Genomic DNA, 57671 nt, shown 5'->3' on the forward strand with positions numbered 1-57671 from the left:
CGCGCCATCGACACGTGCTGCGCGAGTACGTCGTCGATGAGCGTCTCGTCGTACGTCGGGAACGCCGCCAGGTGCACCGACTCCGGCAGGCCGGGCGTGACCGGGCGGAACACGTCCTGCCAGACCCGCTCGGTGACGAACGGCGTCAGCGGCGCCATCACCCGGGTGAGGACGTCGAGCGTCTCGTGCAGCGTGGCGAGTGCGCCGGCGTCACCGGCCCAGAAGCGGCGGCGCGAACGCCGGACGTACCAGTTGGAGAGCACGTCGACGAACGAGTTGACCAGCAGACCGAGCCGCTGCGTGTCGTAGCCGTCGTACGCCTGGTCGGTGTCGCGGACCAGCCGGTGCGTCTCGCTGACCAGCCACCGGTCCAGCACCGAGCGCTCGGCGACCGGCGGCGCGTCGGCCGGCGACCAGTCGGCCAGCCGCGCGTACAGGGAGTGGAACGCGACCGTGTTCCAGTAGGTGAGCAGCACCTTCCGGACGATCTCGTTCAGCACGTTCGGCCCGATGCCGCGCGCCTTCCACGGCGACCCGGACGCGGCCATGAACCAGCGCACCGCGTCCGCGCTGTGGTCGTCCATCAGCGGGATCGGCTCCAGGATGTTGCCCAGGTGCTTGGACATCTTCCGGCCGTCCTCGGCCATGATGTGCCCGAGGCAGACGACGTCGCGGTACGACGACTCGTCGAACACCAGCGTGCCGACCGCCATCAGCGTGTAGAACCACCCGCGGGTCTGGTCGATCGCCTCGCAGATGTAGTCGGCCGGGTAGGCCACCTCGAACTTCTCCCGCGATCCCTCGACCCACGGGTAACCCCACTGGGCGAACGGCATCGCGCCGGAGTCGTACCAGGCGTCGATCACCTCGGCGACCCGCCGGGACTCCGCACCACAGGTCGGGCAGGCGAAGGTGATGTCGTCGACGTACGGCCGGTGCGGGTCGGTGGCGCTCACGTCGCGGCCGGCCAGCTCACCGAGCTCGGCCAGCGAGCCGACGCACACCTGGTGGTCGTCCTCGCAGCGCCAGATCGGCAGCGGTGTGCCCCAGTAGCGGGAGCGCGAGATCGCCCAGTCGATGTTGTTGCGCAGCCAGTCGCCGTACCGGCCCCACTTGACCGACTCCGGGTACCAGTTGGTCTTCTCGTTCTCCCGGAGCAGCGCGTCCTTCACCTGCGTGGTGCGGATGTACCAGGACGGCAGCGCGTAGTACATGACCGGGGTGTGGCAGCGCCAGCAGTGCGGGTAGGGGTGCTCGTACGGCACGTGCCGGAACAGCGCACCGCGCTCCTGCAGGTCCTTCACCAGCGCCTCGTCGGCCTTCTTGAAGAACTGCCCACCGACCAGCGGCACGTCGGCGGCGAAGTGGCCGTCCGACTCGACCGGGTTCACCACAGGCAGCCCGTACGCACGGCAGACCGCGAGGTCGTCGGCGCCGAACGCGGGGGACTGGTGGACCAGACCGGTGCCGTCCTCGGTGGTGACGTACTCGGCGAGTACGACGTAGTGCGCCGGCTCGGGGAACTCCACCAGCTCGAACGGGCGCTGGTACGTCCACCGCTCCATCTCGCGGCCGCCGTACTGACCTGTCACCGTCCAGCCCTCGCCGAGCGTGCTGAGCAGCGGCTCCGCGACGACGAGCGACTCGGTGCCGTCGGTGGCGACGACGTACTGCACGTCGGGATGCACTGCGACTGCAGTGTTTGAAACGAGTGTCCACGGGGTCGTCGTCCACACCAGCAGCGACGCCTGACCGGCCAGTGGGCCGGAGGTCAGCGGGAAGCGCACGTACACCGACGGGTCGATGACGGTCTCGTAGCCCTGGGCGAGCTCGTGGTCGGACAGCCCGGTGCCACAGCGGGGGCAGTACGGCGTGATGCGGTAGTCCTCGACGAGCAGGCCCTTGTCGTGGATCTGCTTGAGCGACCACCAGACGGACTGCACGTATTCCGGATCCATCGTCCGGTACGGGTGCTCCAGGTCGACCCAGTAGCCCATCCGGACGGTCAGCTCGTTGAACGCGTCGACGTGCCGCAGCACCGACTCACGGCACTTCGCGTTGAACTCGGCGATGCCGTACGCCTCGATGTCGTTCTTGCCGTTGAAGCCGAGCTCCTTCTCGACCGCGACCTCGACCGGCAGGCCGTGGCAGTCCCACCCGGCCTTGCGCTCGACCGAGTAGCCCTTCATCGTCCGGTAGCGCGGGAAGACGTCCTTGAAGACGCGCGCCTCGATGTGGTGGGTGCCGGGCATCCCGTTCGCGGTCGGCGGGCCCTCGAAGAAGGTCCACGGCTTGCCGCCGGCCGACTGCTCGAGGCTCTTGGCGAAGGTGTCGTGCTCGTCCCAGTGCGCGAGCATCTCCCGCTCGAGCGCGGGGAAGTCCACCTGGGCCGGGACCTGGCGCCACGGAGTTGTTGCCATCTCTTCGTCGTCCTTCGTCGAGCCTGCTGCATGCTGGACGAGGGACGAAGCTCCGGCCGGGTCGCCGGGGGCCGCGCGGTACCACCCTCCTTGGTGACTCGCGGGGAGTCACCCACTTCCTTTCTGCGTCGCTGCCGGTTCTAATAAGTCGCTACGGACCGTTCTTCCGGCGGCTCCGGGGTGATGGCCCCATCACTGCCTTGCGGATCGCGGTTGTCAGTGTACGACTTCGTACCAGGCAACTACGAATCGTTAATCAGTGGTCAGGCAGGAATTCAGCCGTGAGAATTCTGCTGCGGGCCGTGGTACAGGGGGAGGGGGCTCAGGGCCGGGCTCGAACATCTGCTCGGCTATTAGGTAACGGGATGCCGAAACCTGACCGGGGCGGTGGGGCGGGGCAGCATGAAACGAGCCTGTGACGCGCGGAACATCGAGCGGGCTTGAAGAACCGACTACCGTATGTCCACGGTCTGCGCGTCGGACTGGCACGTGATGTGCACGTGGCCTAGTGTCTTGCGACCAGTCCGCTTCAGTCTCCGACGAAGGCAGGGGGTAGCTGACATGGCTACATCGGCTCCCAAGAAGTCCGCCCCCCAACGTTCTGCTGCGGCCAAGAAGAGTGCCGCGAAAGCTGCCGAGCCGGTCAAGAAGACGACGGCCCGGAAAGCACCGGTCAAGAAGGCGCCGGCAAAGAAGGCGCCGGTGAAGAAGAAGACTTCCGCGACCAAGCAGGCGGCCAAGAAGACGGCCACCGGCAAGACCGCGGCCAAACGCACAGCGGCGAAGACCCCTGCCAAGCAAGCTCCGACGAAGAGGGTGGCCATGAAGACGAACGAGAACAGGACCCCGGCGACGGCGCCGGCGAAGTCCGCTGCACACAAGGCAGAGACCCTCACGGTGAAGTCCGGCGAGACCCCGTGGACGGCGGCCGAGCTGGCCGAGCTGCGCGGCGAGCTGGAGGCCGACGTGGTGCACCTGCGGCAGGAGATCCGCGACGCCGAGCAGGAGATCGTCGGGCTGCTCCGCGACGGCGGTGACGGCGCCGGCAACGACCAGGCCGACGTCGGCTCCACCACGCTGGAGCGCGACCACGAGATGTCGCTGGCGAACAACGCCCGGGACATGGTGGACCAGATCGAGCGGGCGCTGGCCCGGATCGACGACGGCACCTACGGCATCTGCGAGAGCTGCGGCAACGCGATCGGCAAGGGTCGGTTGCAGGCGTTCCCGCGTGCGACACTGTGCGTGTCATGCAAAGAACGCGAAGAACGCCGCTGAGCGACCCGGACCCGTCCCACCAGGTGGGGGACGCCGCCGAACCAACGCCAGAACCGGCCGACCACGAGTCGGCCGGTTCTCCGTCGTCTCCGGAGCCTGCGGACACTGGCCCGAAGAAGCCGTCGTGGAAGTTGATGGCGCTGTTCGGGGCGGTCGGGTTCCTGGTGCTGCTCCTGGATCAGCTGACCAAGGCCCTGGCGCTGGAGCACCTGACGCCGGGTGAGCCGGTGGACGTGATCGGCGGGTTCCTGAAGTTCAACCTGATCCGGAACTCCGGCGCCGCGTTCAGCCTCGGGGCCGGGTACACGCCGTACATCAGCGCGATCCAGATCATCGTCGCGCTCGGGGTGGTGTTCCTGTCCCGGCGGCTCGGGTCGGTCGGCTGGGCGGTGGCGTTCGGGTTCCTGTTCGGTGGCGCGCTGGGCAACATCATCGACCGGATCTTCCGGGAGCCGTCGCCGTTCCACGGGCACGTGATCGACTTCCTGCAGACCCCGCACTGGGCGATCTTCAACGTCGCGGACATGGCGGTGACCTCGGCCGCCGCCCTGCTGGTGATCCAGACGCTGCGCGGGATCAAGCTGGACGGCACGAAGGAACTCAAGAAGTGAGCGAGCGCAGCGAGCGAACAATGGGGAGAGCAGCGTTCTCGCTCGCGCCGGAACCGAGCGAAGCGAGGTGAAGGGGTGAGCGGAGACTCCCGGACCGTGATGGTCCCGGACGGGCTGGCCGGTGAGCGCCTGGACGCGGCGCTGTCCCGGCTGTTCGGGGTGTCCCGGACCAAGGCCGCCGAGCTGATCGAGTCCGGTCTGGTCCAGGTCGACGGCGCCCCGGCGGCCAAGTCGGCCCGGGTCGCCGCCGGCGTGCTCCTCGACGTGGAGCTGCCACCGCCGCCCGCCGAGGTCACCGTCGTACCGGAGACCGTCGAGAACCTGCGGATCGTGTACGACGACGACGAGATCATCGTGGTCGACAAACCGGTCGGCGTCGCCGCGCACCCGTCCCCGGGGTGGACCGGGCCGACCGTCATCGGCCACCTGGCCGGGGCCGGGTTCAGCATCTCGACCAGCGGCGCCGCCGAGCGCAAGGGCATCGTGCACCGCCTCGATGTCGGCACCTCGGGCCTGATGGTCGTCGCCAAGACCGAGTACTCCTACACCGTGCTCAAGCGCGCGTTCAAGGAGCGCACGGTCAAGAAGATCTACCACGCGCTGGTCCAGGGTCACCCCGACCCGTTCACCGGCACCGTGGACGCGCCGATCGACCGGCACCCGCACCACGACTACAAGTTCGGCGTCGTGGCCGGCGGCAAGCCGAGCGTGACGCACTACGAGACGCTCGAGGCGTTCCGGTACGCGACGCTGCTCGAGATCACCCTCGAGACCGGCCGGACCCACCAGATCCGCGTCCACATGGCCGCGATCGGTCACCCCTGCTGCGGCGACCTCACGTACGGCGCCGACCCGGTGCTCGCGGAGCGCCTCCAGCTCACCCGGCAGTGGCTGCACGCGATGCGGCTCGGCTTCACCCACCCGGGCACGGGGGAGTACGTCGAGTTCACCTCGGAGTACCCGGACGACCTCGACCACGCCCTCGACCTGCTGGTCGACAGCCAGTGAAGCTGTACCTGTCGTCGTTCCGGCTCGGCGACCACCCGGAGCGCCTGGTCGCACTCCTGCCGCCGTCCGCCCGGGTCGCCGTCATCTGCAACTCGATCGACACCGAGGATCCCGCCGTACGCCGGGAGAAGGTCGCCGACGAGATCCGCTGGCTGACCGAGCTCGGCCTCCGGCCGGAGGAGCTGGACCTGCGGGAGCCCGGTGAGCTGCGGGCCCGCCTGACGTCGTACGACGGGCTGTGGGTCCGTGGCGGCAACGTCTTCGTGCTGCGGGCGGCCCTCGCGAAGAGCGGCGCCGACGAGATCTTGCCGGAGCTGATCCGCGACGAGCGGTTCGTGTACGCCGGTTACAGCGCCGGGATCTGCGTCCTCGCGCCGAGCCTGCGCGGCCTCGAGCTCTGCGACCCGACCGACGCGGTCGACGGCGACATCATCTGGGACGGCCTCGGCGTGCTCGACCACGCCTTCGTCCCCCACCTCAACTCACCCGGCCACCCCGAGACAGAACTCGTCGAGAAGGTAGCGGCCCGCTACGACCGCACCGCCGTCCCCTACCTGCCCATGCGCGACGGCCAAGCCCTGATCATCAACGGCCCCCACCGCGAGCTCATCTAAAGCTGCTCGACCAGCCGGGCCACGGTCGCGACTACCTGTGGCCCATGGACCAGGACGGCGTCGTTGTGGTCGGCGCCTGGGATCTCCACCGCCTCCTTCAGCGTCGGCGCCGCCTCCGCCACGGTCCGGCTCTGCTCAGGTGGGACGATCGAGTCTGCGCTGCCGTAAACGACGGCGGTTGGTGCCTTCACCGCGGTCAGGTGGTCGACTAGTGGGAACTTGTCTCGGAGGAGCAAGGTGACCGGGAGGAACGGGTAGTGGTGGCGCCCGACGGCTGCGAGGTCGGTGAAGGGGGAGCGCAGGACGAGGGCGGCGGGTGGGCGCTCGACGGCTAGCTCGGTGACGACTGCGGCACCGAGGCTTTCGCCGAAGTACACCGTCCGGGCAGCTGGTACGCCGTACTCGACCAGGTACTCCTGGGCCGCACGGACATCCAGCGCCAGCCCGCGCTCGCTTGGGCTGCCCCGGTTGCCGCCGTAGCCGCGGTAGTCGAACAGGAGCACCGTCAGCCCCTCGCCGGCCAGCGCCTGCGCCAGCGGAAGCCGACCGGCCCGGTTCCCACCGTTGCCATGGGCGACCAGTACGGCGACCCCACGATCGGCCCCAAGTGGCGGCACCAGCCATGCACCCAACCGCAGTCCGTCGCTCGTCTCGAGGACGATGTCCTTCGCACCCACACTCGTAGGCGTGGTCGTGTCAGGCAGATAGATCAGCTGTCGCTGGTAGCCCCAGAGCACGGCAACCAACAGAAGCACCACCGACCCCAGCACGAGCGCCATGCGCACCATATAGATCAGTGTGCGCGCCGAGCCGGTCTCAAGAGCAAAGATCCGTCCTACGCTGAGCCAATGGCGGAGGGTCGGTTGCCGGCTGAGTTGACGAGTTTCGTGGGGCGGCGTCGGGAGCTGGCGGACACGAGGCGGTTGCTGGCCAGGAGCCGCCTGCTGACGCTGACGGGTGCCGGGGGAGTCGGCAAGACCCGCCTGGCCGTGCGGATGGCAGCAGAGGTACGGCGTACGTTCCCCGACGGAGTCTGGTTCGTCGAGCTGGCCGCCCTGCACGACCCCGCACTCCTCAGCCTCACCCTGACGGGTGCGCTGGAGCTGAGTCAGGTCTCGGCGGACCCGACCGCTGACCTGGCCGAGTACCTCGAGGACAAGCACCTGCTGCTCGTCCTCGACAACTGCGAGCAGGTCGCCGAGGCCTGCGCCGTGCTGGTGAGCAAGCTGCTCGCCGCCGCACCGCAGCTGCGGATCCTGGCGACCAGCCGCCACGTGCTGGGGGTGGAAGGCGAGCAGGTCCTGTCCGTGCCTCCGTTGTCAACGCCACCGGCCGAGGCGCCGACTGCCGACGCGGATCAGTACGAGTCGTTGGTTCTCTTCGCCGACCGGGTCCGGGCCGTGCTGCCCGACTTCGAGATCGACGACCGCAACCGCGCCCAGGTGATCGAGGTGTGCCGGCAGCTGGACGGCGTACCGCTGGCCCTCGAGCTCGCGGCCGTCTGGATGCGGACGCTGTCGCTGGCGCAGATCCTCGACCGGCTCGAGGACCGGTTCCGGCTGCTCGCCGGCGGTCGCCCGGCCGGACCACCCCGTCAGCAGGCGCTCGAGGCAGCGGTGACCTGGAGCTACGACCTGTGCTCGCCGGCCGAGCGGTTGCTGTGGCAGCGGCTGTCGGTGTTCTCCGGCGGCTTCGACCTCGACGGCGCCGAACAGGTCTGCTCCGGCGACGGCATCGCTCGCGAGGAGGTGCTCGAACTGGTCGCCGGGCTGGTGAACAAGTCGATCATCACCCGCACGATGGCCACCGATCACGCGGTCGCCTGGTACGACATGCTCACCACGATCAGCCAGTACGGCGCAACGCGCCTGGCCAAGGCCGGTCGCACCCGCGAGTTCCGGCTCCGGCACCGAGACCACCTGCGGACACTGGCTGCCGGGTGGGCCGCGGAGAGCTTCGGACCGCAGCAGGCCGACTGGTTTATCCGGATGCGCCGCGAGCGCGACAACCTGCGGGTCGCCCTCCACTTCTGCCTGGCCGAACCGGGGGAAGCGGCGGTCGCGATCGAGATCGCCGCCCCGCTCTGGAACTTCTGGTTCGCCGGCTGCCTGCGCGAGGGCCATCGCTACCTGACCCGGGCGCTCGAGGCCGCGCCGGAGCAGACGCCGCAGCGCGCACTGGGGCTCTGGGCGGGCAGCTACCTGGCCATGTTCCTCGGCGAGTCGGAGCAGATGAGCCGGCTGCTAGCCGAGTGCACGGAGCTCGCCGAGCGGTACGACGACGACCTGCTGCGCGCCCGGATCGCCGAGGTGGCCGGCCACGCGCTGATCTATCAGGGCGACCTGGCCGGCGCGCTCGGCCATCTCGAGCAAGCGCTCGCCGGGTTCCGCGCGACCGGGGACCAGCTCGGCGAGTTCGACGCGCTCATTCTGTTGTCGGCGGCAACGTTCTTCCTCGGCGACCCGCGGGTCGCCGGGTTCAGCCAAGCGGCGTACGAGCTGGCCGAGTCCCAGGGTGCGGACTCGTCGAAGGCCTACGCGCTGTGGAGTGTCGGCGTCGTTCAGTGGCGGGACCAGGGCCGGACCGAGGACGCGACCCGGTCGTTCCGGGAGGCGATCCGGCTGTGGCGGCCGTTGAACGACCGGACCGGGATCGGGTTCTGCGTGCAGGCGCTGTCCTGGTGCGCCGGGACCGGGGCGCCGTCCGTGCAGGCCGCGTTGCTGATGGGCGCGTCCCGGGCGGTCTGGCGGTCCAGTGGCGCTCACGTCGACGAGACGACGCCGTACAGCCAGTTCGACGACCGGGCCGAGGAGCGGATCCGGGCTGTGATCGGGGACGCGGCGTTCGACGCGGCGTTCGCCGTCGGGGCGGCGTACTCGTTCGAGCAGGCGGTCGCGCTCGCGCTGGGGGAGGACACCGGCGGCGACCAGGCGGCCAAGCCGGGCCGGACCGGGCGGCTGACGCGGCGCGAGCACGAGATCGCGGTGCTGGTCGGCGACGGGCTGAGCAACCGGGAGATCGCCGGCCGCCTGGTGATCTCCCAGCGCACCGCCGAGACCCACGTCGAGCACATCCTCAGCAAGCTCGGTTTCTCCTCCCGCACCCAGGTCGCCCGCTGGGTCGCCGAGCACCCCGATCGGTAACGCTTCCACCCGCTCCGGGCGCCGCGTGGTGGGTTTTTGCTGATCTCTACGTAGCGAAATCCGTAGGTGTCCCGATGTCTGCGCCGGCCGGCCCGGGGATCCTGGGTGACAACGTTGTCCCTCCCCTGCGCCACCCGAGGTCCCGATGTCCGAGACAAGTCGCCCGCCGCTGAGTCATGCCGACTGGTGGCGGACTGCCGTCATCTACCAGGTCTACGTGCGGAGCTTCGCCGACTCGAACGGTGACGGCGTCGGCGACCTCGACGGCGTCCGGGCCCGGCTGCCGTACCTGCGCAGCCTGGGCGTCGACGGCCTCTGGCTGAACCCGTTCTACCCCTCACCCCAGCACGACCACGGGTACGACGTCGTCGACTACCGCGATGTGCATCCGGACTACGGGACGCTGGCGTCGTTCGACCGGCTGATCCAGGACGCGCACCGGCTGGACCTGAAGGTGATCGTCGACGTGGTGCCGAACCACTGCTCGATCGAGCACCCGTGGTTCCGCGAGGCACTGGCCGCCGGACCCGGGAGTCCGGAGCGGGCCCGGTTCCACTTCGCCGACGGCGAGGGCGACGAGCCGCCGAACAACTGGCGGTCGATCTTCGGTGGCTCTGCGTGGCAGCGCGTGCCCGACGGGCAGTGGTACCTGCACACGTTCGCGACGGAGCAGCCGGACTTCAACTGGCGGCACCCGGACGTCGAGGCGGCCTTCGAGGACGTACTGCGGTTCTGGCTCGACCGCGGCGTGGACGGGCTCCGGATCGACGTCGCGCACGGCCTGCACAAGGCCGAGGGCCTGCCGGACCACGTGCACGCCGACTGCGACGAGGTGACCGGCGACCCGGTCAACCCGCACGCCTGGAACCAGCCCGAGGTGCACGACGTCTGGCGCAGCTGGCGGGCGATCACGGAGGAGTACTCGCAGGCCACCGGGCGGGAGCGGGTGCTGGTCGGCGAGGTCGGCCTGCTCGACACCGAGCAGCTCGCGCGCTACCAGCGCCCCGACGAGCTGCACCAGACCTTCTTCTTCGAGTTCCTCCGCGCCGAGTGGGACGACCGGTCGCTGTACGACGTGATCGACCGCGGCCTCGAGACGATCGCCGGGTCCGGATCTTCCGTCGCCTGGGTGCTGAACAACCACGACATGCCGCGGTCCGTCACCCGGTATGCCGGCGGTGCACCAGGCGCCGGGCCCGGCGATCTCGAGCTCGGCCGGGCGCGGGCCAGGGCGGCGGCGATGCTGATGCTGGCGTTGCCGGGATCGGCGTACCTCTATCAAGGGGAGGAGCTGGGCCTGCCCGAGGTCACCGACCTGCCGGACCATGTGCTGACCGATCCGATGTTCCACCGGACCGGCGGCGTGCGACGCGGCCGGGACGGTTGTCGGGTACCGCTACCGTGGAGGGCAGAGCACGACTCCTTCGGGTTCTCTCCGGACGGCGGCTCGGGTACGACGTGGCTGCCACAACCGGAGTGGTTCGCCGAGCACGCGGCGGACCTGTTGCTGGGCGACGGCGACTCGATGCTGCACCTGTACCGCGAGGCACTGGCGTTGCGGCACCGGATCCCGGCGCTCACGTCCGGCACTGGCGAACTGCGCTGGCTGCCGGCCGAGCCCGGCGTACTGGCGTTCACCCGAGGTGACGGCTTCGCGTGCGCGGTCAACTGCTCGTCCCGGCCGGTCGTCAACCCGATCGACGGAACCCTGCTGCTCGCCAGCGACCCCGAGGCCGGCGAGAAGCTACCCCCGAACAGTGCCGTCTGGACCCTCCTGCCAGACGGTGCCTGAACCGGCGGACCTGGCGTCCTGAGGACCCCTGCTCGGCGCCAGGTCCGCCGCTCCACCTCGCCGTACCTGACCGGATAGCGGGCGCGTCGGGGACTCCCCGGAGAGCCCATTCGGAAAGTGTCCGAGGCCCCAACTAGGCTGCTGCAGTCACCCTCACTCACGCCCTGGGAGGTCTGCGCAGACATGGCGTCCAGCGACAGTTTCGTGCATCTACACGTGCACACCGAGTACTCCATGCTGGACGGCGCCGCGCGGATCGACGAGTTGTTCAAAACCGCCCAGGAGATGGGCATGCCGGCCATCGCCACCACCGACCACGGCTACGTGTTCGGGGCCTACGAGTTCTGGCGGACGGCGAAGAAGTACGACGTCAAGCCGATCATCGGCGTGGAGGCGTACCTGACGCCGCACACCCACCGCTCGGAGCGCAAGCGGGTCAAGTGGGGCGACGCGAACTCGGGCCGCGACGACGTCTCCGGCAGCGGCGCCTACACGCACATGACGCTGCTGGCGAAGAACACCTCCGGCATGCACAACCTGTTCAAGATGAGCTCGCTGGCCAGCCTCGAGGGCTACTACTTCAAGCCCCGGATGGACCGCGACCTGCTGAACACCTACGGCCAGGGCCTGATCGCGACCACCGGCTGCCCGTCCGGCGAGGTGCAGACCCGGCTCCGGCTCGGGCAGTACAAGGAGGCCGTCGAGGCCGCCGCGGAGTTCCGCGACATCTTCGGCAAGGAGAACTTCTACTGCGAGCTGATGGACCACGGCCTCGGCATCGAGCGGGACATCCAGAAGGACCTGCTGAAGCTGGCCAAGGAGCTCGGCCTGCCGCTGGTCGCCACCAACGACCTGCACTACACCAAGCCCGAGGACGCCACCGCGCACGCCGCGCTGCTCTGCGTCCAGTCCGGCTCGACGCTGTCCGACCCGAACCGCTTCAAGTTCGACGCGAACGAGTTCTACGTGAAGACCGCGGCCGAGATGCGCGAGGTCTGGAAGGAGCTCCCGGAGGCGTGTGACAACACGCTGCTGATCGCCGAGCAGTGCGACGTCAGCTTCACCGAGGGCGAGGGCCGGTTCATGCCGCGCTTCCCCTGCCCGGACGGCCACAACGAGGAGTCCTGGTTCGTCGCCGAGGTCGAGACCGGCCTGCACAAGCGCTACCCCGGCGGCGTGCCGGACCACGTCCGCAAGCAGGCCGAGTACGAGATCGAGGTCATCACCTCGAAGGGGTACGCGGGCTACTTCCTGGTCGTCGCGGACTTCATCAACTGGGCCAAGGAACACGGCATCCGGGTCGGCCCGGGCCGTGGCTCGGGCGCCGGCTCGATGTGCGCGTACGCGATGCGGATCACCGACCTGGACCCGCTCCAGCACGGCCTGATCTTCGAGCGGTTCCTGAACCCGGAGCGGATGTCGATGCCGGACTTCGACATCGACTTCGACGACCGCCGCCGCCCCGAGGTGATCCGCTACGTCACCGAGAAGTACGGCGACGACCGGGTCGCGATGATCGTCACCTACGGCACCATCAAGGCCAAGCAGGCGATCAAGGACGCCGGCCGGGTGCTGGACTACCCGTTCGCGATGGGCGACCGGATCACCAAGGCGATGCCGCCGTCGGTGATGGGCAAGGACATCCCGCTGTCCGGGATCTTCGACTCCACCCACAAGCGGTACTCCGAGGCCGGCGAGTTCCGCCAGTTGTACGAGTCCGACCAGGACGTCCGCAAGATTGTCGACACCGCCCGCGGCCTGGAGAACCTGAAGCGCCAGTGGGGTGTGCACGCGGCCGGTGTGATCATGTCCAGTGAGCCGCTGATCGAGCTGATCCCGATCATGCGCCGCGAGCAGGACGGCCAGGTCATCACCCAGTTCGACTACCCGAGCTGCGAGACGCTCGGCCTGGTCAAGATGGACTTCCTGGGCCTGCGCAACCTGACGATCATGGACGACGCGGTCAAGAACGTCGAGGCCAGCCGCGGGATCGCGCTGGACCTGGACGAGCTGGCCAAGACCCTGGACGACGGCCCGACCTTCGAGCTGCTCGGCCGCGGTGACACCCTCGGCGTGTTCCAGTTCGACGGCGGCCCGATGCGGGCGCTGCTGCGGCTGATGAAGCCGGACAACTTCGAGGACATCTCCGCGGTCGGCGCGCTCTACCGGCCCGGCCCGATGGGCGCGAACAGCCACACCAACTACGCCCTGCGCAAGAACGGGCAGCAGGAGGTCAGCTACCTGCACCCCGAGCTGGCCGAGGCGCTGGAGCCGATCCTGGGGACGACGTACGGACTGATCGTCTACCAGGAGCAGGTGATGGCGATCGCCCAGCAGCTCGCGGGCTACACGCTGGGCAAAGCGGACCTGCTCCGCCGCGCGATGGGCAAGAAGAAGCGCGAGGTGCTGGACGCGGAGTATGTCGGCTTCTCCGAGGGGATGAAGGCGAACGGCTTCTCCGAGGCGTCGATCAAGGCGCTCTGGGACGTGCTGGTCCCGTTCTCCGACTACGCGTTCAACAAGGCGCACTCGGCGGCGTACGGGCTGGTCTCGTACTGGACGGCGTACCTGAAGGCCAACTACCCGGCGGAGTACATGGCCGCGGTCCTGACGTCGGTGAAGGACGACAAGGACAAGATGGCCATCTACCTGAACGAGTGCCGCCGGATGGGTATCAAGGTGCTGCCGCCGGACGTGAACGAGTCGGACTCGAACTTCACCCCGGTCGGCACCGACATCCGCTTCGGCCTGTCCGCGATCCGCAACGTCGGCGTGAACGTGGTGGCCGAGATCGTCGCGGCCCGCGAGGAGAAGGGCCGGTTCGCCGACTTCGTCGACTTCATCGACAAGGTGCCGCTGCCGGTCTGCAACAAGCGGGTGATCGAGTCGCTGGCCAAGGCCGGCTCGTTCGACTCGATGAGCCACGCCCGGCGCGCGGTCGTCGCGGTGCACGAGCAGGCGGTCGACGAGGCGATCGACCTGAAGCGGAACGAGGCGCACGGCCAGTTCGACCTGTTCTCGATGGGGGACGACGAGGCCGAGGAGGGCGAGGGCAACAGCCGGCTCACCGTCACGGTCCCCGAGATCGAGGAGTGGGACAAGGCGACCAAGCTCTCGCACGAGCGGGACATGCTGGGTCTCTACGTCTCCGACCACCCGCTGTTCGGCGTCGAGCACGTGCTCACCAACGGCAGCGACTGCACGATCGGCCAGCTGCTCGCCGACGAGGACCGGCCGGACGGCACCCGGGTGACGATCGGCGGCCTGGTCACCGCCGTCCAGCGCAAGGTGAACAAGCGCGGCGACATCTACGCGATCGTCACCATCGAGGACCTCGAGGGTTCGATCGAGGTGATGATGTTCTCCTCGGCGTACCAGCTGCACGCGCACCTGCTGAGCAACGACGCGATCATCTTGATGAAGGGACGGCTGCGCCGTCGCGAGGACCGGGTCGAGCTGAGCGGTGACGAGGTCGTCGTCCCCGACCTGACCGAGGGCCCGAGCGGACCGGTGGTGATCACGATGCCGGTGACCCGCTGCACCCAGCCGGTCGTCGACCAGCTCCGCGACATCCTGCAGGCGCACCCCGGGATGACCGAGGTGCAGCTGCGGCTGCAGGCCCGCCAGAAGACCACGGTGATGCGGATCGGCGACCGGTTCCGGGTGACCCCGACCTCGGCGCTCAGCGCTGACCTGAAGGCGCTGCTGGGGCCGTCCTGCCTGGCCGGTTGAGGACCTGATCGGGGCCGGGAGCAACTAGGTCGTCGGTTGTCTGTGCCGTCAGCTATAGTCGGCGCGATCTCGAGCTCTCGAGACGTTTCTGGAGGGGGAACTCCCTATGAAATTGCAGCGCCTCGCGCCTGCATTCGCCGCCGTCGGCCTGCTCGCCGCGACGGCTGCCTCGGACCCGGCCGCCGCCACCGGCACGGCCGACCCGAAGCCGCACTTCTCGGAGAAGGTCACCAACCCGCAGTCGGTGCGGGCCCTGGCCGTCAGCGAGGCGTGCCAGATCTGGATCGGCGTGCCCACCGCCGCGGGCACCATGCAGGAGATCGACGCCACGGCCGGCAAGCCGCCGGCGGGCTTCTCCTGGGATCCGTTCAACTACGTCAGCACCCGGGCCAACGCGACCTGGTACCTGGCGCAGAACGCCACCGGTACCCAGCTCTACTTCTACGGCCTGCTCCTGCAGGGCGCGAACCTGTACCGGCACACGACGTACCTGCCGGACGAGGGCAACCCGGTGCCCACCTTCAAGAAGGTCGGGCCGGGCTGGTCGACGTTCAAGGCGATCGCCACGTCCAACTACAGCGTCGCGCAGCCCCGGCACGCGTACCTGTACGGCCTGAACACCAACGGCAGCCTGTACCGGTACCAGATGGTCGGCACCGGCTTCCGGTCGCTCGGCCCGCTGCCCGGCTTCCGGGGCTTCAAGGCGATGACCGTGATCAGCGAGACCGCGACGTACGACACGCTGCTGATGACGACCACCGCCGGTGCGCTCTACTCCGTTCGCATCCCGGTCGCCGCGGGCGCGAAGCCGGTGCTGAAGCTCATCCGCAGCACTGGGTGGGCCGCGTACGAGTCGCTGGTCGTCGAGGGCTGCGGCACCCGCGGTGGCTCGCTCGTCGCCGGTGTCGACCACAACACGCAGTCCGGGTACCTGTACGCCATGAGCAAGGCGAACGGCGCCGCGACGGCGATCACGTCGTACGGCAAGATCCCGGGGGTCTTCAACGGCGTCAACCACGTGTCGCTCACCACGCACTACGACCAGCTGGTCGGCGAGTAAGTAGTACCGAACGTCCCGCACCCTCCTCGGTTCGCCGAGGGGTGTGCGGGACGTCTGTTTTCGGGTCAATGCAGGGTTGGTGGGGTTGGTGCGGCACACTGTCGAGGTGACGCAACCCCAGTCTGCCCAGCCTTCGCCGTACCTGCCGCCGCCGTCGGGGGTTCCCTTCGGTACGCCGCCGCCGCAGGAGCCGGCGATGCCGTGGGCGAAGGCGATCGCGGTGACCGTGATCGGGTTCCTGGTCGCCGGTGTGGTGGCCGGGTGGGCGTGGCAGCAGTTCTCGCCGCTGGCGCAGTACACGGTGGACGAGCAGGGCGGCGCGCTGGGGGAGGAGCAGATGACCCGGGTGTTCGGGCCGGACGGCACCTTCACCGCGATCGGGTTCCTCGTCGCGCTGGTGCTGGGCGGTGCACTGTTCTGGTGGCTGCGGAACTACGGTCCGTGGTCGGTCGCGATCGTCACCCTCGGCGCGGTGCTCGGCGCGGGGGTCGCGTGGGGCGTCGGCATGTTCCTCGGCCACGACCCGCTGCAGCCGCGGCTGGAGGCCGCCAAGCCGGGAGATCTGGTCTCAGCCCCGCTCGAACTGCACACATGGACCCCTGCTGCGGCATGGTTGGTCGGTGCGGCGCTGGCGGCCGCAATCATCGCCGCCACGACCTGGCGTGCCGAGCCAACCACCACATCGGTTGCAACCACATCGCAACCTGGCACGTCAGAGTCCTCGCCGCAGGTGCACTAGCCTGACTGGTCGTGTCCGGTGCTCCGGCGCCGTCGCGAGCAGGTGCTCGGTGCGGTAGCTCGGCGTGCTGGAGTGAAGGTCTCGATGCGGATCCATCGTGGCCTTTGCTCCAGTGCGGCGAGATGCCGTGCCGAGTGCCGCGCAGTAGGCGCTGGAGCACTGGACACGACCTAGCCCAGCGGGTGAGGCCGCTTGGGACCACGCGAGGGAGCTTATGTCCGAGAACTATCCGCCCAATCCGCAGTACCCGGGCGGTCCGCAGCAGAACCCGAACCAGTACGGCAATCAGCCGGGTGGACAGCGTCCGCCGATGAGTGCTCAGGGCAACCAGCAGGGCCAGTGGCCGCAGCAGGGTCAGCCGCAGCAGGGTCGTCCTGGTCCGGCGCCGCAGGGGCAGCCGCAGTACGGCCGGCCGGGCCCGCAGCAGTACGGGCAGCCGGGCCGGCCGCCGCAGGGTCAGCCGGGACCGCAGCAGGGTCAGCCGGGGCCGCAGTACGGCGGGCCGCAGTACGGGCAGCCCGGTGCAGCGTCGTACGGGCAGCAGCAGTACGGGCAGGCTGGTGGGCAGGCGTCGTACGAGCAGATGCATGTCGGTGGGCAGCCGCCGCAGGGGCCGGGGTTCGGGCCGGGGCAGCAGCAGTGGCAGCCCGAGCCGAAGAAGAAGCGCGGCAAGCTGATCCCGATCGTCGCGGCGCTGGCCATGGTGCTGGTGGTCGCCGGCGGCGGCATCTTCGCCTACGGCAAGCTGAACGGTGGTAAGCAGCCGGCCGCGGTGCTGCCGGGCAACGCGGTCGCCTACGCCCGCGTCGACCTGAACCCGTCGGCCGGCCAGAAGGTCGCCGCGATCCGGTACCTGCTGAAGTTCCCGTCGGTGAAGGAGAACCTCGGCCTGACCGGCGAGCAGGACGACCTGCGGCAGAAGCTGTTCGAGAGCATCAAGAAGTACGCCGGTGATGACCTCGCCGACGTGGACTACGAGAAGGACGTCAAGCCGTGGCTCGGCGAACGCGCCGGCCTGGCCGCGCTGCCGCCCGCCGACGGCAAGGACGAGCCGGTCGTCGTGGTCGCCGTCGAGGTGAAGAACGAGGACGAGGCCGCCAAGGGCCTGGACAAGCTGATGGCGAACGAGGACAAGAAGCCGGGCCGGGCGTTCAGCAACGGCTACGTGCTGCTCGCCGACGACCAGGCCACCGTGGACCAGGCCGTTGCCACCAGCAAGGACAACCCGCTGGAGAAGAACGCCAGGTTCAGCGCCGACATGGACGCGCTCGGCGAGCAGGGCTTCGCCTCGGTCTGGGCCGACGCGAAGGGCATCGCGGACATCTCCGGCAAGGTCGGGTCCGAGCAGCTGGCCGGGATCTCGGACGCGTCGATGGCGGCCGCGCTGCGCTTCGACTCGTCGTACGTCGAGCTGAAGGGCATCGTGCACGGTGACCAGAGCGTCAAGGTCGACGGCGCGGACGCCGGTGAGCTGATCGGGCAGCTGCCCGACACCACGGCCGGCGCGATCGCGATCTCCGGTGGCGAGAACCTGGTCGACACGATGTGGAAGCAGGTCGAGAAGGCGTCGAACGGCAACCTGCAGCAGATGGTCGAGGCGTTCCAGGACGAGACCGGGCTGACCCTGCCGGACGACCTGAAGAACCTGCTGGGCAAGAACCTGGCGGTGGCCATCGACAAGGACGCCGGCAACGGCCCGAAGATCGCGGCCCGGATCGAGACCGACCCGGCCAAGGCCGAGCCGGTGGTGGAGAAGCTCACCGACCTGCTGCGCCGCAAGGCGAACGGCAACATCCCGATCGAGACCGCCAAGGACGACGACTCGCTGGTGGTCGCCACCGACCAGTCGTACGCCGAGCAGGTGCTGAAGGGCGGCAACCTGGGTGGGACCGACACGTTCAAGCAGGCCCTGCCCGACACCAAGGGCGCGGTGACGATCGGCTACGTCGACTTCGAGGCGGCCGGCTCGCTGAGCCGGGAGTTCAGCCGGAACAAGGACCTGGCGGCCCTGCGAGCGGGCGGTTACGTCGTCCGCTCGACCGGCGACGGCAAGGCCGAGTTCAGCCTGCGAGTAGTCGCGAAGTAACCCGCCCGAAGAAGCCCCGGACAGCCGCTACAAAGCCGTCCGGGGCTTCTTTGTGGAGTCGGGATGTCGAAATCTCCCAGGCAGTTTCTACCCCTTGGTGAAAGCACCCACCACCAGGAGGTAGAGATGAACCACTTCACCGGTATCCGGACCATCGGGGTCCCGGTCGGGGACCAGGATCGTGCGCTGGCGTTCTACACCGGGACGCTCGGGTTCGAGTTGTTGATGGACGCGCCGCTGCCTGAGATCGGCGGCCGCTGGATCGTCGTCGCGCCGCCCGGCTCCCCGACGAACCTCGCCCTGACGCCGGCTGCGAGCGACGGTCCGACCGACACCGGCGTCCGCTTGGTCACCCCCGACGCGGCCGCCGCGCACAGGCACCTGCAGTCCGAGGGTGTCGACACCGACGAGTTGATCCGCTGGCCCGACGTCCCGCCGATGTTCAGCTTCCGCGACCCGGACGGCAACACGCTGTACGTCGTCCAGGAGTGATCACCCGGGGAACGGCACCCCGGTGAGCGCGCCGCAGGCCTCGAGGAACGCGTCCTGCACCTCGGGGTCCGCGGCCGCCGGGTGGGTCGCGTGCGGGCGCAGGTGGTAGTAGTACCCGCCACTCGGCGTGCTCGGCGCTGTCGCCAGCCACACCTGCGTGAGGTGCGCCTGGCCGAGGTCGCCGGCGCACCGCGGCCGCCCATCCGCGTCGGCACCCAGCCCGGGTCGACGGCGTTCGACAGTACGGCGGGCCAGCGCCGGGCGACCGCGAACGCGAGGATCACGTCGTGCAGCTTCGAGTCGGAGTACGCCCGCGACCCGCTCCACCGGCGCCGTACCCACTGCAAATCGTCCAGTACGACATCGCCGCTCTCGTGCATCCCCGAGCTCAGGTACACCAACCGATCGGGCCGCTCGATCAACGCAGTCAGCAGGTACGGCGCCAGCGAGTTGACCGCGAACACGTGCTCCAGCCCGTCGACCGTCTCGACCCGCGGCTCCTGATACCCGACCGCCGCGTTGTGGACGACGACGTCGAACCGACCGGAGTCGTTGGCCTGCCGGGCGATGCCGCGCGTCTCGTCGATACTCGACAGATCCCCGATCACCACACCAGCGGCCTTCGGCAGCGCAGCGACGGCGTCGTCGGCGCGCCGTGCATTCCGCGCATGCAACACCACCTCGTGCCCCTGCTCGATCAACTCCCGGGCCACCATCTGACCGAGCCCGTCCGCGGACCCGGTCACCAGAACGCGTGCCATAGCCCCCACCCTCACACGAGCACGGGCAACAGTGAACTCGTGGGGTGCGACCATCGGCAGATGAGGCGGTGGGGGATCGTTGCGGCGGTAGTGGGGCTCGCGCTGGTCGGGTGTAGCGAGGACAGCGGCGGGCCGGTCGCGGCGACGTCCGAGGCATCGCCAAGCTGGCCGCAACCTGCAGCGGCGCCGCTGGAGTCCGCCAAAGCCGAGACCCTGCAGGCCGTGCTCACGAAGGTCGTCAGCCGGTACGGCGCCAATCCGGCCGACGAGTCGGCGTCGCGGGGAGTGAGCGCGGCCGTCGTCACGGATCGGTGGGTCTGGTCCGGCGCGGCCGGTGTCGATGCTGCGGGCAAGGCGATCGGGCCGGGCACGACCATGGGGGTCGCGAGCATCACGAAGACGTTCGTGGCCGCCGAGGTGATGCTGCTCGCCGGCCAAGGGAACGTGGATCTGGACGCGCCGATCTCGACGTACGTGAAGCACAAGTTGACCGCCAACAACGCGACCGTGCGGCAGCACCTGGCGATGCTGTCCGGCGTACCGAACTATCTGCCGGCCGACTACGGCCGCATGGACGAAGCGATCAAGGCCGCGCCGGACAAGTCCTGGACCGCCGAGCAGGCGTTGGCCTATCACTCCGCGCCGGTCGGCCAGCCGGGCAGCTACACGTACAGCAACCCCAGCTATGTGCTCCTCGGCATGCTGATCGAGAACGTCGCCGGCAAGCCGCTGGCGAAGGCACTGCGCGAGGATCTGGCGACTCCCGCGGAGTTGCTGCGAGCCGCCTTCCAGGACGGCGAGAAGCCGCAGCCGCCGATCGTCGGTGACGCGAATCCCGTGTGTGGCAAGGCCGATGACGGCTACCTGCCCTGCCGCGCGATTGCGAGCCTGTCCGCCGCGAACGCCGGGCTCGCGGCCGACGCGCCGACGGTCGCCCGCTGGGGCTACCAGTTGTACGGCGGCCGCGTGATCCCGGCGAACCTGGTCAGCGAGATGACCAAGGGCGACGGCGAGTACGGCCTCGGCACGATGTTGTTCACCCAGCGCTTCGGCATCGGTACGGCGGTCGGCCACCGCGGCGTCATGCCCGACTACACCAGCCTGCTGGTCGTGATCCCGGACAAGAAGATCTCCGTCGCCATCCTCCTTGCCGACGGCAACAAACAGGTGGACACCGTGATGACCGACCTCACCACAGCCCTCCAACCCTTGCTCACCTAACGCCGGACGCGGTAGCGGAGATGGGTCGCGGCCGGGGTGTCGATGACGCGGACGATGTCCAACTCGATCCGGTCCGGCAGTACGTCGAACAGCCGCCGGCCCTGGCCGAACAGCACCGGAACCTGGTCGATCTGCAACTCGTCCAGCACTCCCGCCTCGAGTGCCTTCTGCGCCGTGTACGCGCCGTGGACCAGGACATCCTTGTCGCCGGCGGCCGCCTTGGCCTGGGCGATCGCGCTCGCGATGTCCGTCACGAACGTCACCGCCGGGTACTTCGCCGCCGCTGCCGGGTCGACTGAGCGACTGAACACGAACAGCGGCGTGCCGTGGTGGTCACCGCCGTAGTAGTCCACCTGTTCCGCGGTCCGTCGCCCGACCACCACCGCGCCCGTCGCGTTCAACTCGTCCACGATCTCGCCAGCCGGCCCGTCGGGTCTGCCGAACTCGCCGTCCGGGCGCTCGTACCACTCGTGCAGCCGCATGAAGCCATCGCCGCCCGGGTTACCCGGTACGTCGTTCGGGCCCGCGATGAAACCGTCGAGGGACATCGACATCAACAACACCGCTGTGGACATGAGCCTGCTCCTTCAGTCCGGGAGCGCGGCCGGTCCGCGCCCCGTACCCTCCCGTCGAAGAATGGGCGCAGGATTCGACACCCGGGTCAGTCCTGGCCGGCCAGCGCTTCCAGCACGCCCTCGCCGTACTTGGCCAGCTTGTTCTCGCCGATTCCGCTGATCCGGCCGAGCTCGGTCAGGCTGCCCGGGAGATCAGTCGCGATCTGGCGCAGCGTCGCGTCGTGGAAGATCACGTACGCCGGCACGCCTTGCTCCTTGGCCACACCGGCCCGCCAGGCGCGCAGTCGCTCGAAGATCGGCGCGGCCTCGGGGGAGAGGTCCGCGGCAGCCTTCTTCGCACTGGAGGACCTGGACGAGCGTGCTGCCCGCTCGGGCTCGCGGCGCATCATCACCTCGCGCCGGCGCCCGAGCACCTCGCCGCTCTCCTCGGTGAGCACGAGCGTGCCGTAGTCGCCCTCGACCGCGAGCAGCCGTTGCGCGAGCAGCTGCCGGACGACGCCGCGCCACTCGGGATCCTTCAGCTCGGTGCCGATCCCGTAGACGGTCAGCTGGTCGTGCCGGAACTGTTTGACCTTCTCCGTCTCCTTGCCGAGCAGGATGTCGATCAACTGGCCGGCGCCGAACTTCTGACCGCGCTCGTGCTGCAGGCGGTAGACCGTCGACAGCAACTTCTGCGCCGCGATCGTGCCGTCCCATGACTCGGGCGGGGTCATGCAGGTGTCGCAGTTCCCACACGCGTCGCCCTGCTGGCCGAAGTACGCCAGGAGTTGCGACCGGCGGCACTGCACGGTCTCGCACAGCGCGAGCATCGCGTCGAGATGCGAGCTCAACCGACGGCGATGCGCCAGGTCACCCTCGGACATGTCGATCATCTTCCGCTGCTGTACGACGTCCTGCAGCCCATAGGCCAGCCACGCCGTCGACGGCAGCCCGTCCCGCCCCGCGCGACCGGTCTCCTGGTAGTAGCCCTCGACCGACTTCGGCAGGTCGAGATGCGCGACGAAACGCACGTCCGGCTTGTCGATCCCCATGCCGAACGCGATCGTCGCGACCACGACCAGGCCGTCCTCCCGCAGGAACCTGGCCTGGTTCGCCGCGCGGGTCCGGCCGTCCAGCCCGGCGTGGTACGGCAGGGCCTCGATGCCGTTCTTGGTCAGGAACTCCGCCGTCTTCTCGACGCTGTTGCGGGACAGGCAGTAGACGATGCCGGCGTCGCCGGCGTGCTCGGTCCGCAGCAGGTCGAGCAACTGCCGCTGCGGGTTGTCCTTCGGGACGATCCGGTACTGGATGTTCGGCCGGTCGAAGCTCGCGACGAAGTGCTTGGCGTCGGACAGCTTCAACCGGGTCGCGATCTCCCGGTGCGTCGCCTCGGTCGCCGTCGCGGTCAGCGCGATCCGCGGCACGTCGGGCCAGCGCTCGTGCAACTCCGACAGCATCAGGTAGTCCGGCCGGAAGTCGTGGCCCCACTGGGACACGCAGTGTGCCTCGTCGATCGCGAACAGCGCGATCTTGCCCTGGTCCAGCAACCGCACGGTCGCCTCGACCCGGAGCCGCTCGGGTGCCAGGTAGAGCAGGTCCAGCTCACCGGCCAGGAACGCCTGCTCGACCTCGCGCCGCTGCTCGAAGTCCTGGGTGGAGTTGAGGAACCCGGCCCGCACACCGAGCGCGGTCAGCGCGTCCACCTGGTCCTGCATCAGCGCGATCAGGGGCGAGATCACCACGCCCACACCGGATCTGACCAGGGCGGGAATCTGGTAGCACAACGACTTCCCGCCGCCGGTCGGCATCAGCACCAACGCGTCCCCACCCGCGATCACCGTGTCGATGATGTCGGCCTGCTGACCGCGGAAGGCGTCGTACCCGAACACCCGGCGGAGCACCTCGAGTGCTTCGCCGGCGGATTCGTCCAGGACTGCGGCTGTCTCGGTCACCCGGCGATTCTAGTGACTCCGGGACGACCGATCCCGGACCTCGTGGGCGGGTTGTGGATAACCCTTACGCGGTGATCTCGCCGGGGTACGTGCCGACGCTCCACAGGTTGCCCTCGTGGTCCTTCACGGTGAACCCACGGGAGCCGTAGTCCTCGTCCCGCAGCCCGCGGACGACGACAGCACCGGCCGCGATCGCCTTGGCCAGCAGCCGATCCGGGTCGCCGTCGACGACTAGGTAGACCGACTGCGGATGGTCGGCCAGCCAGGAGAAGTCGTCCGGCTGGCGCGAACGACCGGCAGAGCTGACCATCACGCCACCACCGGCCGGCCAGGCCAGCTCGGAGTGCGCGATCGATCCTTCGGCGTCACCGGCGTACAGACAGACCTGGGTGAATCCCAGACCTTCGGTGAGGAACTTCAGGGCCGCGTGGCCGTCGTGGTAGACGAGCGTCGGCCAGACCCCGATGGCGATCTTGTTCTCGGTTGTCGTGTTCATGCCTCCGACTCTGCCGCCGCGGCGACCGGTACGTCTTGAACGTTTGGGATCAGCTCCTCGGCGATCCACTGCCGCGGCGAGCAACCAGCGATCGTGTTCCACTCCCGGGTCAGATGCGCCTGGTCGGCGTACCCGAGCTCGGCCGACACGTCCGCCAGCCTGACTCGATGGTCGCGCCGGAGCCGTCCGACCGCCTGCTCGAACCGCATCACCCGGGCCGCCACCTTCGGCGCCAACCCGTACTCCGTCGTGAAGCGGTCGGTCAGGTACCGCCGGCTCCAGCCGACCTCTTCCGCCAGATCCTGTACGCCGATGCCGCCGGCCGTCTCGCGGAGCCGTCGCCACGCCCAGCCCACCTCGGCGCGCGTCTCCGCGGCCGGCGGCTCGGCCCACTGCCGGAGCAACATCGCCTCCAGCACGTCGAAGCGGTCGACCCAGGACGGCGCCGTCCGCAGGCGCTCGGTGAGCACACGCGCCGGGGCGCCGATGACCTCGTCCAGGCCGACGACGATCGACGCGAGCTCGCCCGGTGGCAGCCCGAACAGCGCGCGGGATGCGGCCGGCGTGAGGCCGAGCTGGATGCCGGAGCGGTTGGGTGTCTCGCCGATGTGGACCGCGGTCGAGTGCAGGCCGCCGATCAGTGTGTCGTACTTCTCCACGGGGGAGTCCGGCCAAGCGACGCCGAGCGGATCGTCCAGCGTGATGACGAGCGTGAGGTACTGCGAGGGGAGGCCGCGATGCAGTGGCGGCGGCTCACCGACGTACGCGTAGCCGCTGATGTCGGCGACGTACGGGCGCAGCGCAGGGTGCACCCGGCGCGAGTGGAGCTCGTAGCCCGTCATGCTCCCCAGGCTAGGACCGCGTACAGACAATTTCCTCCCCCACCCCACCGCCCCGGTCAGGCACTTTCGAGCCCGCCAGAATCCGGGACCCGCGTACCGCCATCTGGACGCGCGTGGCACCATCGGACGAGTTGTCCCACACCTAGGAGATACCCCGTGCCTGCTCTGAGGTCCCGCACTGTCACCCACGGCCGCAACATGGCGGGCGCCCGCGCGCTCATGCAGGCCTCCGGGGTCGCCCGGGAGGACTTCGGCAAGCCGATCATCGCGGTGGCGAACAGCTTCACCGAGTTCGTCCCCGGCCACACCCACCTGGCGCCGGTCGGCCGGATCGTGTCCGAGGCGATTCACGCGGCCGGCGGGATCGCGCGCGAGTTCAACACGATCGCCGTCGACGACGGGATCGCGATGGGCCACGGCGGGATGCTCTACAGCCTGCCGTCCCGGGACCTGATCGCGGACTCGGTCGAGTACATGGTCGAGGCGCACTGCGCGGACGCGCTGGTCTGCATCTCGAACTGCGACAAGATCACCCCGGGCATGTTGATGGCCGCGCTCCGGCTGAACATCCCGACCGTGTTCGTCTCCGGCGGTCCGATGGAGGCCGGCCGGGCCACGCTGGTCGACGGGACCGTGCGCAAGCTGGACCTGATCGACGCGATGTCCGAGGCGGTCAACGAGAACGTCTCCGACGCCGACATCCTGCGGATCGAGGAGAACGCCTGCCCGACCTGCGGGTCCTGCTCCGGCATGTTCACCGCGAACTCGATGAACTGCCTGACCGAGGCGATCGGGCTGTCGCTGCCCGGCAACGGCTCGGTGCTCGCGACCCACACCGCCCGCCGGGCGCTGTACGAGAAGGCCGGCGAGACCGTCGTACGGATCACCGAGCGGTACTACGACACCGACGACGCGACCGTGCTGCCGCGGTCGATCGCGTCCAAGGAGGCATTCGGCAACGCGATGGCGCTGGACATCGCGATGGGCGGTTCGACGAACACGATCCTGCACCTGCTCGCCGCCGCCCAGGAGGCCGAGGTCGGGTTCGACCTGGACGACATCAACGCGGTGTCGCGCCGGGTCCCGTGCCTGGCCAAGGTCGCGCCGAACGTGGCGCCGAGCGGGACGTACTACATGGAGGACGTGCACCGGGCCGGCGGCATCCCGGCGATCCTCGGCGAGCTGCACCGCGTCGGGCTGCTGAGCGAGAACGTCACCACCGTGCACAGCGACTCGATCGACGAGTGGCTGAAGACCTGGGACCTGCGCGGCGGCTCGCCGTCGCCGGAGGCGGTCGAGCTGTGGCACGCGGCGCCGGGGTGCAAGCGGTCCGCGACGGCGTTCTCGCAGTCGGAGCGGTGGGACACGCTGGACACCGACGCGGCCAACGGGTGCATCCGCGACCTCGAGCACGCCTACTCGAAGGACGGCGGACTCGCGGTGCTGAAGGGCAACCTGGCCGTCGATGGCTGCGTCGTGAAGACGGCCGGTGTGGACGAGTCGATCTGGACATTCCAGGGTCCTGCGGTGGTGTGCGAGTCGCAGGAGGAGGCGGTCGAGAAGATCCTCGCCAAGCGGGTCCAGCCGGGTGACGTCGTGGTGATCCGCTACGAAGGCCCGAAGGGTGGCCCTGGGATGCAGGAGATGCTCTACCCGACGTCGTTCCTGAAGGGCCGCGGGCTGGGCAAGGTCTGCGCGCTGGTCACCGACGGCCGATTCTCCGGCGGTACGTCGGGACTCTCCATCGGACACGCCTCACCCGAGGCCGCGTCCGGCGGCACCATCGCCCTGGTCCAGGACGGCGACCAGATCCGCATCGACATCCCGAACCGCTCCATCGAGCTGCTCGTGTCCGACGAGGAGTTGCACACTCGTCGCGCCGCGCTGAACGGCGTCTACGCGCCGAAGAACCGCGACCGCAAGGTCTCCCAGGCGCTCCGCGCGTACGCCGCCATGGCGACCAGCGCCGACAAGGGCGCCGTCCGCGACGTCACCAAGCTGGGCTAGAGCGGACCCTCGAGGTCGAAGGCGAGGGTGATGGCCTCGGCCAGGGCCGGTTCCTGGTCGGGGTGGAGGTAGCCGATCAGGCGGCCCAGCTGGAGCTTGGGGATCGTCTGGATGTTGTCGCAGGAGATCGCGCTGTCGTGGTCGAGGCCGTTGCGGGGGCCGACCGGGACCTCGGTGGACAGGCCGCGGATTCTGCTGGTGATCGGGGCGACCGTCACGTTGGTGAGGCGCGGGCGGATCAGTTCGCGGGTCAGGACCACCACCGGCCGCGGCTTGTCCAGCCGGGCGATGTGGATCGGCCGCATCAGTCGAGGTCGCTGAGCACAGTTCCGGACGCGGCAGCGGCCAGGCCGTCCAGGTCGTCATACTCACCATGCTCGGCAAGGATGGCGAGATCGCGGGCGGCCAGCTCCCGGCGGCGCTCACGCTCCATCGCCCGGGCGACCACGGTGGCCCGGCTCGACGCCTTGTCGGCCGCCACCAGCTGATCCATGAACTCCACCAGCTCGTCCGGCAACCGGACAGTGATCTGCTTGCTCATACCAAAACCATACCAACCTGGGATTCAGATCGGTAGGGCTCAGTTCGGGGCCATAGTGGACCAGCTGATGTCGGTGGCCGGGAGCGAGGGGAGGGCGGCGATGGCGGTGAGCTCGGTGTCGAGCAGGCCGACGAGCTGGACCAGGCGGGACGTGGTGTCGGGGGCTTCCAGGAGCTTCTGCCGGTCCGGGGTGATCAGGGTCATCGCGGCCGACATCAGGTACGACAACGTGCTCGGGTCGTCGGGGAGGTCGGCGATGTGCAGGCCGGGGCGGCTGATCTCGGTGACGGCGGCCGCGTACCGCCGGAAGCGGTCGAGCGCGATGGTCGCCGTACCCAACGGGTCGTCGCCGAGGCTCTCGACCAGCCACTCGACGTCCGCGACCAGGTAGTCGCCGCTGCCGTCCAGCTCCGCGACCTTGAACCGCCGGCTGCCGGTCAGCGTGATCTCGACCGGCCCGTCGTCGTCCGCGTCCAGCGTGATCTCCGAGATGGTGGCCGCGCAGCCGGTCCCGTACAGCGACCGGAACACCCGCTCACCCAGCTCGTACCCGTCCCGGACGGCGAGCGCGCCGCAGACCAGCTCGCCACCGTTCTCGACCAGGTCGCGGATCACCGCGCGGCCCTGCACGTCGGTGACCGGAATGGGGAGCACCAGCCCGGGGAAGATCACCGTCTCGACAGTGAGCAGCGGCAGGCGGGAGTCCATGCCGACGAGCTTAGTGGTAGCTACCCCGTGCTCACGCCTCGTGACGGCCAGCCTGTGGATATGGCGTCAGCGGCACGGGTCGTCACCACTAGACTGAAGCCATGATTCGCCGCGTCGACCTGCGGGGCCGAGTGGCGGCCGGAGAGGTGCCTGACCTCCAAGCCGAAGTGAACGCCCTCGTCCCCCGAGCCGTGTTCGACGTCGAGAAGGCTCTCGACGTCGTCCGACCGATCTGCCTGGACGTCCGCCATCGTGGACTCGAGGCGATCAGGGAGTACGGCGAGCGGTTCGACCATGTGCGGGTCGAGGACATCCGGGTCCCGGCCGACGCCTTGAAGACCGCCCTCGAGGAGCTCGACCCCGAGGTGCGCAGCGCGTTCGAGGAGTCGATCCGCCGGGTCCGCGAGGTCAGCCAGGACGAGCTGACTGCCGACATCGCCTCCGAGCCCGCGCCGGGCGGCCGGGTCACCCAGCGCTTCGTCCCGGTCCAGCGCGTCGGCCTGTACGTCCCGGGCGGCCGCGCCCCGCTGGCGTCCAGCGTGGTGATGAACGTCGTACCGGCCCAGGTCGCCGGCGTGCCCTCCCTGGCTGTCGCGTCACCACCCCAGAAGGAGTACGGCGGCCTGCCGCACCCGACTGTGCTCGCGGTGTGTGCGCTGCTCGGGATCGACGAGGTCTACGCGATGGGCGGCGCGCAAGCGATCGCCGGGTTCGCGTACGGCTTCGGTGCTGGTGTCACGGGGTGCAAGAAGGTCAACCTGATCACCGGCCCGGGCAACATCTACGTGGTCGCGGCCAAGCGGTTCCTGCTCGGTGAGGTCGGCATCGACTCCGAGGCCGGCCCGACCGAGATCGCGATCCTGGCCGACGACACCGCCGACCCGGCGCATGTCGCCGCCGACCTGATCAGCCAGGCCGAGCACGACCCGATGGCCGCCAGCGTGCTGGTCACGCCGAGCGAGACCCTGGCCGCCAAGGTGGAGGCCGAGCTGCCGGTCCAGGTCGCGAAGACCAAGCACCAGGACCGCGTGACCGAGGCGCTCAACGGTCAGCAGTCGGCCGTCGTACTCGTGGACGACCTGGACCAGGGCACCGCGGTCGTGGACGCATACGCCGCCGAGCACCTGGAGATCCAGACCGTCGACGCCGAGGAGCGGGCCGGGCTGATCAACAACGCCGGCGCGATCTTCGTCGGCGGCTGGAGCCCGGTCTCGCTGGGTGACTACTGCGCGGGGTCCAACCACGTGCTGCCGACCGCGGGCTGTGCCTGCCACTCGTCGGGCCTGTCCGTGCGCAGCTTCCTGAAGGCCATGCACGTCGTGAACTACTCCCGCGAGGCCCTCCGGGACGTCGCCGATCACGTGGTCACGCTCGCCCACGCCGAGGACCTCCCGGCGCACGGTGCGGCAGTCAGCGTGCGATTCCCCGGGGAGGGCTGATGGGCCGCTTCGACGGGCTGCCGATCCGCGACGAGCTGAAGAGCTTCGAGCCGTACGGCGCCCCGCAGCTCGACGTCCCGATCCTGCTCAACGTCAACGAGAACCCGTATCCGCCGAGCGAGGAGACCGTCGCGGACATCACCGCGGCGGTCGCCGTGGCCGCGCGCGGGATGAACCGCTACCCGGACCGCGAGTTCCTCGACCTGCGCGCGGACCTGGCGGCGTACTTGGGCCGGGAGTCCGGGGCGCAGCTCACCGCCGAGCAGGTCTGGGCGGCGAACGGCTCCAACGAGGTCATGCTGCACATCCTGCAGGCCTTCGGCGGCCCCGGGCGGACGGCGCTGTCGTTCGCCCCGACGTACTCGATGTACCCGGAGTACGCCCGGGACACGAACACCGGCTGGGTGACCGGCCGCCGGGCCGAGGACTTCACCCTCGACCAGAGCAAGGCGCTGGCCGCGATCTCCCGGCACCACCCGTCCGTCGTACTGCTCGCCTCGCCGAACAACCCGACCGGTACGGCGCTGCCGATCGAGGTGGTCGAGGCGATCGCCGCCCGCACCGCCGCGATGGGCGCCGTCCTGGTGGTCGACGAGGCGTACGCCGAGTTCCGCCGGGCCGGGACGCCGAGTGCGGTCACGTTGCTGCCGTCGTACCCGAACCTGGCGGTCGCGCGGACGATGTCGAAGGCGTTCGCGATGGCCGGCGGCCGGGTCGGGTACCTTGCCGCGAGCCGGCAGCTGGTGGACGCGCTGCGGATCGTGCGGTTGCCGTACCACCTGTCCGCGGTGACCCAGGCGGTCGCGCGGGCCGCGCTGCGGCACTCCGACGAGCTGCTCGGCCGGGTCGAGCAGCTGCGGGTCGAGCGGGACGAGACGGTCGACTGGCTGCGGTCGCTCGGCCTGCGCGCGGTCGACTCGGACGCGAACTTCGTCCTGTTCGGCACCTTCGCCGACCGGCACGCGGTCTGGCAGTCGCTGCTGGACGACGGCGTCCTGATCCGCGAGACCGGCCCGGACGGCTGGCTGCGGGTCTCGATCGGCACCGGCGCCGAGATGGCCGCATTCCGCGCTTCCCTGGAGCGCGTCCTCAAGACAGACATCGGAAGGCAGACATGAGTCGCACCGCACGCATCGACCGGGAGACCAGTGAGTCGAAGGTCCTGGTCGAGCTGAACCTCGACGGTGAGGGCCGGGCCGACATCTCCACCGGTGTCGGGTTCTACGACCACATGCTCAACGCGCTGGCCAAGCACGCGTTGCTGGACCTGCACGTGAACACCGTCGGCGACCTCGAGATCGACGCCCACCACACCGTCGAGGACACCGCGATCGGGATCGGCCAGGCGCTGAAGGAGGCGCTGGGCGACAAGCGCGGCATCCGCCGGTTCGGCGACGCGACCGTGCCGCTGGACGAGGCGCTCGTGCACTGCACGGTCGACCTGTCCGGCCGTCCGTACTGCGTGCACATCGGCGAGCCGGACGGTCAGGTCTACGCGATCATCGGCGGCGACTATGCCGGTTCGCTGACCCAGCACGTGTTCGAGACGCTCGCGTTCAACGCCGCGATCTGCATCCACATCCGGGTGCTGTCCGGTCGCGACCCGCACCACATCGTCGAGGCCCAGTTCAAGGCGTTCGCCCGGGCGCTGCGGGCGGCCGCCGAGCCGGACCCGCGGCAGCCGGGCATTCCGTCCACCAAGGGCGCCCTGTGAAGGCGGCACTGTGAGTAAGAAGGTCGTCCTGTTCGACTACGGCTCGGGCAACATCCGGTCGGGCGAGCGGGCGCTGCAACGCGTCGGCGCGGACGTCACGGTCACCTCGGACTTCGACGAGGCGCTGAACGCCGACGGCCTGCTGGTCCCCGGCGTCGGCGCCTTCGAGGCCTGCATGACCGGGCTCAAGGCAGTCCGCGGTGACGACATCGTCGACCGCAGGCTGACCGGAGGCCGCCCGGTGCTGGGCATCTGCGTCGGGATGCAGATCCTGTTCGCCCGCGGCATCGAGCACGGTGTCGAGACCGAGGGCTGCGAGCAGTGGCCCGGGACGGTCGAGCGCCTGCAGCCGCACAGTGCCGAGCCCGTTCCGCACATGGGCTGGAACACCGTCGACGTCCCGGCGGGCACGACGCTGTTCGACGGTATCGAGAAGGAGCGGTTCTACTTCGTCCACTCGTACGGCGTCCGCGCCTGGGAGCTCACCGGCACCCGCGAGTCGGTGGCCCCGCTGGTGACCTGGACGACGTACGGCGACGACCGTTTCGTGGCCGCGGTCGAGAACGGCCCGCTCACCGCCACCCAGTTCCACCCGGAGAAGTCCGGCGACGCCGGCGCCGCCCTGCTCGCCAACTGGGTGCGCTCGCTCTGACGCCCGCACGGGTGAACGGTCCGCGCCTCATGCGGAGAGGGTGAGGACGGTTCCGGAGACCCGGTGTGGGATGGGTCGCGGCGGCAAGACGTGTCGTCGTGACCGAGGGGGTCGGTGATGGGTGGGATCAGCAGCACCACGGAACGGGCGGTCGGCGATCTGGCAGTGATGCCACGCTTCACGCGGGACAGCGTCCTCGCGGTCCCGAAGGACCGAATGCCGGATCACGAGATGCTGCCGCAGTCGGCGTACCAGATCGTCCGGGACGAGGTCATGCTGGACGGCAACGCCCGGTTCAACCTGGCCACGTTCGTGACCACGTGGATGGACGACGAGGCGGACCGGCTGTACTCCGAGACGGTCGACAAGAACATGGTCGACAAGGACGAGTACCCGCAGACGGCGGAGATCGAGAGCCGGTGCGTGCTGATGCTCGCCGACCTGTGGAACGCCCCGGACGCGGCCGACGCGATCGGGACGTCGACGACCGGAAGCTCCGAGGGCTGCATGCTCGGCGGACTGGCGCTCAAACGGCGCTGGCAGCACGCCCGGCGCGCCGCGGGCCTGCCGGCCGACCGGCCCAACCTGGTGATGGGCCAGAACGTGCAGGTCGTCTGGGAGAAGTTCGCCGAGTACTGGGACGTCGAGCCGCGGTACGTGCCGCTGGAGGGTGACGACCTCTACCTGACCGCCGACCGGGCCCTGCCGTTCGTGGACGAGAACACCATCGGGGTGGTCGTGGTGCTCGGTTCGACGATGGAAGGCAGCTACGAGCCGGTCGCCGAGATCTGCGCGGCCCTGGACGACCTGGAGCAGCGGACCGGACTGTCGGTGCCGGTGCACGTCGACGCCGCGTCCGGTGGCTTCGTGGCTCCCTTCCTGCAGCCTGACCTGGTGTGGGACTTCCGGCTGCCGCGGGTGGCCTCGATCCAGGCGTCGGGTCACAAGTTCGGGCTGGTCTACCCGGGCGTCGGCTGGGTGCTGTGGCGGCACAGCCAGAACCTGCCCGAGGAGCTCGTCTTCAAGGTGAACTACCTCGGCGGAGACATGCCGACGTTCGCGCTGAACTTCTCCCGGCCCGGCGCGCAGGTTCTGCTGCAGTACTTCCAGTTCCTGCGACTCGGCCGGGACGGCTACCGGCGGATCCAGCAGACCTGCCAGGACGTCGCCGTCCACCTCAGCGACGCGATCAAGGAGATGCCCGCGTTCGAACTGGTCTCGGACGGGCGCGACCTGCCGGTCTTCGCGTTCCGGCTGGCCGACGGCATCACGAAGTACACGGCGTACGACGTGTCCCGGAAGCTGCGCGAGCGGGGCTGGCTGGTGCCGGCGTACACGATGCCGCCGAACCGGGAGGACCTGGTCGTCCTGCGAGTGGTCGTGCGCAACGGGTTCAGTCACGACATGGCCGAACTCTTCCTGCGGGACCTGCGGGTCGGGGTCGAGTGGCTCGACGGGCTGGCGTCCCCAATGCCGCAGGAGGAGGCACCGGCCGGGTTCCATCACTGACCGGCTGACCCGGACCGAACAGGAGAATCTCCATGCCACCTGCCGATATGGACGCGCTGGTCGTCTTCGGTGCGACCGGTGATCTCGCGAAGCTGGAGACGTTTCCCGCCCTGGTCGGACTGGTCGACCGGGGCGTGCTCGACGTACCGATCGTCGGGGTGGCCAAGAGCGGCTGGGGACTCGAGGAGTTCCGCGCCTACGCAGAGGCGTCGTTGCGGGCCAACGGGATCGATCCGGCGACCCCCGCCGCGGCCGGCATGCTCGGCCTGCTGCGCTACGTCGACGGCGACCTCGGCGACGACGCGACGTACGCCGCGATGGCCGACGAGATCGGCGCCGGCGGACGGGCGCTGTTCTACCTCGAGGTGCCGCCGCCGCTGTTCGGCCGGATCGCCGAGGGGATCGCGACCGCGGGCAAGGCCGACGGGGCCCGGGTGATGGTCGAGAAGCCGTTCGGCACCGACCTGGCCAGCGCTCAGCAGCTCAACGCGACGATGAACCGGGTGTTCCCCGACGACGCGATCTACCGGGTGGACCACTGGCTCGGCCTGGACCCGCTGGAGAACGTGCTGTTCGCCCGCTTCGCCAACTCGGTGATCGAGCCGTTGCTCAGCCGCGACCACGTGGAGAGCATCCAGATCACCATGGCGGAGAGCTTCGACGTCGCCGACCGGGGCAGCTTCTACGATCGCACCGGCGCGATCCGCGACGTGCTGCAGAACCACATGCTGCAGGTGCTCGCGAGCGTCCTGGCCGACCCGCCGGGCCGCCTCGACGACGCCGCCTGGCGGGCGCAGAAGACCGCGGTCATCAGTGCGCTCAGCCCGCTCACCGCGGAGGACACGGTGCTCGGGCAGTACGAGGGCTACCACGACGTCGCGGGTGTCGATCCGCAGTCGCGGACCGAGACCTACGTAGCGGTCCGGCTCGCCCTGGACACCTGGCGCTGGGCCGGCGTGCCGATCGCGATCCGCGCCGGGAAGTGCATGCCGGTCACCGCGACCGAGGTGGTGATCCGGTTCCGCCGTCCGCCGCAGGACTTCTTCCGGCTGGGGCCTGCCGTGCACTCGAACCAGCTGCGGTTCCGGATCTGGCCGGAGAGCCAGGTCGCGATCACCCTGACCGGCAAGAAGCCCGGCGCCGGCTGGACCCCGCAGGCCGAGGACCTCGCGTTCGCCGAGGCGCCGGGATCCGACCAGCGCCCGTACGACAGGCTGATCGGGGCGGCGCTCGCGGGCCGGCAGGCGCTCTTCGCCGCGCAGGACACGGTCGAGGCCGCCTGGCGCGTGGTCGAGCCGGTGCTCGGTGACGTCGTACCGGTCATCACGTACGCCAAGGGCAGTTGGGGGCCGAAGGAGGCCGGCGCCCTGCTGCCGCACGACGTGAGCTGGCACGACCCGGCCGGCTGAACCAGATCATCCGGCGTGGGTGATTCGTCCGGTCCGCAGGGGCCGAAGGCTGGACAGACGGCAACCGGACCAGGAGGCGACCCTGATGGCCGACTATCCACCCATCGCCGAGCACGGACTGATCGGCGACCTGCAGACCGCTGCGCTGGTGACCACCGACGGATCGATCGACTGGTTCTGCTGCCCGAGGTTCGACTCGCCGAGCATCTTCGGCGCGTTGCTCGACCACGAGCGCGGTGGTTCCTTCCGGGCCCGGGTGATCGGCGCCGAGGTCAGCAGCCGCCAGCTGTACTTCCCGGACACCGCCGTTCTGGTCACCCGGTTGATGACCGAGGACGGCGTCGGCGAGGTCGTCGACTTCATGCCGCCGAGCGGCAAGCAGCCCACCGACAACCACCGGATCATGCGGATGGTGCGCTGCGTGCGCGGCCGGATCAGGTTCGAGCTCGACATCCAGCCACGGTTCGACTACGGCCGCACACCGCACGAACTGCGGCTGATCGACCCGGGCGCCGTCTTCGTGACCGACGACCTGAGCCTGACCCTGCACGTCGTCCGTGAGCCCGGTGACGAGCGGCTGGCCCGGGCCCGGGCGGACGGTGGCGACATCCACGTCGACATCGAGATGACGGCCGGGCAGACCCGAGGACTGGTGCTGGAGACGGCGGCCGACGGTCCACCGCGGGAGATCAGGGTCGCGGAGTTCACCGCGATGTTCGACGACGCGGTGCGCTTCTGGCGGGACTGGCTGTCCACGTCGACGTACACCGGCCGCTGGCGGGAGATGGTGCAGCGCTCGGCGATCACGCTGAAGCTGATGACCTACGCGCCCACCGGCGCGCTGGTTGCCGCACCCACCGCCGGCCTGCCCGAGCAGGTCGGCGGGGAGCGCAACTGGGACTACCGCTACACGTGGGTGCGGGATGCGTCGTTCTCCGTGTACGCGCTGCTCGGCATGGGTTTCACCCAGGAGGCGGCCGAGTTCTGCGCGTGGCTGCGGGAGCGCGTGCACGAGCAGACCGCGGGACCGGGCGGGCCGCTCAACATCATGTACCGCGTGGACGGCTCGTCCGATCTGACCGAGGAGTCCCTGGACCACCTCGCCGGGTACCGCGGCTCCCGTCCGGTGCGAATCGGCAACGGCGCCTCGGAGCAGCTGCAGCTGGACATCTTCGGTGAGGCGCTGGACAGCATCTACTTCGCGGACCAGCACGGTATCGAGCTCGACCACCATGGCTGGATCGCCCTGCGTGGCATCGTCGACTGGCTGGCCGACAACTGGGACCGGCCGGACGAGGGCATCTGGGAGACCCGCGGCGGGCAGAAGAACTTCACCTACGGCCGGGTGATGAGCTGGGTCGCCTTCGACCGGGCCATCCGGCTGGCCGCGAAACACGGCCGCCCGGCGGACCTGGAGCGCTGGGCGAACAGCCGGGACGCGATCTACCAGCAGGTGATGCAACGCGGCTGGAACGAGAAGATCGGCGCCTTCGTACAGCACTACGACGACACCGTCCTCGACTCGTCGATGTTGCGGATGGCAACGGTCGGCCTGATCGCGCCGAACGACCCGATGTGGCAGTCCACGCTGGACGCGATGAACGCGGAGCTCGTCACCGACAGCCTGGTCTACCGCTACGACCCGGCCGCGTCGCCGGACGGGCTCGCGGGCGACGAAGGCACGTTCTCGCTGTGCACCTTCAGCTACGTCGACGCCCTGGCCCGGGCGGGCCGGCTCGAGGACGCACGGCTCATCTTCGAGAAGATGCTCACCTACGCCAACCACGTGGGGCTGTACTCCGAGGAGATCGGCCTGACCGGCGAGCAGCTCGGCAACTTCCCGCAGGCCTTCACGCACCTGGCGCTGATCGATGCGGCGATCACCCTGAACGCGGCGCTGGACCAGGCCCGATCCACCGCGCCGAGCCACACGCTATAATACCAGTTGCGTAACTGGTTTTACTCATGACAGCTGGTCACGGTTTGGGTGATCTGTCCGATTTCCGGGCTGCCAGGCCTTCTCTGTCGACTGCGGTGGTGTCACACTCACTCGCCAGGACGGTGGTTGGGAACCTTCGGGGATCCGGGAGGCCGGGTGCTGGCGGCGAAGAACCTCGAGGTCGTCTACGACGACGTGATGCTGGTGCTGCGGGGGGTCGGTCTCGAGGTCCCGCAGGGCCGGATCGTCGCCCTGCTGGGGGCGAACGGGGCCGGCAAGTCGACGCTGCTGCGCGCACTGTCCGGCCTGCTCGACGTGCACGAGGGCGAGGTCCGGCGCGGCTCGATCACGCTCGACGGCGAGCCGATCCACGGCTACGGCGCCAGCCGGATCGCTGCCCTGGGCATCAAACAGGTGATGGAGGGCCGCCGGATCCTGGCCGACCTGACCGTCGAGGAGAACCTCCGGATCGGCGGCCACGTCAGCCCGCGCTCGGTCCGGCGGAACCTGGACCGCACCTACCAGCTGTTCCCGGTGCTGGCCGATCGGCGTCGCAAGCTGGCCGGCTACCTGTCCGGCGGGGAGCAGCAGATGCTGGCGATCGGCCGGGCGCTGATGTCCGACCCGAAGTACCTGCTGCTGGACGAGCCGAGCCTCGGCCTGGCGCCGATGATCGTGCGGCAGATCCGGGACGTGATCGTGCAGATCAACCAGCAGGGGACCACGGTCCTGCTGGTCGAGCAGAACGCCGCGATGGCGTTGTCGATCGCCGAGCACGGGTACGTGCTGGAGAACGGCGCGATGGTGATGGACAAGCCCGCGGCGGACCTGCTCGCCGACGGCGACGTCCGCGAGTTCTACCTCGGTCTCGGCGCGGAGGGTACGGCGAAGTCCTTCCGCGACGTGAAGCACTACCGCCGCCGGAAGCGGTGGTTGTCGTGAACGAGCGTAGCGAGTTCACCGTCAAGCACAGCCGGCCTTGTGCCTCATCCGCGCCCGGAGCGAAGCGAGGACGTGGATGAGTCTGACCGAGGCGCGGCAGAGCGAGAGCACGCAGGAGTCCACCCCGGTGCTCGACTTCGCGGACGTCGTCCTCACCTTCGACGGCGTGACCGCGCTCAACGGCGTGAGCTTCACCGTGAACCCGGGCGAGCTGTTCGCGGTGATCGGCCCGAACGGCGCCGGCAAGACCTCGATCTTCAACGTGCTCTCCGGTGTCTACCGGCCGCAGCGCGGGACCGTCCGGTTCGGCGAACACGACCTGATCGGCCGCCGCCCGCACGCGATCGCCCGGCTCGGCATCGCCCGTACCTTCCAGAACATCGAGCTGTTCTCGAACCTGACCGTGCTCGACAACCTGATGCTCGGGCGGCACCACCATCACCCGTACGGCGTCCTGGCCGCGCTCGTGTGGCTGGGCAAGGCCCGCCGCAACGAGCGCGCGAACCGCCGCGCGGTCGAGGAGATCGTCGACTTCCTCGAGCTCGCGCAGTGGCGGCGGCTCCCGGTCGGCCTGCTCCCGTACGGCGTCCAGAAGCGGGTCGAGCTCGGCCGGGCGCTCGCGTCGGAGCCGAAGCTGCTGCTGCTGGACGAGCCGGTCGCCGGGATGAATCTGGAGGAGACCGAGGACATGGCCCGGTTCATCCTCGACATCCGCGACGAGCTCGGCCTGCCGATGGTCATGGTCGAGCACGACATGGGCCTCGTGATGGACCTGGCCGACCGGATCATGGTGATCGACTTCGGCAAGCCGATCCGGACCGGGACCCCGCAGGAGGTCGCGACCGACCCCGAGGTGGTCCGCGCCTACCTGGGCGAGGAGCACAAGGTGGAGCGGTCATGACCGCCACGATCGCCACCCGGGTCCAGGAGCGGGCGAAAACGACACCGCACGTGATCGCCTTGCGGGAAAAGGATCTGGGCATCTGGCAGCAGGTCAGCTGGGAGCGGTACTGGGACACCGCCGCGCTCGTCGGCCACGCCTTGCTTGCCCTCGGCATCGAGCCGGGCGACCGGGTGGCGATCCACTCGGAGAACCGCCGCGAGTGGCTCTACACCGACGTCGGCACGGTCGCCGTACGCGCCGCGACCGTCGGTCTCTACCCGACCAACCCGGTCGCCGAGGTCGGCTACCTGCTGCGGCACTCGGGCGCCAAGGTGCTGATCGCGGAGGACCAGGAGCAGGTCGACAAGGCGCTCGCGATCGACGACCTGCCCGACCTCGAGCACATCGTGTACGTCGAGCCCCGCGGCATCCGCTACCGGTACGACGACCCGCGGCTGATCGCCTGGCCCGACTTCCTTGCCATCGGCCACGAGCACCGCGAGGCGAACCCGGACGCCGTCGCGCACCGGATGGAATCGGCTCGGGCCGACGACGTGGTCACGCTGATCTACACCTCCGGGACCACCGGCCCGCCGAAGGGCGTGATGCTGACCGCCGCGAACGTCGACTTCGCCATCCAGGAGCTGGTCGAACGCGGCGGCTTCACCGCGCCGCCGCCGTCACCGCGCGACAGCGTGCTGTCCTACCTGCCCCTGTGCCACGTGGCCGAGCGGATCTTCAGCTGCTGGTTCGGCGCCGGCGCCGGCGTCTGCGTGCACTTCGCCGAGTCGATCGAGACCGTCGCGACCAACCTGCACGAGGTCCAGCCGAGCATCCTGTTCGGCGTCCCCAGGATCTGGGAGAAGATCGCGGCCGGTGTGCAGATCCGGATCGGGTCCGCGGACCCGGTGAAGCGGATGATCGGCGGTTACTGGCTGCGCCGCGCCGACTGGATCGGCGGTGTCCTCGCGGCCAACGACGGACGTCATACCCCTGCCTCCAAAGCGGTGTACGCGATCGGCTGGCTGTTCTGCTACCGCGCGCTGAAGGACCGCGTCGGCCTGCGCAAGGTCCGGTACGCCGCCTCCGGGGCGGCGCCGATCGCGCCCGAGGTGCTCCGGTTCTTCATGGGGCTCGGCCTGCCGATGCACGAGGTGTACGGCATGACCGAGAACACCGCGGTGGCGACGGCCAACCGGCCGGGCCGGCTCAAGGTCGGCACGGTGGGCGAGCCGCACCAGGGCGTCGAGGTGAAGGTCGACGAGCTCACCGGCGAGATCCTCACCCGGCATCCCGGCACCTTCGCCGGCTACTGGCAGGACCCCGAGGCGACCGCGAAGGTGATCGACGCCGACGGCTGGCTGCACACCGGTGACGTGGGGGAGTGGGTCGGTGGCACGCACCTGCGGATCACCGATCGGATGAAGGACATCATCATCACCGCGGGCGGCAAGAACGTCGCCCCGTCGGAGATCGAGAACGCGCTGAAGGCGTCGCCGTACATCAAGGAAGCGGTGGTGATCGGCGACCGGCGCAAGTTCCTGACCGCCCTGATCGGGATCGAGCCGGACACCGTCGGCCACTGGGCCCAGCTGCACCGGCTGCCCTACTCGACGTACGGCGACCTGTCCGCGAAGCCCGAGGTGGTCGCGCTGGTCCAGGGGGTCGTGGACGAGGTCAACGCGCGATTCGCCACCGTCGAGCAGGTCCGGTCGTTCCGGCTGCTGCCGAAGCTGCTGGACCACGAGGACGGCGAGCTGACCGCGACCCAGAAGGTCAAGCGCAAGGCGGTCGCGGACACGTTCGCCGGCCTGGTCGACTCGATGTACGCCGGGGGTGGTGCGCGGTGAACGAGTTCGTCGCCACCGTCGTCCGCGGTCTCGGCCAGGGGGCGATCTACGCGCTGCTGGCGCTGGGGTTCGTGATCGTCTACAAGTCGATGCGGGTGATCAGCTTCGCCCAGCCGGCGTTCATGATGACCGGTGCGTTGCTGGTCGGCTACCTGGTGCTGGAGATGAACTTCTTCCTCGCCGTCCTGGTCGCGCTGCTGCTCACCGCGCTGCTCGGCGCCGGGGTGGAACGGCTGGCGCTGCGGCCGATGATCGGCAAGCCGGTGTTCGTGATCGCGATCATCACGCTCGGCGTCGACATCGTGGTCCGCACGGTGGTGAACTCGTTCATCGGTCTGGACATCCGCCAGATGGGCGACCCGTGGGGCCTCAAGCAGGTCGACGTACTCGGGGCGAAGATCGACCAGCGGCATCTGGCCACGCTGGTGACGACACTGATCGTGGTCGCCGCGTTGTTCGCCTTCTACCGCTGGTCACGGACCGGGCTGGCGATGCGGGCGGCGTCGTCGGACCAGGAGGTCGCACTCGCGCAGGGCGTGTCGGTCGGCCGGGTGTTCTCCCTGTCCTGGGCGCTCGCAGCTGCCCTGGCCGCGCTGGCCGGAGTCTTCCTGTCGACCGGGATCGGTCTCGAGCAGAACCTCTGGCTGACGGCGCTGAAGGCGCTGCCGGTGATCATCCTCGGCGGTCTCGACTCCCTCGGTGGGGCAGTGATCGCCGGCCTCTCGATCGGAGTGGTCGAGGCCCTCGTCGGCAGCTACGGCGACAACCTGCACCCCGTGTTCGGCGGCGACTTCTTCCTGGTCGTCCCGTACCTCCTGATGCTCCTCGTCCTGCTGGTCAAGCCCTACGGCCTCTTCGGCACCAGAGAGGTGGAGCGCATTTGACGTCCTCTCCGCCCTGGGGGCGGAGATTCCAACTAGTACGCGGAGGTAGCGTGTTGAGGTTCACGCTTCGGCGAGACCCATGGCGGCGTCTCTCGGTGTGCGCTGACGGCCCGTCCGGCCGCGATGTTGACTGCCGCGTTCACGTCCGCGTGCGCCCGATGTCCGCAGGCTGTGCACCGGAAGACCGTTTGGTTCTCGCGGTTTTCCGGTGCGCGGTGCCCGCAGACGCTGCAGGTTTGCGAGGTGTACGCAGGGTTGATCTTCTGGACCCGACCCGGCGCTTTGTGCTCCAGGCGCTGGACGAGCAGTCCCCAGCCGCTGGCCAGGATGCCCCGGTTGAGCCCGGCCTTGGCTCGGCGACGGTTCGGCAGGTAGGTACCTGGTCGTTCGAGGTTGGGCCTCGGCTTCGGCTGGCGGCTCATCTGGGCGATGCGCAGGTCCTCCACACGGATCAGGTCGAAGCGGCGGGCGAGGTCGGTGCTGGTCTTCTCGACCCAGTCCTTGCGGCGGTCGCGAGCACGGGAGTACAGCTTCGCGATCGCGGTCCTCACCCGGAGGCGCCGGTTGGAGCCGCGGCGGCACCGGGCCAGGCGTTGCCGCAGGTGTCTGAGTCGTTCCTGTTCGCGGTCCGACAGGGTGGGGCAGGTCAGGCGGTCGCCGGTCGACAGCGCGGCCGAGACGGTGATGCCGCGGTCCACGCCGACGACCTCACCCGTGCCGGGCGCCGGGATGGGCGGCGGGACTATGGCGAACGCGAGGTGCCAGCGGCCGGCCCGGTCGCGGGTGATCCGGTACGACTTCGCGTCGGGGATCGCGCGGGACAGCCGGAGCCGTACCCAGCCGACCTTGGGCACCAGCACCCGCGCCCACTTCCGGCTCAGCTTCTCGATTCGGCTCGCCTGAGGACCTACGATGCGGAAGCCTTCGTGCACCCCGGTTTTGCGCCAGGTCGGGCGTCGATGGGTGCTCACGTAGAAGTTCCTGACAGCCTGCGCGAAGTCCCGCAGGGCCTGCTGTTGCACGGTTTGCGACCCTGCTCGAAGCCACCCGTACGCTGCCCGGGCCTCGGTGAGTTGCCTGGCTTGCTCGACGTACCCAGGTGTAGGTCCCGTGCCGGGGGTCCACATCGACCACTGCTCAAGGGCCAAGTTCCATATGTATCGGGCATGCCTGCACTGCTCCAACAAGGCGCCTTCCTGCGCGGGAGTGGGGCACAGCCGGTATCGGGACATGCCGTCTACCCAATCAGCCGGGACCGACAGTCCGCGGCTTCGGAGGCGAGGCGACAAATGTCATGAGCACCTCGCTCGGAAGGCCACTGCTCTACCTGTCCTACAAGCAGGACATGTCGCTGCTGAACACGCCGGCGAAGCGGGTGTGGACGTTGGTGCTCGTGGTGGTCGCGGTGTTGGTGCCGTTCCTGCTGACCGACGACCTGCTCGTCGTACTGGCGACTGCGTGTGCCGCGTCGATCGGGGCGATCGGGCTGAACATCGTCACCGGGTACGGCGGCCAGGTGTCGCTCGGTCATGCGTTCTTCCTGGGGATCGGGGCCTACACGGCAGCGGCATTGTCGGGCGACCCGGACAGCACCCGGCTGATCGGGTTCGGGATCACCTCGCTGCCGATCTGGTTGCTCGCCGCCGGGCTGGTCGCCGGGCTGGCCGGGTTGATCGTCGCGCCGCTGGCGGCCCGACTGCGCGGGCTCTACCTGGCCGTGGTGACGCTCGGACTGGTGTTCATCGGGGAGCACATCTTCAAGCACTGGAGAGAGTTGACAGGGGGAGTCGGGGTCGGGCGGCCGGCCGCCGTGCCGGAGTTGTTCGGGTTCCAGTTCGCCGTGGACGGCGCGACCTTCACCAAGGCGCAGAAGCTGTACCTGCTGATGCTCGTGCTGCTGGTGATCTTCGGCGTGCTGGCCCGGAACCTGGTCCGGTCCAGGATCGGCCGGGCGCTGGCCGCCGTACGGGACCGGGACCTGGCCGCCGAGGTGATCGGGGTCGACGTGACCCGGTACAAGATGATCGCGTTCGCGGTGTCGTCGTTCTACGCCGGCGTCGCGGGCGCGCTGCTGTACGTGATGATCGGCTTCGTCGAGCCGGGGTCGTTCAACCTCGGCATGTCGGTGCAGTACATCGCGATGGTGCTGATCGGCGGTGTCGCGACGATCTCCGGATCGGTGCTCGGCGCGCTGTTCATCACCCTGCTGCCGCGGGTCACCCGCGAGCTTCCGGCCGTGCTGCCGTTCATCAGCGCGAGCTCCACGGCCGGGGGCATCACGGTCTTCCAGGTCGAGACGATCCTCTACGGCCTGTTGATCATCGGCTTCCTGATCTTCGAGCCTCGAGGGCTGTTCGGGATCTGGATCAGAGTCCGCACCTACTGGAAGTCGTGGCCGTTCTCGCACTGAAGGAGTATCGATGAGCGTGCACAGGGGAATCGCCGTCGCCGTCGTGGCGGCGCTGGTACTGGTCGCGGGGTGCCGCAACGACGCCCCGGAGGCCCAGCAGGGCAGTTCAGGGGTCAAGTTCGACGTCGGGGTCACCTCCGAGCCGTGCCCGACGGCGGTCGACTCGTCGAAGGGCTGCATCTACCTCGGCTCGATCTCGGACCTCACCGAGGGCCCGTTCAAGGCCTTGGGGGTCCCGATCACCGAGAGCCAGAAGGCGTTCTGGAAGCGGGTCAACGAGGCCGGCGGGATCGGCGCGTTCGAGGTCGACGTGTCCAAGTACACCAAGGACAACAAGTACAACCCGCAGATCCACAACGAGGTGTACGCCGAGATCAAGCCCGACGTGCTCGGACTCGCGCAGACCCTCGGCTCGCCGACCACCGCGGCGATCCTGGGCGACCTCAAGTCCACCGGGATGATCGGCGTACCGGCGTCCTGGACGTCGGCGTGGGCGTTCGAGGACGTGATCCTGGAGTCCGGCACGAACTACTGCTTCGAGTCGATGAACTCGGTCGACTTCGCGGTCGAGACGCTGAAGCCGAAGAGCGTCGCCGCGGTGCACTTCCCGGGTGACTACGGCGACGACGCCGCGGCCGGGACGAAGATCGCGGCCGAGGCCAACGGGCTGACCTTCACCGACATCCCGACCGCGCCGGGGCAGGAGAACCAGGGCGCGGCGATCCAGAAGCTGGTCGCGGCCAAGCCGGACCTGGTCATCCTGACCACCGGCCCGACCGAGGCGGCCACGATCGTCGGCGGCGCGGCCCAGAACGGGTTCAAGGGCCAGTTCATCGGCACCAGCCCGACCTGGAACCCGGCGCTGCTGAAGAGCCCGGCCGCGCCCGCGCTGACCGCGCTCTACCGGCAGTCCGGGCCGTGGGCGCCGTACGGCGCGAACACGCCGGGGCACAAGGCGCTCGCCGAGTCGATCGACCAGACGACGTTCCGGGCGGCGCCGAACGACGGTTACACGGCCGGCTGGGTCTGGTCGTACCCGATGAAGGCGGCGCTGCAGAAGGCGGTCGATGCGAAGGACCTCACCCGCGCCGGGCTGCTGAACGCGGTGAAGTCGCTGGACACGGTGGACTACGAGGGGATGCTGCCGGCTGAGGCGGGCCGGTTCTCCGGGGAGCCGAACGACCGGGTGTTCCGGGCCAGCATCATCTCCAAGGTGGACCCGGCGGCGCCGACCGGCGTCACGGTGGAGCGGGACTTCTTCACCGGGAAGACCGCGACCGCGCACGAGTTCTCCAAGCCCTGCTACCAGTAGTCGGCTGAAAATCTCCCTCGCTTCGCTCGGCGTAGGGGAGGAGGCGGCACCCGCGACGGTGAAAGTCGCGGGTGCCGCGGCGCGCGGTTCGCCTTGTCGATGTCTGTCGTTCACCGTACGTTCATCTCTGTTCGGCAGATCCTTTCCGCCCACGAGGAGGCCACTCACCGTGTCCGTTGAGCACAATCCCCTGTCCCGGCGGCAGTTCGTCGCCCGAGCGGCCGCGGCGGGCGTCGCGGTCAGCGTCGCGGGCTCCGTCGAGGCGCTCTACACCGCCCAGCCCGCGCTCGGCACGTCCGGCCCGAAGATCGGCTACGGCCCGCTGATCGAGGACCCGAACGGCATGCTCGACCTGCCCCGCGGGTTCAGCTACAAGATCCTGTCCCGGGAGGGCACCGTCCGTCCCGACGGCCTGAAGACGCCCAGCCGGTTCGACGGCATGGGCGCCTTCCCGGACCGGCACGGCGGCTCGCGCCTGGTCCGCAACCACGAGTGCAGCCCGACCGCCACGATCAAGGTGGTCGCACCGCCGGAGCGCACCTACGACCCGGGCGGCGCGGGCGGCACCAGCACGCTGGTGGTGGACAAGCACAACCACGCCGAGAAGGAGTTCGTCAGCCTCGGCGGGACCGCCATCAACTGCTCCGGCGGCATCACGCCGTGGCGCACCTGGCTGACCTGTGAGGAGACCGAGGCCAAGGCCGGCGACACCGGCTACACCAAGGACCACGGCTTCATCTTCGAGGTCGACCCGTACGACGACCGCCGCAACGTGGACCCGACGCCGCTGAAGGCGATGGGCCGGTTCCAGCACGAGGCGGTCGCGATCGACCCGGCGACCGGGATCGTGTACGAGACCGAGGACGCGTTCGTCGCGCCGCTCGGCGGCTTCTACCGGTTCCTTCCGAACCGTCCGCGCGGTGGATGGGGTTCGCTGCGGGCGGGCGGGGAGTTGCAGGCCATGCACATCCCGGACCTGCCGGACCTGTCCGTCGTCCAGGAGGCCGGGGCCGAGTTCGGCGGCGTGCAGTGGATCAAGGTGCCGGACCCGCTGGCGACCACGCAGTCGGTCCGCGCGCAGGACTACGGCAAGCCGATCACCGGCGGCTACAAGCTGGAAGGCTGCTGGTGGGGCACCCGGGACCGGTGCGTGTACTTCGTCTCGTCGTTCGCGCGGACCGAGCTCGGCCCGAAGGTCGACCACGACGGCCAGGTCTGGCGCTACGACCCGCGCAAGGCGACGCTGCGCCTCGAGGTGATCTTCACCCGGCCGTCGCCGGGCTCCGACGACCCGGAGTTCGATGCCCCGGACAACATCACGATGTCGCCGTACGGCGGTCTGATGATGTGCGAGGACGGCCTCGGCGAGCAGCACATCCTCGGCACCACCGAGGACGGCGAGGTGTTCAAGTTCGCCCGCAACCGGGTGAACAACGGCACGCCGGAGGACCCGGAGTTCGGCGAGCTGGCCGGGGCCGGCTTCTCCGCCGACGGCCGGACGATGTTCTTCAACGTCTACACGCCGGGGATCACGTACGCGGTCACCGGCCCGTGGCGTCGACGGCGGTGACGTACACCCAGGCGCCGTCCTCGCGGACGAACCGGCTGTTCTCCTGCTGGTGCCCCGTCCGGCCGCCGAGCCGGTAACTGGCCCGGAACTCGACGGTGCCGGTGGTGTGGAACGGGCTGCCGTCGGTGCTGCCGAGTATCTCGAGACCCGTCCAGCTGATGTCCTCATCCAGGTGGAGCTCGGCTGGACGGGTCGCGGCCGACCAGGTGCGGAGCAGGTACGCCGTGTTGCCGACGACGAAGGCCGAGTAGCGCGAGCGCATCAGCTGCTCGGCGGTGGTCGCCGTACCGCCTTGGTGGAGAGGGCCACAGCAGTCGGCGTACGAGGCGCCGAGCCCGCAGGGACAGGGCGAGGTGCGCCTGGCCATCAGGCGTCGCCGGGGAAGGCGACCGGCGCTCCACCCCACGCGAGCTGGGCGCTCGCGGCGGCCAGCAGGCTCTGGATCGCGAAGACCCGGACCGCCGGCTGCTCGGCCGCCTCGACGAGGTCGCCGTACACGGCTGCCAGCCGTCGCTCGATCAGCAGGACCAGTGCCGAGGCCGTCGCCGTGTTGGAGACCACCTGCGGCAAGTCGTACGCCGCCTCGGCGGCCACCGGGGTCTCGCCGGCCGCGACCACGAGCGCCGACAGCCGGTCGCGGTTGCGCCGGTGCTGGTCGTAGGTGTCGGTCGCCGCCCGGAAGCGAGCGCCACTCAGCTTGCCGCCGGCGACACCCACGCCGTACATCGCCGCGTGCTCACCGGCGAGCGCCGCTTGGAGTGCCTCGACCTCCGTCACTGGTGCTGTGCTTTCATCGTTGGGCCTTCTTCTTCGGGGTGAGCGTGGTGGCCAGTTGGGTCTCGGCCGCGGCGATCATCGCGAGCAGGCGGGCGGGCGATCCGGCCAGCTTGGCGGCTGCTGCGGCGTGTGCGGTCGCGGTGGCCTTCTCCTGCCTCGCCAGCTCCGCCAGTGCCGCCTGCGACGAGGTGGGAACGACCGGCGCCTTGCCGGCCGCCGCCTGCACGCCCGCGGTCTCCTTGAGCCGGGCCAGGTGGGCGGCGTGGTACTTCGCGCCGGCCGCGAGCTGGGTACGGAGCGCGGGGAATTTCCGTGTCATCGTGGCGTAGCGGAGTGACAATTGAGTCACCTGGGCGGCCGCCGTACTGAGTGCCGCGACGACCACCGGGTCAGTGCTGGGTGTCTCCTCGGCAGGCTGACCCGATTTCGAGTCCTTCGCGGCGCCCGGCGTACCGGAGCTGCTCGGGCCGTCGTCGCACCCCGCCAGTACGACGGCGCCCGGCAGCAGGGCTGCGGTCGTCAGGGCGAGTCGGCGCGACACGCGGACAGGTTCGTTCGGCACGGCGGAACGATACCTGGTGACGGGCCGGTGACCGGCCTGGGACGAGGCGGTGACGTGCACATCGTCGCAGGCCGGATATGGTGGGCTACTGCCCTCGGTCGGATCGCCGGGGTGCGGAACGGGTGCACAACTGGAGAGAGGCAGGTCAACCTGTGAGCCGAAAGACTGACCACACGGACACCTCGAGCCTCGAGAACTTCCTGCGGCCGATCGTCGAGCAGTTCGGCTGCGACCTGGAGGGCGCCGAAGTCACGCCTGCGGGCGGCCGTCGGCGGCAGCTGCGCGTGCTCGTCGACCGGGACGGCGGGATCAGCATGGACGACGTCGCCGAGGTTAGCCGGGCCATCTCCAAGGCACTCGATGCCGACGACATCATGGGCGACGGCGCCTACTACCTGGAGGTCTCCAGCCCGGGCGTCGACCGGCCGCTCACCCTGCCCCGGCACTGGCGGCGCAACGTCAGCCGGCTGGTCGCGGTCACGCTGACCTCGGGCGGGAAGGTGACCGGCCGGATCAAGTCCGCCTCCGAGGAGGCGGCCGAGCTGGACGTGGACGGCACCGCGCGCACGGTCGCGTACGCCGACGTGGCCAAGGCCAAGGTCCAGATCGAGTTCAACCGGGCTGCCCCCGGCAACGACGAGGCTGCCCCAGGATCGAACGCCGCGGGCACGGTGGAGGAGAACTGACATGGACATCGACATGGCTGTCCTGCGGTCACTGGAACGGGAGAAGGACATCTCCCTGGACGTGGTCGTCGAGGCGATCGAGCAGGCGCTGCTGGTGGCGTACCACCGCACCGAGGGCGCCCAGCAGCACGCCCGGGCCGAGCTGGACCGCAAGACCGGGCACGTGACCGTCTACGCGCGCGAGTTCGCCGAGGACGGCACGCTGGCCCGCGAGTACGACGACACGCCCGCCGACTTCGGCCGGATCGCGGCCACCACGGCCAAGCAGATCATCCTGCAGCGGCTGCGCGACGCCGAGGACGAGGTCCGGTACGGCGAGTTCTCCGGCAAGGAGGGCGACATCGTGTCCGGCGTCATCCAGCAGGGCCGCGACCCGCGCTCGGTGATGGTCGACCTCGGCAAGATCGAGGCGGTGCTGCCGGCCCCGGAGCAGGTGCCGGGGGAAAAGTACGAGCACGGCGCCCGGCTGCGGGTCTACGTGGTCGGCGTCCGCAAGGGCTTCAAGGGCCCGCAGATCACGGTCAGCCGGACGCACCCGAACCTGGTCAAGAAGCTGTTCGCGCTCGAGGTGCCGGAGATCGCCGACGGGACGGTCGAGATCACCGCGATCGCCCGGGAGGCGGGGCACCGGACCAAGATCGCCGTCCGGACGCTGAACCCGTCGGTGAACGGCAAGGGCGCGTGCATCGGGCCGATGGGCCAGCGGGTGCGCAACATCATGCACGAGTTGCACGGCGAGAAGATCGACATCATCGACCACAGCGACGACCCGGCCACCTTCGTCGGGAATGCGCTGTCGCCGGCGCAGGTTACATCGGTGCAGGTCGTCGACGCCGCGGCCCGCGCCGCGCGGGTCGTCGTACCCGACTACCAGCTGTCGCTGGCGATCGGCAAGGAGGGGCAGAACGCCCGCCTCGCCGCCCGGCTGACCGGGTGGCGGATCGACATCCGGCCGGATACCGATGTGACTCGTGATGACGAGAAGGTAGACTGATCTCTCGGTCGGTCGACTGAGTCGCAACCACTCCCGAAGGATCACGTGACAGTGAGTGCGGAAGCGCGCCCTGGCAAGACCAGGGAGCGCACCTGCATCGGGTGCCGGAAGCGGTGCAGTCCGGCTGACCTGCTGCGGATGACGGTTTCCGGAGGGCTTGTCCTCCCGGATCCCGCGCATCGGGCGCCCGGCCGCGGAGCGCACCTGCACCCGGTGGCCGAGTGTCTCGACCTCGCCGTGCGGCGCAAGGCGTTCCCGCGGGCCTTCCGGGCCCAGGGGCCGCTCGACGTGACCGCGCTGCGGGAGTACGTCGAGCAGCGTGATAGGCAAGAAGCAGTGCAAACGGCGGCCAACCGGCCGTCCGCGGCGGTCTGACCGGACCGTCGTGACGACATGAAGGCGGGTCATCGACTCATGACCACTCGATGAGTGTCTACCGATGAGTGCAAAGCGATGAGCACGTACGTCAACTAACGGTCCGCGCCCAGGCTCGGACCAGAGGGAGAGTAGTGGCAAAGGTCCGGGTCTACGAGCTCGCGAAGGAGCTCGGAGTTACCAGCAAGGTCGTTCTGACCAGACTGAACGACATGGGCGAGTTCGTCCGGTCGGCGTCCTCGACGATCGAGGCGCCGGTAGTCCGTAGGTTGGCGGAGGAGTTCGAGAAGAACCCGCCGAAGAAGCGCGCAGCCAAGAAGGCCGCCGCCAGCACGTCCGCCGCGCCGCAGGCGACCGCACCGGTCGCGCCTGCCGAGCCGGCGAAGAAGGCCGCGCCCGCGGCTCCGGCCGAGCGCCCTGCGCCGGCCGCTCCGGCGACCCCGGCTCCGGTGGCCGCCGAGCCGACCGTGGCCGAGAAGGCCGAGGCCCCCGCGGCCCCGGCGAAGTCCGCCGCGCCGTCACCGAGCGCCCCGTCCCCGGCCAAGCCGGGTCCGCGGCCCGGTCCCAAGCCGGGTCCGCGGCAGGAGCCTGCTCCGGCAGCCCCGGCCGAGACGCCCGCAGCGCCGTCCTTCGAGGCGCCGGCCGCCAAGGCCGCGTCGCCGCAGGCTCCGGCGGAGCAGAGCAAGGCTCCGGCTCCGGGCCGGCCGACTCCGGGACCGGCGCAGCAGCGTCCGGCCGCCGGCGGTTCGGCGCGTCCCGGTGCCGATGGTGGCGCCCGGCCGGCCTCGCCGCGTCCGGGTGCGACCCCGCGTCCGGGTGGCGGCCCGCGTCCTGGCGCCCCGCGTCCGGGCGGTCCCCGTCCGGGTGCTCCCGGCGGTCAGGGTGGCGGCCCGCGTCCGGGTGCGCCGCGCCCGGGCAACAACCCGTTCAGCTCGACCCAGGGCATGCAGCGCGGTGGCGCCCGTCCGGGTCCGGGCGGTCAGGGTGGATCCGGCCAGGGTGCGAGCCCGGCCGGCATGCCGCCGCGCCCGCCGCAGAACCGCGGTGGCGGCGGTAGCGACCGTCCGCGTCCGTCGGGTGTGCCCGGCGCGCCGCGGCCCAACCCGGCGATGATGCCGAAGTCCTCGGCCGGCACGTTCACCGGCCGTCCGTCCGGTCCCGGCGGTGGCGCCGGTGGCGGTGGCGGCCGTGGCCGCCCCGGTGGCGGCGGTCCGGGTGGTGGACCGGGTGCCGGTCCGCGCGGTGGTGGCGGCGGCGGTGGCGGCGGCTTCCGTCCGGGTGGCGGCGGCCCCAGCGGCCCGCCCGGTGGCGGTGGCGGTCGTCCGGGTCCGGGCAACCGCGGCCGTGGTGGCACGCAGGGCGCCTTCGGGCGTCCGGGCGGCCCGGCCCGTCGTGGCCGGAAGTCGAAGCGCGCGAAGCGCCAGGAGTTCGACAACATGCAGGCGCCGGCAGTCGGCGGCGTCCGCGTCAAGCACGGTGACGGCGAGGTCGTGCGCCTGGCCCGCGGTGCGTCGCTGACGGACTTCGCCGAGAAGGTCGGCGTCGACCCGGCGTCGCTGGTGCAGGTGCTGTTCCACCTCGGTGAGATGGTGACCGCGACCCAGTCGGTCAACGAGGAGACCCTGCAGCTGCTCGGCACCGAGCTGAACTACGACGTCCAGATCGTGTCCCCGGAGGACGAGGACCGCGAGCTGCTGCAGTCGTTCGACATCGAGTTCGGCTCCGACGCGGGCGACGAGGACGACCTGGCTCCCCGGCCGCCGGTGGTGACCGTGATGGGTCACGTCGACCACGGTAAGACGAAGCTGCTGGACGCGATCCGGATGGCGAACGTCGTCGCCGACGAGGCCGGCGGTATCACCCAGCACATCGGCGCCTACCAGGTGACGACCGAGGTGGACGGCGAGCAGCGGGCCATCACCTTCGTCGACACCCCGGGTCACGAGGCGTTCACCGCCATGCGTGCCCGTGGCGCCCAGGCCACCGACATCGTCATCCTGGTGGTCGCGGCCGACGACGGCGTGATGCCGCAGACGATCGAGGCGCTGAACCACGCCCGCGCGGCGGGCGTCCCGATCGTGGTCGCGGTGAACAAGATCGACGTCCCGGCGGCGGACCCGGCGAAGGTGCGCGGTCAGCTGACCGAGTACGGCCTGGTCCCCGAGGAGTACGGCGGCGACACGATGTTCATCGACGTGTCGGCGAAGTCCCGGATCAACATCGACGGCCTGCTCGAGGGCGTCGTACTGACCGCGGACGCGGCGCTGGACCTGCGGGCCAACCCGAACATGCACGCCGAGGGCATCGCGATCGAGGCGAACCTCGACAAGGGCCGTGGTCCGGTGGCGACCGTGCTGGTGCAGCGCGGCACGCTCCGGGTCGGCGACTCGATGGTGGTCGGTCCGGCGTACGGCCGGGTCCGGGCCATGCTCGACGAGCACGGCAACAACGTCGAGGAGGCGACCCCGTCGCGTCCGGTCCTGGTGCTCGGTCTGACCGCGGTACCGGGTGCCGGTGACAAGTTCCTGGTGGTCGACGACGACCGCCGGGCCCGGCAGATCGCCGAGAAGCGGGAAGCCCGGGCCCGGGCGGCGGCCAACGCCAAGCGTCGCGTCCGTCGTACCCTCGAGGACTTCATGGCCTCGATGGAGAAGGGCGAGACCCAGGAGCTGCTGCTCATCCTCAAGGGCGACGTGTCCGGTTCGGTCGAGGCGCTGGAGGACGCGCTGGTCCGGATCGAGGTCGGCGACGAGGTGTCCCTGCGGATCATCGACCGCGGTGTCGGTGCGATCAACGAGAACGACGTCAACCTGGCCATCGCGTCGAACGCCGTCATCATCGGCTTCAACGTGCGGCCGGCGGGCAAGGCCGGTGACCTGGCCGAGCGCGAGGGCGTGGATGTCCGGTACTACTCGGTCATCTACTCGGCGATCGACGACATCGAGGCCGCCCTGAAGGGCATGCTCAAGCCGATCTACGAGGAGGTCACTCTGGGCCAGGCGGAGATCCGGGAGATCTTCCGCTCCTCGAAGGTGGGCAACATCGCCGGTTGCTGGGTGACCAGTGGACTCATCCGCCGCAACGCCAAGGTCCGGTTGATCCGGGACGGCGCGGTGGTGCTGGACAACACCGAGCTGTCGTCGCTGAAGAGGTTCAAGGACGACGCGTCCGAGGTCCGCGAGGGCTTCGAGTGCGGTCTGACCATCAACGGCTACAACGACATCAAGATCGGCGACGTGGTCGAGGCCTTCGAGCTTCGCGAGAAGCCGCGTAACTGACAGCAGTCGGTGCCCGGGTGCTCCGGGCACCCGAGTAACGTCCGGAGAGGTGGAAACCCTGCCTCTCCGGACGTTGTTCATGAATGAGGGAGTGAGCCCTGATGGGTGAAGCAAGGGCGAAGCAGCTCGCCGACCGGATCCAGGTGCTCGTGGCCGAGTTGCTCGAGCGCCGGGTGAAGGACCCGCGGCTCGGCTTCGTCACCGTGACCGACGCCCGGCTGACCGGCGACCTGCGGGAAGCCAGTGTCTTCTACACGGTGTACGGCGACGAGCAGGAGCGTGCCTCCACCGCGGCGGCCCTGGAGTCGGCGCGCGGGCTGATCCGCAGCGAGGTCGGCAAGGCGCTCGGCCTGCGGCACACTCCGAGCGTGGCGTTCTTCCTGGACGCCGTACCGGAGAGCGCCGGGCACATCGAGGAGCTGCTGGAGAAGGCCCGGCTGGCCGACGCCGAGGTGGCCAAGAGCGCTGCGAACGCGAAGCCGGCCGGCGAGGCGGACCCCTACAAGCGCCGCGAGGACGATGACAGCGACGACGAGTGAGCCCAGCGTTGCCGATGGCATCGTTGTGGTGGACAAGCCGGCGGGTCTGACCTCCCACACTGTGGTGGCGCGGATTCGCCGGCTGGCCGGCACCCGGAAGGTCGGGCACGCCGGCACGCTGGACCCGATGGCGACCGGCGTGCTGGTCGTGGGGCTCAACCGGGCTACTCGGTTGCTCGGGCATCTCCAGCTGGCCGACAAGTCGTACGACGCGACCGTGCTGCTCGGCGCGACCACGACGACTGACGACGCCGAGGGCGAGATCGTCTCGACCGCGCCGGTCGACGGCGTGACGGCCGAGGCGATCGAGGCTGCGGTGGCTGGCTTCCGCGGTGAGATCTCGCAGGTGCCGTCGAAGGTGTCCGCGATCAAGGTCGACGGACGGCGCGCGTACGAACGCGTGCGGGCCGGCGAGGAGGTCGCGCTCAAGGCCCGCAGCGTGACGGTCTCCCGGTACGACGTCCTCGACGTACGCCCGGTGTCGTCGGGGATCGAGGTCGACATCTCGGTCGACTGCTCCAGCGGCACCTACATCCGGGCCCTCGCCCGCGACCTCGGCGCCGAGCTCGGCGTCGGCGGTCACCTCACCGCGCTGCGCCGTACCCGGGTGGGCTCCTTCGACCTGTCCGTCGCCCACACGCTCGAGTCGCTGGCCGGCTCCTTCGACTGGCTCCCGATCGCCGAGGTGGCCGCGGGCACCTTCCCCCGCTACGACGCCGACGCCACCCAGTCCGCCGCCATCCGCACCGGTCGCCCCCTCCCCGGCCTCAACCTCCCCGCCGGCCAAACCGCCATGTTCGACCCGACCGGCACCTTCCTGGCCCTCTACGAACCCCACGGCCCCCTCGCCAAACCAACCGCCGTCTTCGTGAGTTAGCCGTACGGATCGGCGGGCCCGCCTGGCGGCCCCAAACAGCGTCTGGGCCGATCGGGGCTACTTCGGCGACGCTCGTGGGGGAGAGTCGCGGCCCGGCGCATTCGGCGGGGCTGTCCGGGTAGTGGGGTATTTTGCCGCCAGGCGAACACCCTCAGACTAGGCCGATCCGGACCGGTCGGTGCCGGAATCTGGGCGAAGTCATCCGCTCAGCGGACGGTCCCGCAGGAAAATCCCCTGCTTCGGGTGACTCCAGCCGTGTTGCCGACGGCTACGGTGACCGATGATGGGTTGCGATCCGCAACAACTCGTGGCGAGGGTCAAACGATTGTCCAAGGCAAGGATTCGCTCCGTACGACGACACCGGTCAGCCGGCCTCGTCGTACTGCTGTTCGGCCTGTTGGCAGTGGGTTCGGCGTACGCCGCCGTCGTGCCTGACAACGCGGTCGCGGACCACTCCTCCCAGTCGCAGACCATCGAGGAGGGCCGGAAGCTCTTCGCGGTCGGCTGCGCCAGCTGCCACGGCCTGAACGCCGAGGGTGCCGGCAACAGTGAGGGCGAGATGGCCGGACCGTCGCTGATCGGTGTCGGCGCGGCCGCGGTCGACTTCCAGGTCGGCACCGGCCGGATGCCCGCGACGCAGCCCGGCGCCCAGGTCCCGGCCAAGGAACCGGCCTACACGCAGGCGGAGATCGAGGCCCTCTCGGCGTTCGTCGCGTCTCTCGCTCCAGGCCCGGCCGTGCCCGCGCCGGAGGCGTACGACATCAGCAACGTCACCGACGAGCAAGTGACACGTGGTGGCGAGCTGTTCCGCACCAACTGCACGGCGTGCCACAACTTCGCCGGCCGCGGCGGCGCGCTCCCGAACGGCCGCTACGCACCCTCGCTGATGGAGAGCACGCCCAAGCACATCTACCAGGCGATGCTGACCGGCCCGCAGCAGATGCCGGTCTTCTCCGACCAGGTGCTGCAGCCGGAGGACAAGCGCGACATCATCGCCTACATCGTCGCCCTGCAGGAGGAGCGGGATCCGGGTGGGTTCGGTCTCGGCCGCCTCGGCCCGGTCTCCGAGGGACTGTGGGGCTGGCTGGTCGGGATCGGCCTGCTGGTTGCCGTCGCGGTCTGGATCGGCGCGAATGGCATGAAGGCCAAGGGCAGCAAGCCACCGTCCTGATCGATCTCATCCACTGCGGGTGATCAGGCGTCAGCGCGCCGTCGGCATGATGCCAAGGGTGGCCAGTGCAGAGACTGTCTCGGGTACGTCATCGGCACAAAAACTGACCTTCATGACCATGACCGCCATGGTCGTGGGCTCGATGGTGGGCGCGGGGGTGTTCTCGTTGCCGCGCCGGTTCGCCCAGGAGACCGGGGTCGCGGGGGCGCTGATCGCCTGGGCTATCGCGGGCACCGGCATGCTGATGCTCGCCTTCGTCTTCCAGACCTTGGCGATCCGCAAGCCCGAGCTCGACGCCGGCGTGTACGCCTACGCGAAGGCCGGTTTCGGCGAGTACCTCGGCTTCTTCTCGGCGTTCGGCTACTGGGCCAGCGCGTGCGTCGGCAACGTGACCTACTGGGTGCTGATCATGTCGACGGTCGGTGCGCTGTGGTCGCCGCTGGGTGACGGCGACACCTGGGTGGCCGCCGCCCTGTCGACGGTCGGGATCTGGGTGTTCTACCTGCTGATCCGGCGCGGGGTGAAGGAGGCCGCGATCATCAACCGGATCGTCACCGTCGCGAAGCTGGTGCCGATCCTGGTGTTCATCCTGATCGCGGCGATCTACCTGGACCCGCAGGTGTTCGCCGACAACTTCAACGGCGCCGGCTACGGGTCGCTCTACGACCAGGTCACCGGGACGATGCTCGTCACCGTCTTCGTCTTCCTGGGCGTGGAGGGGGCGAGCGTGTACTCGCGGCACGCCGAGCGCCGCGAGGACGTCGGCCGGGCCACGGTTCTCGGCCTGCTCAGCGTGCTGGCCGTCTTCGCCTCGGTGACCGTGGTGTCGTACGGCATCCTGCCGATCGAGGAGATCGCCGAGCTGCGGCAGCCGTCGATGGCCGGGGTGCTGGAGGCGGCGGTCGGGCAGTGGGGCGAGGTCTTCGTCAGCGTCGGCCTGATCGTGTCGGTGCTCGGCGCCTACCTGGCCTGGACGATGATGGCCGCCGAGGTGCTGTTCGTGGCCGCGCTCGACGACGACATGCCGCGGTTCCTGCGCCAGTCCAACGCCGCCGACGTACCGACCGCGGCGTTGCTGATGACGACGATCCTGATCCAGATCGTCCTGGTGGTCACGTTGTTCTCCGAGGACGCGTTCAACTTCGCCCTCGACCTGACGAGCGCGCTGAGCCTGATCCCGTTCCTGCTCGCGGCGGGCTACGCGCTGAAGCTGGCGGTCACCCGCGAGACCTACGCCGACGCGCCGGAGGGGCACAGCCGCGAGCTGGTGGTCGGCGGGCTGGCCACGATCTACACCGCGTTCCTGCTGTACGCCGCCGGTCCCAAGTTCATCCTGTTGTCGTTCATCATCTACGCCCCCGCGAGCGTCCTGTTCGTGATGGCCCGCCGCGAGCAAGGCCGCCGGCTGTTCACCCCCGGCGAGCTCGTCATCCTCGCCGTCTCGGTCCTCGGCGCCGTCCTCGGTGTCATCGCCCTCGCGACCGGCTGGATCACGATCTGAGCCGGTCCGGCCCGCACGCAGCAAGGAGTCGATCCGCATGACCAGTCACGACACGACCTCGACGTACGGCGTCCACTCCGAAGTCGGCCGGCTGCGCAAGGTTCTCGTCTGCTCGCCCGGGCTGGCACACCGCCGGCTCACCCCCACCAACGCGGGGGACCTGCTGTTCGACGACGTGATGTGGGTGGAGAACGCACAGCGTGATCACGCCGACTTCGTGAACAAGCTGTCGAACCGCGGGGTCGAGGTGGTCGAGCTGCACAACCTGCTGGCCGAGACGGTGGCGGCGCCGGAGGCGCGGTCGTGGCTGCTGGACCGCAAGATCGTTGCCAACGACGTCG

Annotated in this window: 50 protein-coding genes and 1 pseudogene (2 of these 51 running past the window's edge); 36 read left to right on the plus strand and 15 right to left on the minus strand. The window is 69.6% G+C overall.

Annotation, left to right across the window (positions count from 1 at the left end):
- Nucleotides 1-2420, minus strand: the 5' portion of a protein-coding gene (gene ileS, locus ACIBGM_RS18935) for an isoleucine--tRNA ligase (RefSeq protein ID WP_396386306.1). The gene continues 721 nt to the left of window position 1, outside the view; the window shows 2420 of its 3141 coding nt (coding positions 1-2420); it begins with the start codon at nt 2418-2420; its stop codon lies beyond the left edge, outside the window.
- Nucleotides 2421-2981: 561 nt separating this feature from the next.
- Between ileS and ACIBGM_RS18940 the strand changes: the two genes are divergently transcribed.
- The 4 genes from ACIBGM_RS18940 (at nt 2982) to ACIBGM_RS18955 (ending at nt 5931) form a co-directional block, all read left to right on the plus strand.
- Complete coding sequence (locus tag ACIBGM_RS18940; RefSeq protein WP_360528458.1) at nt 2982-3698, plus strand: TraR/DksA C4-type zinc finger protein; 717 nt, start codon at nt 2982-2984, stop codon at nt 3696-3698.
- Complete coding sequence (gene lspA / locus ACIBGM_RS18945) at nt 3671-4309, plus strand: signal peptidase II (RefSeq protein ID WP_360528455.1); 639 nt, start codon at nt 3671-3673, stop codon at nt 4307-4309. The genes ACIBGM_RS18940 and lspA overlap by 28 nt, the downstream gene beginning before the upstream one ends.
- 99 nt (nt 4310-4408) lie before the next feature.
- Nucleotides 4409-5317: an RluA family pseudouridine synthase gene (locus ACIBGM_RS18950; RefSeq protein ID WP_360528580.1), complete on the plus strand. Its 909-nt coding sequence runs from the start codon at nt 4409-4411 to the stop codon at nt 5315-5317.
- Entirely contained in the window at nt 5314-5931 is a 618-nt protein-coding gene (locus tag ACIBGM_RS18955) for a Type 1 glutamine amidotransferase-like domain-containing protein (protein WP_360528452.1), read from the plus strand. Before ACIBGM_RS18950 ends, ACIBGM_RS18955 begins: the two co-directional genes overlap by 4 nt.
- On the opposite strand, the gene ACIBGM_RS18960 is transcribed toward ACIBGM_RS18955, so the two are convergent.
- A complete protein-coding gene (locus ACIBGM_RS18960) occupies nt 5928-6719 on the minus strand; it encodes an alpha/beta hydrolase (protein ID WP_396386307.1) in 792 nt (263 codons plus the stop codon). The two genes, ACIBGM_RS18955 and ACIBGM_RS18960, sit on opposite strands and share 4 nt — an antisense overlap.
- Nucleotides 6720-6779: 60 nt before the next feature.
- Here ACIBGM_RS18960 and ACIBGM_RS18965 point away from each other — a divergent pair, with 60 nt between their 5' ends.
- The 7 genes from ACIBGM_RS18965 (at nt 6780) to ACIBGM_RS18995 (ending at nt 18975) form a co-directional block, all read left to right on the plus strand.
- Nucleotides 6780-9074 (plus strand): LuxR C-terminal-related transcriptional regulator, encoded by a 2295-nt coding sequence (locus ACIBGM_RS18965; RefSeq protein ID WP_360528446.1) that lies wholly within the window; start codon nt 6780-6782, stop codon nt 9072-9074.
- Nucleotides 9075-9219: 145 nt separating this feature from the next.
- Nucleotides 9220-10866, plus strand: a complete 1647-nt coding sequence (locus ACIBGM_RS18970) for a glycoside hydrolase family 13 protein (protein ID WP_396386308.1) — start codon at nt 9220-9222, stop codon at nt 10864-10866.
- 183 nt (nt 10867-11049) lie between these two features.
- On the plus strand, nt 11050-14598 hold the full coding sequence (gene dnaE / locus ACIBGM_RS18975; RefSeq protein ID WP_396386309.1) for a DNA polymerase III subunit alpha: 3549 nt from the start codon (nt 11050-11052) through the stop codon (nt 14596-14598).
- Nucleotides 14599-14704: 106 nt separating this feature from the next.
- Complete coding sequence (locus ACIBGM_RS18980; protein WP_396386310.1) at nt 14705-15658, plus strand: hypothetical protein; 954 nt, start codon at nt 14705-14707, stop codon at nt 15656-15658.
- Nucleotides 15659-15764: 106 nt separating this feature from the next.
- Nucleotides 15765-16397 (plus strand): hypothetical protein, encoded by a 633-nt coding sequence (locus ACIBGM_RS18985; protein WP_360528434.1) that lies wholly within the window; start codon nt 15765-15767, stop codon nt 16395-16397.
- A gap of 214 nt (nt 16398-16611) precedes the next feature.
- A complete protein-coding gene (locus tag ACIBGM_RS18990; RefSeq protein ID WP_396386311.1) occupies nt 16612-18483 on the plus strand; it encodes a DUF3352 domain-containing protein in 1872 nt (623 codons plus the stop codon).
- 126 nt (nt 18484-18609) lie between these two features.
- Nucleotides 18610-18975: a VOC family protein gene (locus ACIBGM_RS18995; RefSeq protein ID WP_396386312.1), complete on the plus strand. Its 366-nt coding sequence runs from the start codon at nt 18610-18612 to the stop codon at nt 18973-18975.
- On the opposite strand, the gene ACIBGM_RS19000 is transcribed toward ACIBGM_RS18995, so the two are convergent.
- Together ACIBGM_RS19000 and ACIBGM_RS19005 are read right to left on the minus strand one after the other, a co-directional pair.
- Nucleotides 18976-19128 carry a hypothetical protein gene (locus tag ACIBGM_RS19000; RefSeq protein WP_396386509.1) on the minus strand — a complete coding sequence of 51 codons (153 nt, stop codon included), beginning with the start codon at nt 19126-19128 and terminating at the stop codon, nt 18976-18978.
- An 83-nt stretch (nt 19129-19211) separates the two neighbouring features.
- Nucleotides 19212-19790: pseudogene (locus tag ACIBGM_RS19005) on the minus strand (SDR family NAD(P)-dependent oxidoreductase); the annotation flags it as partial.
- Between the two features lie 6 nt (nt 19791-19796).
- Here ACIBGM_RS19005 and ACIBGM_RS19010 point away from each other — a divergent pair.
- A complete protein-coding gene (locus ACIBGM_RS19010; RefSeq protein ID WP_360528422.1) occupies nt 19797-20957 on the plus strand; it encodes a serine hydrolase domain-containing protein in 1161 nt (386 codons plus the stop codon).
- Here the strand turns inward: ACIBGM_RS19010 and ACIBGM_RS19015 are convergent.
- From ACIBGM_RS19015 to ACIBGM_RS19030, 4 genes are all read right to left on the minus strand, one after another.
- Nucleotides 20954-21532 (minus strand): dihydrofolate reductase family protein, encoded by a 579-nt coding sequence (locus ACIBGM_RS19015; protein WP_360528419.1) that lies wholly within the window; start codon nt 21530-21532, stop codon nt 20954-20956. The genes ACIBGM_RS19010 and ACIBGM_RS19015 overlap by 4 nt on opposite strands.
- An 86-nt stretch (nt 21533-21618) precedes the next feature.
- Nucleotides 21619-23463 (minus strand): DNA helicase RecQ, encoded by a 1845-nt coding sequence (gene recQ, locus ACIBGM_RS19020; RefSeq protein ID WP_396386313.1) that lies wholly within the window; start codon nt 23461-23463, stop codon nt 21619-21621.
- Nucleotides 23464-23527: 64 nt separating this feature from the next.
- Nucleotides 23528-23959: a VOC family protein gene (locus ACIBGM_RS19025; RefSeq protein ID WP_396386314.1), complete on the minus strand. Its 432-nt coding sequence runs from the start codon at nt 23957-23959 to the stop codon at nt 23528-23530.
- Nucleotides 23956-24801, minus strand: a complete 846-nt coding sequence (locus ACIBGM_RS19030) for an AraC family transcriptional regulator (protein WP_360528410.1) — start codon at nt 24799-24801, stop codon at nt 23956-23958. The genes ACIBGM_RS19025 and ACIBGM_RS19030 overlap by 4 nt, the downstream gene beginning before the upstream one ends.
- A gap of 156 nt (nt 24802-24957) precedes the next feature.
- Between ACIBGM_RS19030 and ilvD the strand changes: the two genes are divergently transcribed.
- Nucleotides 24958-26808: a dihydroxy-acid dehydratase gene (ilvD, locus tag ACIBGM_RS19035; protein ID WP_396386315.1), complete on the plus strand. Its 1851-nt coding sequence runs from the start codon at nt 24958-24960 to the stop codon at nt 26806-26808.
- Here the strand turns inward: ilvD and ACIBGM_RS19040 are convergent.
- Genes ACIBGM_RS19040 through ACIBGM_RS19050 form a run of 3 tightly spaced genes read right to left on the minus strand, consistent with a single transcriptional unit; the run spans nt 26805 to nt 28057 of the window.
- Nucleotides 26805-27113, minus strand: a complete 309-nt coding sequence (locus ACIBGM_RS19040) for a type II toxin-antitoxin system PemK/MazF family toxin (protein ID WP_360528404.1) — start codon at nt 27111-27113, stop codon at nt 26805-26807. The genes ilvD and ACIBGM_RS19040 overlap by 4 nt on opposite strands.
- A complete protein-coding gene (locus ACIBGM_RS19045) occupies nt 27113-27349 on the minus strand; it encodes a ribbon-helix-helix domain-containing protein (protein ID WP_360528401.1) in 237 nt (78 codons plus the stop codon). Before ACIBGM_RS19045 ends, ACIBGM_RS19040 begins: the two co-directional genes overlap by 1 nt.
- A 39-nt stretch (nt 27350-27388) precedes the next feature.
- Nucleotides 27389-28057, minus strand: coding sequence for an LON peptidase substrate-binding domain-containing protein (locus tag ACIBGM_RS19050; protein ID WP_360528398.1), 669 nt, complete (start codon nt 28055-28057; stop codon nt 27389-27391).
- 101 nt (nt 28058-28158) lie between these two features.
- On the opposite strand from ACIBGM_RS19050, the gene hisD reads away from it, so the two are divergent.
- From hisD to ACIBGM_RS19105, 11 genes are all read left to right on the plus strand, one after another.
- Nucleotides 28159-29496, plus strand: a complete 1338-nt coding sequence (gene hisD, locus ACIBGM_RS19055) for a histidinol dehydrogenase (RefSeq protein ID WP_396386316.1) — start codon at nt 28159-28161, stop codon at nt 29494-29496.
- Nucleotides 29496-30614, plus strand: coding sequence for a histidinol-phosphate transaminase (locus ACIBGM_RS19060; protein WP_396386317.1), 1119 nt, complete (start codon nt 29496-29498; stop codon nt 30612-30614). Before hisD ends, ACIBGM_RS19060 begins: the two co-directional genes overlap by 1 nt.
- Nucleotides 30611-31210 carry an imidazoleglycerol-phosphate dehydratase HisB gene (gene hisB / locus ACIBGM_RS19065; protein ID WP_396386318.1) on the plus strand — a complete coding sequence of 200 codons (600 nt, stop codon included), beginning with the start codon at nt 30611-30613 and terminating at the stop codon, nt 31208-31210. Before ACIBGM_RS19060 ends, hisB begins: the two co-directional genes overlap by 4 nt.
- Before the next feature lie 10 nt (nt 31211-31220).
- Nucleotides 31221-31862, plus strand: a complete 642-nt coding sequence (gene hisH, locus ACIBGM_RS19070) for an imidazole glycerol phosphate synthase subunit HisH (RefSeq protein WP_396386319.1) — start codon at nt 31221-31223, stop codon at nt 31860-31862.
- A gap of 117 nt (nt 31863-31979) precedes the next feature.
- The gene (locus ACIBGM_RS19075) at nt 31980-33371 is read left to right on the plus strand and encodes a glutamate decarboxylase (protein ID WP_360528383.1); all 1392 of its coding nucleotides are present in this window, start codon (nt 31980-31982) and stop codon (nt 33369-33371) included.
- Nucleotides 33372-33403: 32 nt separating this feature from the next.
- Nucleotides 33404-34780: a glucose-6-phosphate dehydrogenase (NADP(+)) gene (locus ACIBGM_RS19080; protein ID WP_396386320.1), complete on the plus strand. Its 1377-nt coding sequence runs from the start codon at nt 33404-33406 to the stop codon at nt 34778-34780.
- 85 nt (nt 34781-34865) lie between these two features.
- Nucleotides 34866-36719, plus strand: a complete 1854-nt coding sequence (locus ACIBGM_RS19085; protein ID WP_360528377.1) for a glycoside hydrolase family 15 protein — start codon at nt 34866-34868, stop codon at nt 36717-36719.
- 156 nt (nt 36720-36875) lie between these two features.
- The gene (locus ACIBGM_RS19090; RefSeq protein ID WP_396386499.1) at nt 36876-37661 is read left to right on the plus strand and encodes an ABC transporter ATP-binding protein; all 786 of its coding nucleotides are present in this window, start codon (nt 36876-36878) and stop codon (nt 37659-37661) included.
- Nucleotides 37662-37737: 76 nt separating this feature from the next.
- Entirely contained in the window at nt 37738-38562 is an 825-nt protein-coding gene (locus ACIBGM_RS19095; RefSeq protein WP_396386321.1) for an ABC transporter ATP-binding protein, read from the plus strand.
- Complete coding sequence (locus ACIBGM_RS19100; protein ID WP_396386322.1) at nt 38559-40394, plus strand: AMP-dependent synthetase/ligase; 1836 nt, start codon at nt 38559-38561, stop codon at nt 40392-40394. The genes ACIBGM_RS19095 and ACIBGM_RS19100 overlap by 4 nt, the downstream gene beginning before the upstream one ends.
- Complete coding sequence (locus ACIBGM_RS19105; RefSeq protein WP_396386323.1) at nt 40391-41278, plus strand: branched-chain amino acid ABC transporter permease; 888 nt, start codon at nt 40391-40393, stop codon at nt 41276-41278. The genes ACIBGM_RS19100 and ACIBGM_RS19105 overlap by 4 nt, the downstream gene beginning before the upstream one ends.
- Nucleotides 41279-41310: 32 nt before the next feature.
- On the opposite strand, the gene ACIBGM_RS19110 is transcribed toward ACIBGM_RS19105, so the two are convergent.
- A complete protein-coding gene (locus tag ACIBGM_RS19110; RefSeq protein WP_396386324.1) occupies nt 41311-42510 on the minus strand; it encodes an RNA-guided endonuclease InsQ/TnpB family protein in 1200 nt (399 codons plus the stop codon).
- Between the two features lie 62 nt (nt 42511-42572).
- On the opposite strand from ACIBGM_RS19110, the gene ACIBGM_RS19115 reads away from it, so the two are divergent.
- The 3 genes from ACIBGM_RS19115 (at nt 42573) to ACIBGM_RS19125 (ending at nt 46570) form a co-directional block, all read left to right on the plus strand.
- Nucleotides 42573-43688: a branched-chain amino acid ABC transporter permease gene (locus tag ACIBGM_RS19115; RefSeq protein ID WP_396386325.1), complete on the plus strand. Its 1116-nt coding sequence runs from the start codon at nt 42573-42575 to the stop codon at nt 43686-43688.
- 10 nt (nt 43689-43698) lie between these two features.
- A complete protein-coding gene (locus ACIBGM_RS19120; protein WP_360528362.1) occupies nt 43699-45000 on the plus strand; it encodes an ABC transporter substrate-binding protein in 1302 nt (433 codons plus the stop codon).
- A gap of 169 nt (nt 45001-45169) precedes the next feature.
- On the plus strand, nt 45170-46570 hold the full coding sequence (locus tag ACIBGM_RS19125; protein WP_360528360.1) for an alkaline phosphatase PhoX: 1401 nt from the start codon (nt 45170-45172) through the stop codon (nt 46568-46570).
- Here the strand turns inward: ACIBGM_RS19125 and ACIBGM_RS19130 are convergent.
- The 3 genes from ACIBGM_RS19130 to ACIBGM_RS19140 are packed head-to-tail and all read right to left on the minus strand — an operon-like array spanning nt 46542 to nt 47909.
- Nucleotides 46542-46937, minus strand: a complete 396-nt coding sequence (locus ACIBGM_RS19130) for a YchJ family protein (protein ID WP_396386326.1) — start codon at nt 46935-46937, stop codon at nt 46542-46544. The two genes, ACIBGM_RS19125 and ACIBGM_RS19130, sit on opposite strands and share 29 nt — an antisense overlap.
- A complete protein-coding gene (locus ACIBGM_RS19135) occupies nt 46937-47347 on the minus strand; it encodes a ferritin-like domain-containing protein (RefSeq protein WP_360528354.1) in 411 nt (136 codons plus the stop codon). Before ACIBGM_RS19135 ends, ACIBGM_RS19130 begins: the two co-directional genes overlap by 1 nt.
- 13 nt (nt 47348-47360) lie before the next feature.
- Nucleotides 47361-47909 carry a cell division protein FtsK gene (locus ACIBGM_RS19140; protein WP_396386327.1) on the minus strand — a complete coding sequence of 183 codons (549 nt, stop codon included), beginning with the start codon at nt 47907-47909 and terminating at the stop codon, nt 47361-47363.
- A 152-nt stretch (nt 47910-48061) separates the two neighbouring features.
- On the opposite strand from ACIBGM_RS19140, the gene rimP reads away from it, so the two are divergent.
- The 9 genes from rimP to ACIBGM_RS19185 form a co-directional block, all read left to right on the plus strand.
- Complete coding sequence (gene rimP, locus ACIBGM_RS19145) at nt 48062-48595, plus strand: ribosome maturation factor RimP (protein WP_360528348.1); 534 nt, start codon at nt 48062-48064, stop codon at nt 48593-48595.
- 1 nt (nt 48596) lies between these two features.
- Nucleotides 48597-49589, plus strand: a complete 993-nt coding sequence (nusA, locus tag ACIBGM_RS19150) for a transcription termination factor NusA (protein WP_360528345.1) — start codon at nt 48597-48599, stop codon at nt 49587-49589.
- A gap of 51 nt (nt 49590-49640) precedes the next feature.
- Nucleotides 49641-49964: a YlxR family protein gene (locus ACIBGM_RS19155; RefSeq protein ID WP_396386328.1), complete on the plus strand. Its 324-nt coding sequence runs from the start codon at nt 49641-49643 to the stop codon at nt 49962-49964.
- 134 nt (nt 49965-50098) lie between these two features.
- Nucleotides 50099-53242 (plus strand): translation initiation factor IF-2, encoded by a 3144-nt coding sequence (gene infB, locus ACIBGM_RS19160; RefSeq protein ID WP_396386329.1) that lies wholly within the window; start codon nt 50099-50101, stop codon nt 53240-53242.
- 101 nt (nt 53243-53343) lie between these two features.
- Nucleotides 53344-53781, plus strand: coding sequence for a 30S ribosome-binding factor RbfA (rbfA, locus tag ACIBGM_RS19165; protein ID WP_360522524.1), 438 nt, complete (start codon nt 53344-53346; stop codon nt 53779-53781).
- Entirely contained in the window at nt 53762-54658 is an 897-nt protein-coding gene (gene truB, locus ACIBGM_RS19170; protein ID WP_360522521.1) for a tRNA pseudouridine(55) synthase TruB, read from the plus strand. The genes rbfA and truB overlap by 20 nt, the downstream gene beginning before the upstream one ends.
- Before the next feature lie 283 nt (nt 54659-54941).
- Nucleotides 54942-55829 (plus strand): c-type cytochrome, encoded by an 888-nt coding sequence (locus ACIBGM_RS19175; RefSeq protein ID WP_360522518.1) that lies wholly within the window; start codon nt 54942-54944, stop codon nt 55827-55829.
- A 49-nt stretch (nt 55830-55878) separates the two neighbouring features.
- A complete protein-coding gene (locus ACIBGM_RS19180; RefSeq protein WP_396386500.1) occupies nt 55879-57330 on the plus strand; it encodes a basic amino acid/polyamine antiporter in 1452 nt (483 codons plus the stop codon).
- 37 nt (nt 57331-57367) lie between these two features.
- Nucleotides 57368-57671 carry the start of an arginine deiminase gene (locus ACIBGM_RS19185; RefSeq protein WP_360522515.1) on the plus strand. It continues 953 nt past the right edge of the window, so 304 of the gene's 1257 nt are visible here — the first part of the coding sequence; it begins with the start codon at nt 57368-57370; its stop codon lies off the right edge, out of view.

The sequence above is a fragment of the Kribbella sp. NPDC050470 genome, assembly GCF_044458365.1.
Classification (GTDB): domain Bacteria; phylum Actinomycetota; class Actinomycetes; order Propionibacteriales; family Kribbellaceae; genus Kribbella.

What these genes read in the sequence shown, in the direction of transcription:
- ACIBGM_RS18940 (WP_360528458.1), top strand. Translation starts at nt 2,982, where the DNA reads ATGGCTACATCGGCTCCCAAGAAGTCCGCCCCCCAACGTTCTGCTGCG.
- lspA (WP_360528455.1), top strand. Translation starts at nt 3,671, where the DNA reads ATGCAAAGAACGCGAAGAACGCCGCTGAGCGACCCGGACCCGTCCCAC.
- ACIBGM_RS18950 (WP_360528580.1), top strand. Translation starts at nt 4,409, where the DNA reads ATGGTCCCGGACGGGCTGGCCGGTGAGCGCCTGGACGCGGCGCTGTCC.
- ACIBGM_RS18960 (WP_396386307.1), bottom strand. Translation starts at nt 6,719, where the DNA reads ATGGTGCGCATGGCGCTCGTGCTGGGGTCGGTGGTGCTTCTGTTGGTT.
- ACIBGM_RS18965 (WP_360528446.1), top strand. Translation starts at nt 6,780, where the DNA reads ATGGCGGAGGGTCGGTTGCCGGCTGAGTTGACGAGTTTCGTGGGGCGG.
- ACIBGM_RS18970 (WP_396386308.1), top strand. Translation starts at nt 9,220, where the DNA reads ATGTCCGAGACAAGTCGCCCGCCGCTGAGTCATGCCGACTGGTGGCGG.
- dnaE (WP_396386309.1), top strand. Translation starts at nt 11,050, where the DNA reads ATGGCGTCCAGCGACAGTTTCGTGCATCTACACGTGCACACCGAGTAC.
- ACIBGM_RS18980 (WP_396386310.1), top strand. Translation starts at nt 14,705, where the DNA reads ATGAAATTGCAGCGCCTCGCGCCTGCATTCGCCGCCGTCGGCCTGCTC.
- ACIBGM_RS18990 (WP_396386311.1), top strand. Translation starts at nt 16,612, where the DNA reads ATGTCCGAGAACTATCCGCCCAATCCGCAGTACCCGGGCGGTCCGCAG.
- ACIBGM_RS18995 (WP_396386312.1), top strand. Translation starts at nt 18,610, where the DNA reads ATGAACCACTTCACCGGTATCCGGACCATCGGGGTCCCGGTCGGGGAC.
- ACIBGM_RS19010 (WP_360528422.1), top strand. Translation starts at nt 19,797, where the DNA reads ATGAGGCGGTGGGGGATCGTTGCGGCGGTAGTGGGGCTCGCGCTGGTC.
- ACIBGM_RS19015 (WP_360528419.1), bottom strand. Translation starts at nt 21,532, where the DNA reads ATGTCCACAGCGGTGTTGTTGATGTCGATGTCCCTCGACGGTTTCATC.
- ACIBGM_RS19025 (WP_396386314.1), bottom strand. Translation starts at nt 23,959, where the DNA reads ATGAACACGACAACCGAGAACAAGATCGCCATCGGGGTCTGGCCGACG.
- ACIBGM_RS19030 (WP_360528410.1), bottom strand. Translation starts at nt 24,801, where the DNA reads ATGACGGGCTACGAGCTCCACTCGCGCCGGGTGCACCCTGCGCTGCGC.
- ACIBGM_RS19040 (WP_360528404.1), bottom strand. Translation starts at nt 27,113, where the DNA reads ATGCGGCCGATCCACATCGCCCGGCTGGACAAGCCGCGGCCGGTGGTG.
- ACIBGM_RS19045 (WP_360528401.1), bottom strand. Translation starts at nt 27,349, where the DNA reads ATGAGCAAGCAGATCACTGTCCGGTTGCCGGACGAGCTGGTGGAGTTC.
- ACIBGM_RS19050 (WP_360528398.1), bottom strand. Translation starts at nt 28,057, where the DNA reads ATGGACTCCCGCCTGCCGCTGCTCACTGTCGAGACGGTGATCTTCCCC.
- hisD (WP_396386316.1), top strand. Translation starts at nt 28,159, where the DNA reads ATGATTCGCCGCGTCGACCTGCGGGGCCGAGTGGCGGCCGGAGAGGTG.
- ACIBGM_RS19060 (WP_396386317.1), top strand. Translation starts at nt 29,496, where the DNA reads ATGGGCCGCTTCGACGGGCTGCCGATCCGCGACGAGCTGAAGAGCTTC.
- hisB (WP_396386318.1), top strand. Translation starts at nt 30,611, where the DNA reads ATGAGTCGCACCGCACGCATCGACCGGGAGACCAGTGAGTCGAAGGTC.
- ACIBGM_RS19075 (WP_360528383.1), top strand. Translation starts at nt 31,980, where the DNA reads ATGGGTGGGATCAGCAGCACCACGGAACGGGCGGTCGGCGATCTGGCA.
- ACIBGM_RS19080 (WP_396386320.1), top strand. Translation starts at nt 33,404, where the DNA reads ATGCCACCTGCCGATATGGACGCGCTGGTCGTCTTCGGTGCGACCGGT.
- ACIBGM_RS19085 (WP_360528377.1), top strand. Translation starts at nt 34,866, where the DNA reads ATGGCCGACTATCCACCCATCGCCGAGCACGGACTGATCGGCGACCTG.
- ACIBGM_RS19095 (WP_396386321.1), top strand. Translation starts at nt 37,738, where the DNA reads ATGAGTCTGACCGAGGCGCGGCAGAGCGAGAGCACGCAGGAGTCCACC.
- ACIBGM_RS19100 (WP_396386322.1), top strand. Translation starts at nt 38,559, where the DNA reads ATGACCGCCACGATCGCCACCCGGGTCCAGGAGCGGGCGAAAACGACA.
- ACIBGM_RS19110 (WP_396386324.1), bottom strand. Translation starts at nt 42,510, where the DNA reads ATGTCCCGATACCGGCTGTGCCCCACTCCCGCGCAGGAAGGCGCCTTG.
- ACIBGM_RS19115 (WP_396386325.1), top strand. Translation starts at nt 42,573, where the DNA reads ATGAGCACCTCGCTCGGAAGGCCACTGCTCTACCTGTCCTACAAGCAG.
- ACIBGM_RS19120 (WP_360528362.1), top strand. Translation starts at nt 43,699, where the DNA reads ATGAGCGTGCACAGGGGAATCGCCGTCGCCGTCGTGGCGGCGCTGGTA.
- ACIBGM_RS19130 (WP_396386326.1), bottom strand. Translation starts at nt 46,937, where the DNA reads ATGGCCAGGCGCACCTCGCCCTGTCCCTGCGGGCTCGGCGCCTCGTAC.
- nusA (WP_360528345.1), top strand. Translation starts at nt 48,597, where the DNA reads ATGGACATCGACATGGCTGTCCTGCGGTCACTGGAACGGGAGAAGGAC.
- rbfA (WP_360522524.1), top strand. Translation starts at nt 53,344, where the DNA reads ATGGGTGAAGCAAGGGCGAAGCAGCTCGCCGACCGGATCCAGGTGCTC.
- truB (WP_360522521.1), top strand. Translation starts at nt 53,762, where the DNA reads ATGACAGCGACGACGAGTGAGCCCAGCGTTGCCGATGGCATCGTTGTG.
- ACIBGM_RS19175 (WP_360522518.1), top strand. Translation starts at nt 54,942, where the DNA reads ATGGGTTGCGATCCGCAACAACTCGTGGCGAGGGTCAAACGATTGTCC.
- ACIBGM_RS19180 (WP_396386500.1), top strand. Translation starts at nt 55,879, where the DNA reads ATGCCAAGGGTGGCCAGTGCAGAGACTGTCTCGGGTACGTCATCGGCA.